General features: G+C 66.8%; 41 protein-coding genes. 14 read left to right on the top strand and 27 right to left on the bottom strand.

The window, feature by feature from the left end:
- Positions 1 to 61 precede the first annotated feature (61 nt).
- On the bottom strand, positions 62 to 1,330 hold the full coding sequence (locus ASE59_RS12350) for a PQQ-dependent sugar dehydrogenase (RefSeq protein ID WP_056456513.1): 1,269 nt from the start codon (positions 1,328 to 1,330) through the stop codon (positions 62 to 64).
- 291 nt (positions 1,331 to 1,621) lie between these two features.
- On the opposite strand from ASE59_RS12350, the gene ASE59_RS12355 reads away from it, so the two are divergent.
- Both ASE59_RS12355 and ASE59_RS12360 read left to right on the top strand, forming a co-directional pair.
- Positions 1,622 to 2,644 (top strand): polysaccharide pyruvyl transferase family protein, encoded by a 1,023-nt coding sequence (locus ASE59_RS12355; protein WP_056456515.1) that lies wholly within the window; start codon positions 1,622 to 1,624, stop codon positions 2,642 to 2,644.
- 7 nt (positions 2,645 to 2,651) lie between these two features.
- The gene (locus tag ASE59_RS12360; RefSeq protein WP_056456517.1) at positions 2,652 to 3,536 is read left to right on the top strand and encodes a glycosyltransferase family 2 protein; all 885 of its coding nucleotides are present in this window, start codon (positions 2,652 to 2,654) and stop codon (positions 3,534 to 3,536) included.
- Positions 3,537 to 3,687: 151 nt separating this feature from the next.
- Here the strand turns inward: ASE59_RS12360 and glmS are convergent, their stop codons facing one another.
- Positions 3,688 to 5,511 carry a glutamine--fructose-6-phosphate transaminase (isomerizing) gene (glmS, locus tag ASE59_RS12365; protein ID WP_056456518.1) on the bottom strand — a complete coding sequence of 608 codons (1,824 nt, stop codon included), beginning with the start codon at positions 5,509 to 5,511 and terminating at the stop codon, positions 3,688 to 3,690.
- A gap of 27 nt (positions 5,512 to 5,538) precedes the next feature.
- Positions 5,539 to 6,903 carry a bifunctional UDP-N-acetylglucosamine diphosphorylase/glucosamine-1-phosphate N-acetyltransferase GlmU gene (gene glmU / locus ASE59_RS12370; RefSeq protein WP_056456647.1) on the bottom strand — a complete coding sequence of 455 codons (1,365 nt, stop codon included), beginning with the start codon at positions 6,901 to 6,903 and terminating at the stop codon, positions 5,539 to 5,541.
- Positions 6,904 to 6,964: 61 nt separating this feature from the next.
- Here glmU and ASE59_RS12375 point away from each other — a divergent pair, with 61 nt between their 5' ends.
- Together ASE59_RS12375 and ASE59_RS12380 are read left to right on the top strand one after the other, a co-directional pair.
- Positions 6,965 to 7,633, top strand: a complete 669-nt coding sequence (locus ASE59_RS12375) for an HAD-IA family hydrolase (protein ID WP_056456520.1) — start codon at positions 6,965 to 6,967, stop codon at positions 7,631 to 7,633.
- 154 nt (positions 7,634 to 7,787) lie between these two features.
- A complete protein-coding gene (locus ASE59_RS12380) occupies positions 7,788 to 8,573 on the top strand; it encodes an SDR family NAD(P)-dependent oxidoreductase (protein WP_056456522.1) in 786 nt (261 codons plus the stop codon).
- 22 nt (positions 8,574 to 8,595) lie between these two features.
- Here ASE59_RS12380 and ASE59_RS12385 read toward each other — a convergent pair whose 3' ends face one another.
- From ASE59_RS12385 to pyrE, 8 genes are all read right to left on the bottom strand, one after another.
- Complete coding sequence (locus tag ASE59_RS12385; protein ID WP_056456524.1) at positions 8,596 to 9,789, bottom strand: glycosyltransferase; 1,194 nt, start codon at positions 9,787 to 9,789, stop codon at positions 8,596 to 8,598.
- 13 nt (positions 9,790 to 9,802) lie between these two features.
- Positions 9,803 to 10,315, bottom strand: coding sequence for a DUF2141 domain-containing protein (locus ASE59_RS12390; RefSeq protein ID WP_235515749.1), 513 nt, complete (start codon positions 10,313 to 10,315; stop codon positions 9,803 to 9,805).
- Positions 10,315 to 11,229: a hypothetical protein gene (locus ASE59_RS12395; RefSeq protein ID WP_056456527.1), complete on the bottom strand. Its 915-nt coding sequence runs from the start codon at positions 11,227 to 11,229 to the stop codon at positions 10,315 to 10,317. The genes ASE59_RS12390 and ASE59_RS12395 overlap by 1 nt, the downstream gene beginning before the upstream one ends.
- A gap of 42 nt (positions 11,230 to 11,271) precedes the next feature.
- Positions 11,272 to 11,910 (bottom strand): maleylacetoacetate isomerase, encoded by a 639-nt coding sequence (maiA, locus tag ASE59_RS12400; protein WP_056456530.1) that lies wholly within the window; start codon positions 11,908 to 11,910, stop codon positions 11,272 to 11,274.
- Positions 11,907 to 12,863 (bottom strand): signal peptidase I, encoded by a 957-nt coding sequence (lepB, locus tag ASE59_RS12405; RefSeq protein WP_056456532.1) that lies wholly within the window; start codon positions 12,861 to 12,863, stop codon positions 11,907 to 11,909. Before lepB ends, maiA begins: the two co-directional genes overlap by 4 nt.
- Positions 12,864 to 12,871: 8 nt before the next feature.
- Positions 12,872 to 13,279 (bottom strand): holo-ACP synthase, encoded by a 408-nt coding sequence (acpS, locus tag ASE59_RS12410; RefSeq protein WP_056456533.1) that lies wholly within the window; start codon positions 13,277 to 13,279, stop codon positions 12,872 to 12,874.
- Between the two features lie 142 nt (positions 13,280 to 13,421).
- Entirely contained in the window at positions 13,422 to 14,150 is a 729-nt protein-coding gene (locus tag ASE59_RS12415) for a pyridoxine 5'-phosphate synthase (RefSeq protein WP_056456536.1), read from the bottom strand.
- On the bottom strand, positions 14,147 to 14,728 hold the full coding sequence (gene pyrE, locus ASE59_RS12420; protein ID WP_056456537.1) for an orotate phosphoribosyltransferase: 582 nt from the start codon (positions 14,726 to 14,728) through the stop codon (positions 14,147 to 14,149). Before pyrE ends, ASE59_RS12415 begins: the two co-directional genes overlap by 4 nt.
- A 203-nt stretch (positions 14,729 to 14,931) precedes the next feature.
- On the opposite strand from pyrE, the gene coxB reads away from it, so the two are divergent.
- The 5 genes from coxB (at position 14,932) to ASE59_RS12445 (ending at position 23,620) form a co-directional block, all read left to right on the top strand.
- Complete coding sequence (coxB, locus tag ASE59_RS12425) at positions 14,932 to 16,128, top strand: cytochrome c oxidase subunit II (protein ID WP_056456539.1); 1,197 nt, start codon at positions 14,932 to 14,934, stop codon at positions 16,126 to 16,128.
- A 1-nt stretch (position 16,129) separates the two neighbouring features.
- On the top strand, positions 16,130 to 17,788 hold the full coding sequence (gene ctaD, locus ASE59_RS12430; RefSeq protein WP_056456541.1) for a cytochrome c oxidase subunit I: 1,659 nt from the start codon (positions 16,130 to 16,132) through the stop codon (positions 17,786 to 17,788).
- A 194-nt stretch (positions 17,789 to 17,982) separates the two neighbouring features.
- Positions 17,983 to 19,752, top strand: a complete 1,770-nt coding sequence (locus ASE59_RS12435) for a DUF1800 domain-containing protein (protein WP_056456544.1) — start codon at positions 17,983 to 17,985, stop codon at positions 19,750 to 19,752.
- The gene (locus tag ASE59_RS12440) at positions 19,749 to 21,140 is read left to right on the top strand and encodes a DUF1501 domain-containing protein (RefSeq protein ID WP_056456547.1); all 1,392 of its coding nucleotides are present in this window, start codon (positions 19,749 to 19,751) and stop codon (positions 21,138 to 21,140) included. Before ASE59_RS12435 ends, ASE59_RS12440 begins: the two co-directional genes overlap by 4 nt.
- Before the next feature lie 188 nt (positions 21,141 to 21,328).
- Entirely contained in the window at positions 21,329 to 23,620 is a 2,292-nt protein-coding gene (locus ASE59_RS12445) for a TonB-dependent receptor (RefSeq protein ID WP_056456548.1), read from the top strand.
- Between the two features lie 165 nt (positions 23,621 to 23,785).
- On the opposite strand, the gene ASE59_RS12450 is transcribed toward ASE59_RS12445, so the two are convergent.
- Positions 23,786 to 24,073: a 4a-hydroxytetrahydrobiopterin dehydratase gene (locus ASE59_RS12450; RefSeq protein WP_056456550.1), complete on the bottom strand. Its 288-nt coding sequence runs from the start codon at positions 24,071 to 24,073 to the stop codon at positions 23,786 to 23,788.
- A gap of 45 nt (positions 24,074 to 24,118) precedes the next feature.
- On the opposite strand from ASE59_RS12450, the gene ASE59_RS12455 reads away from it, so the two are divergent.
- The 3 genes from ASE59_RS12455 to ASE59_RS12465 are packed head-to-tail and all read left to right on the top strand — an operon-like array spanning position 24,119 to position 25,709.
- On the top strand, positions 24,119 to 24,514 hold the full coding sequence (locus tag ASE59_RS12455) for a metallopeptidase family protein (RefSeq protein WP_056456552.1): 396 nt from the start codon (positions 24,119 to 24,121) through the stop codon (positions 24,512 to 24,514).
- A gap of 44 nt (positions 24,515 to 24,558) precedes the next feature.
- Positions 24,559 to 25,077 (top strand): heme ABC exporter ATP-binding protein CcmA, encoded by a 519-nt coding sequence (gene ccmA, locus ASE59_RS12460; protein WP_414899185.1) that lies wholly within the window; start codon positions 24,559 to 24,561, stop codon positions 25,075 to 25,077.
- A complete protein-coding gene (locus tag ASE59_RS12465) occupies positions 25,074 to 25,709 on the top strand; it encodes a heme exporter protein CcmB (RefSeq protein ID WP_056456556.1) in 636 nt (211 codons plus the stop codon). Before ccmA ends, ASE59_RS12465 begins: the two co-directional genes overlap by 4 nt.
- Before the next feature lie 24 nt (positions 25,710 to 25,733).
- Here ASE59_RS12465 and ASE59_RS12470 read toward each other — a convergent pair whose 3' ends face one another.
- From ASE59_RS12470 to ASE59_RS12510, 10 genes are all read right to left on the bottom strand, one after another.
- Positions 25,734 to 26,603, bottom strand: coding sequence for a class I SAM-dependent methyltransferase (locus ASE59_RS12470; RefSeq protein WP_056456559.1), 870 nt, complete (start codon positions 26,601 to 26,603; stop codon positions 25,734 to 25,736).
- Positions 26,603 to 27,997 (bottom strand): threonine synthase, encoded by a 1,395-nt coding sequence (gene thrC, locus ASE59_RS12475; protein WP_056456561.1) that lies wholly within the window; start codon positions 27,995 to 27,997, stop codon positions 26,603 to 26,605. The genes ASE59_RS12470 and thrC overlap by 1 nt, the downstream gene beginning before the upstream one ends.
- Before the next feature lie 11 nt (positions 27,998 to 28,008).
- A complete protein-coding gene (locus ASE59_RS12480; RefSeq protein ID WP_235515750.1) occupies positions 28,009 to 28,617 on the bottom strand; it encodes an SURF1 family protein in 609 nt (202 codons plus the stop codon).
- Positions 28,614 to 28,997, bottom strand: coding sequence for a DUF983 domain-containing protein (locus ASE59_RS12485; protein WP_056456562.1), 384 nt, complete (start codon positions 28,995 to 28,997; stop codon positions 28,614 to 28,616). The genes ASE59_RS12480 and ASE59_RS12485 overlap by 4 nt, the downstream gene beginning before the upstream one ends.
- Positions 28,997 to 29,911: a cytochrome c oxidase subunit 3 gene (locus tag ASE59_RS12490; protein ID WP_056456652.1), complete on the bottom strand. Its 915-nt coding sequence runs from the start codon at positions 29,909 to 29,911 to the stop codon at positions 28,997 to 28,999. Before ASE59_RS12490 ends, ASE59_RS12485 begins: the two co-directional genes overlap by 1 nt.
- A gap of 52 nt (positions 29,912 to 29,963) precedes the next feature.
- Positions 29,964 to 30,497 carry a cytochrome c oxidase assembly protein gene (locus ASE59_RS12495; protein ID WP_056456564.1) on the bottom strand — a complete coding sequence of 178 codons (534 nt, stop codon included), beginning with the start codon at positions 30,495 to 30,497 and terminating at the stop codon, positions 29,964 to 29,966.
- The gene (locus ASE59_RS20930; protein WP_268795281.1) at positions 30,494 to 30,628 is read right to left on the bottom strand and encodes a hypothetical protein; all 135 of its coding nucleotides are present in this window, start codon (positions 30,626 to 30,628) and stop codon (positions 30,494 to 30,496) included. Before ASE59_RS20930 ends, ASE59_RS12495 begins: the two co-directional genes overlap by 4 nt.
- Positions 30,625 to 31,524: a heme o synthase gene (locus ASE59_RS12500; protein ID WP_056456566.1), complete on the bottom strand. Its 900-nt coding sequence runs from the start codon at positions 31,522 to 31,524 to the stop codon at positions 30,625 to 30,627. Before ASE59_RS12500 ends, ASE59_RS20930 begins: the two co-directional genes overlap by 4 nt.
- An 89-nt stretch (positions 31,525 to 31,613) precedes the next feature.
- Positions 31,614 to 32,375 carry an SDR family oxidoreductase gene (locus tag ASE59_RS12505; protein ID WP_056456569.1) on the bottom strand — a complete coding sequence of 254 codons (762 nt, stop codon included), beginning with the start codon at positions 32,373 to 32,375 and terminating at the stop codon, positions 31,614 to 31,616.
- A 42-nt stretch (positions 32,376 to 32,417) separates the two neighbouring features.
- On the bottom strand, positions 32,418 to 35,567 hold the full coding sequence (locus tag ASE59_RS12510; RefSeq protein ID WP_082458355.1) for a helicase-related protein: 3,150 nt from the start codon (positions 35,565 to 35,567) through the stop codon (positions 32,418 to 32,420).
- 146 nt (positions 35,568 to 35,713) lie between these two features.
- Here ASE59_RS12510 and ASE59_RS12515 point away from each other — a divergent pair, with 146 nt between their 5' ends.
- Positions 35,714 to 36,649, top strand: a complete 936-nt coding sequence (locus tag ASE59_RS12515; protein ID WP_056456658.1) for a TraB/GumN family protein — start codon at positions 35,714 to 35,716, stop codon at positions 36,647 to 36,649.
- Positions 36,650 to 36,865: 216 nt separating this feature from the next.
- Here the strand turns inward: ASE59_RS12515 and ASE59_RS12520 are convergent, their stop codons facing one another.
- The 5 genes from ASE59_RS12520 to ASE59_RS12540 form a co-directional block, all read right to left on the bottom strand.
- A complete protein-coding gene (locus tag ASE59_RS12520) occupies positions 36,866 to 37,249 on the bottom strand; it encodes a hypothetical protein (RefSeq protein ID WP_056456571.1) in 384 nt (127 codons plus the stop codon).
- Between the two features lie 90 nt (positions 37,250 to 37,339).
- A complete protein-coding gene (locus tag ASE59_RS12525; protein WP_056456573.1) occupies positions 37,340 to 38,392 on the bottom strand; it encodes an aldose epimerase family protein in 1,053 nt (350 codons plus the stop codon).
- Between the two features lie 118 nt (positions 38,393 to 38,510).
- Positions 38,511 to 41,381, bottom strand: coding sequence for a TIM-barrel domain-containing protein (locus tag ASE59_RS12530; RefSeq protein WP_082458358.1), 2,871 nt, complete (start codon positions 41,379 to 41,381; stop codon positions 38,511 to 38,513).
- Positions 41,381 to 43,006, bottom strand: a complete 1,626-nt coding sequence (locus tag ASE59_RS12535; protein ID WP_056456575.1) for a DUF5597 domain-containing protein — start codon at positions 43,004 to 43,006, stop codon at positions 41,381 to 41,383. The genes ASE59_RS12530 and ASE59_RS12535 overlap by 1 nt, the downstream gene beginning before the upstream one ends.
- A gap of 578 nt (positions 43,007 to 43,584) precedes the next feature.
- Complete coding sequence (locus ASE59_RS12540) at positions 43,585 to 45,366, bottom strand: hypothetical protein (protein ID WP_156360061.1); 1,782 nt, start codon at positions 45,364 to 45,366, stop codon at positions 43,585 to 43,587.
- Between the two features lie 233 nt (positions 45,367 to 45,599).
- Here ASE59_RS12540 and ASE59_RS12545 point away from each other — a divergent pair, with 233 nt between their 5' ends.
- Positions 45,600 to 50,213 (top strand): NAD-glutamate dehydrogenase domain-containing protein, encoded by a 4,614-nt coding sequence (locus ASE59_RS12545; RefSeq protein WP_056456581.1) that lies wholly within the window; start codon positions 45,600 to 45,602, stop codon positions 50,211 to 50,213.
- Positions 50,214 to 50,372: the final 159 nt, after the last annotated feature.

Genomic DNA, 50,372 nt, shown 5'->3' on the forward strand with positions numbered 1-50,372 from the left:
CCAGGGAGAGGAGCAATGGCGCTTACCTTGCCGCTGAATATCGAATGGGCCTGAGGTTCCCTCACCCCGTCCGTCGCACCAGCCACACCGTGTCGCCGGCATCGTCGACGACGAAGATCGCACCGTCGGCGCGCGTCTGGATGCTGACCGGGCGGCCGTACACGGTGCCTTTCTTCGCATCCGCGACGAAGCCGGTCAGGAACGGTTGCGGTTCGCCGGTCGGGCGGCCATTGGCGAAGGGGACGGCGAGCACGTCGTAGCCGCTGAAGCTCGACCGGTTCCACGATCCGTGCCGCGCGACGAAGGCGGTCGGGGCGCCCTGTTTCGCGAAGCCGATGCCGAGTGCGGCGGCATGGGCGCCGACCGCGACGTCAGGCAGCAGCGTGGTGCTGAGCAACTCGCTCTTCTCGTTGGCGTGGCGCGGGTCCTGCTTGCCGTAATAGCTGTAGGGCCAGCCGTAGAAGCCGCCCTCGCGGACGCCGACCAGATAGTCGGGCGAAATATCGTCGCCGATTTCGTCGCGCTCGTTGACCGCGGTCCACAGGGTCGCGGTACCGGGGACGAAATCCATGCCGACCGGGTTGCGCAGGCCCGAGGCATAGAGCCGCTCGCGCCCGGTCGACAGGTCGATGGCGAGGATCGCGGCGCGGCGCTTTTCCTCATCCATGCCATATTCGCCGACATTCGACGCCGACCCGACCGAGACATAGAGGGTGCGCCCGTCGGGGCTGGCCAGCAGATTGCGGGTCCAGTGGTTGTTATACCCGCCCGCCGGCAGCGTCGCATGGGTGCGCGGCGCTCCGGTGATGCTGGTCGCGCCCAGTCGATAGGGGAAGCTGACGACCGCATCGGTATTGGCGACATACAGCCGCCCGCCGACATATTGCATCCCGAACGGCTGGTTCAGCCCTTCGCGAAGGACGAAGCGCTGTTCGGCAATGCCGTCGCGATTGGCATCGCGCAACAGGGTGATGCGGTTGGCGCTGTAACCGGTTGTCTTCGACAGCGCCTGTCCGCGCGCGACCTCGGGATCGGCGTCGAGCTTGGGCAGGGTGCGCGCTTCGGAAACCAGCACGTCGCCGTTCGGCAGCAACAACGCCTGACGCGGATATTCAAGGCCGCCGGCGAACTTCACCACCTGCCACCCGCGCGGGGCGGTGGGGGTGCGTCCTTCGGGCCAGCCGATGGTGGTCGGGTGGTTGACCACCGATTCGGTCGCATAGGGTGGATCGGTTTCCTTCAGGCCGGGAATGGCTTTTTGCGGTGCCTGCGCCATCGCTGCATTCGACACCAACACCAGCGCCACCGCGCCCAAACTGCGGACCTTCATCGCATATCCCCATGCTGTCATGGCGGCGACAACCGCAGCGCGGGCGCATGGGGTCCGTCAGCAACGAAAAGATACGCGATCGGTACGGTGACACTCCTCGCCGGCGTGGCGCGGGCAAGGTCGGTTTCGAAGAACAATCCTTTGTTCGGGGCAATTGTCGCGGCGGGTCGGCCGGGCGGAAGTAGCTGTACCATCCGACAACTTCCCGTTTGTGGATTAAACGCGATTGGTTGTTGAATTGACTCTTCGGCCGAACCCGACCATGCGCGCCCTATCATCATTGGGGGACGTATGAGCGGACACGGTAACGAGACCTCGCGCTCGGCGGAAAGCGTCATCGCGGCACAGCGCGCATTGCTGCTGACGGAATTCGGCAAGCATGTCAGCCATGGCGAGCCGTATGCGATCGTCGACTTCCCGGATTACGGCAATGTCGGCGACAGCGCGATCTATCTCGGCATGCTGTCGATCCTGCGCGAGCTGACCGGTCGTGATCCGAGCTATGTGGCAAGCCTCGCCCGCTTCAACGCCGACGCGCTGCGCCGCGCGGCACCCAAGGGGCCGATCTTCCTGCAGGGCGGCGGCAATTTCGGCGATATCTGGCCGAAGCACCAGCATTTCCGCGAAAGCATCGCCAAGACCTTTCCCGAACGCCGCCTGATCCAGGGGCCGCAGTCGATCCATTTCCAGGACGATGTCGCGATCAAGCGTTGCGCCGAGACGTTCGGCGCGCACCCCGATTTCCATATCATGGTCCGCGACCGGCCGAGCGTCGAGTTCGTGCAGGAGCGGCTGGACCTAACCGCGTCGCTGGTGCCCGACACCGCCTTCGGGCTTGGCCCGTTGCGGCGTCCGGCAGCACCGACGCGTGACATCGTCATGCTGATGCGCACCGACAAGGAAAAGGTCGCGCTCGACGAAACCCTGCTGAAGAACTTGCCCGACGCCCGCGAAGCCGATTGGCGCGCCGAGTCGGAAAACTGGCGGAAATGGTCGCGCCTCTACGCCAACGTCCGTGGGTTGCTGATGGGTGGCGTGGTGAAGAGCCGCCGGCAGGTGCTGGTCAGCAAGCAGCTGGCCGACATGCGGTTCGATCGCGGTGCCCGCATCCTGAGCGACGGGCGCAAGGTCATTACCGACCGCCTGCATGCGCACATCATGTGCACGCTGCACAACATTCCGCACGTCTATCTCGACAATTCCTACGGCAAGATCGGCCGGTACGGCGCGGTCTGGACCAATGGTCTGGGCATCGCCCGGCAGGCGACGTCGGCCGAGCAGGCGATCGAACTGCTTCGCGAAGTCGGAAACTGAGGGCGCCATGACTGACCCCGAATTCAGTGTCATCATCTGTACGCTGAACCGCGCGTCGCAATTGCCTCTGGCGCTGGACGCGCTGAGCATTGCGGTCGACCGCGCGCAGCAGGCGATCGAGGTCATTCTGGTCAACAACGGATCGACCGACAACACGCAGCAGGTCATGGAAGACTGGGCGGCGAAGCAGTCGGTGCCGGTACGGATCGTGGTAGAGGAACGGCGCGGACTGTCGTGCGCCCGCAACGCCGGGCTGGCGGCGGCGCGCGGGCGGATCATCGTCATGACCGACGACGACTGCACGTTGGAACCCGACTATTTCGACCATGTCCGCGCCGCCTATGCCAGGGACTCGCGGGAAGTGATCCGGGGCGGCATGGTCACGCTGGGCGACGACCGTGACATTCCCTTCACGACCAAGCTCGACCCCAATCCCGCCGAACTGGGGCCGGTGGCGATGCCGAGCGGCTTCATCATCGGCGCGAACTTCACGATGCAGCGCGCGGTTGCCGAGCGGATCGGCAAGTTCGACGAACGTTTCGGCGCGGGGGCGCCGTTCATCGGATCGGACGACACCGATTATCTGGTGCGCGCCCAGAATCTGGGCGTTCCGATCCTGTACGATCCGACCTTTCGCGTCGCCCATTACCATGGCCGGCGCGGCATGGACCAGGCGCGCAAGATGTATCGCGGCTATGGTTTCGGCAACGGCGCGCTGTTCGCCAAGCACCTGAAGCAGAAGCGGGTCCGTGCATGGATGGCCGAAAGCGTCCGCGCCGCGATCCGCGACATATTGGGCAAGACGGAGCACGACCTGATCGACAAGCGGGACGTCTTCAAGCTGAAGCACCATGTGCGCGGCTTCGTGGCGTATATCCGCCACCGGGGGTGACCTTTCAGATCCTCCCCACACCGTGGGGAGGGGGACCGCCGCGTAGCGGTGGTGGAGGGGGGTGGCTGCAGACGGAACGGTTGCGTCGCGCGGCCCTTCCCCTCCACCAGCTTCGCTGGTCCCCCTCCCCGCGTAGCGGGGAGGATTTGCATCACTCCACCGTCACGCTCTTCGCCAGATTGCGCGGCTGGTCGACGTCGGTGCCCTTGGCGACGGCGACGTGATAGGCCAGCAACTGCACCGGCACCGCGTACACGATCGGCGCGATCAGCGGGTGGACCTTGGGCATGGTGATGGTGGCGATGCAGTTTTCGCCCGCCGCCTGAATGCCGTCATAGTCGGAGATCAGCACGACCTTGCCGCCGCGCGCCTGCACCTCCTGCATGTTGCTGACGGTCTTGTCGAACAGCGGCCCCGACGGAGCGATGACGATGACCGGTACGGACTCGTCGATCAGCGCGATCGGGCCGTGCTTCATCTCGCCGGCGGCATAGCCCTCGGCATGGATGTAGCTGATTTCCTTCAGCTTCAGCGCGCCTTCGAGCGCCAGCGGATAATCGGTGCCGCGCCCCAGATACAGCACGTCGCGCGCCGCCGCGATGACGCCCGCCATCGCCTCAATCGATTCGTCATAGGCGAGCGCGCCGTTGATCGAAGCCGGTGCCTCGGCCAGATGGCGGACGATGGTCCGCTCCTCGGCCTCGCTCAGCCGCCCCTTGGCCTTGGCGAGGTTCGCGGCGAGCGCCGCGAGGACGGCGAGCTGGCAGGTGAACGCCTTGGTCGAGGCGACACCGATCTCCGGTCCGGCATGGGTCGGCAGCAACAGGTCGGCCTCGCGCGCCATGGTGCTGGTCGGCACGTTGACGACGACGGCGATGGTCTGGCCCTCGCCCTTGGCATGGCGCAGCGCCGCGAGCGTGTCGGCGGTCTCGCCCGACTGGCTGATGAACAGGGCGAGGCCGCCCTCCTCCATCACCGGCGCGCGGTAGCGGAACTCGCTGGCGACGTCCAAATCGACCGGCACGCGGGCGAATTGTTCGAACCAGTATTTGGCGACCATCCCGGCATAGAAGCTGGTGCCGCAGGCGACGATGGTGACGCGCCGAATCCCCGACAGGTCGAATTCGGGGATCGGCAGCGACACGCGCCCTTCGAAGCGCTGGAGATAGCCGCGCAGCGTTTGCGCCACGACGATCGGCTGCTCGTAGATCTCCTTCTGCATGAAGTGGCGGTGATTGCCCTTGTCGATCAGCGCGCCGGTGACGCCCGACAGCGTGACCGGGCGGTCGACAGGATTGTTGTCGCGATCGAAGATCTCGGTGCCGTCACGGCGGCAGACGACCCAGTCGCCCTCCTCCAGATACGCGATACGCTGGGTCAGCGGGGCCAGCGCCAGCGCGTCGGAGCCAAGATACACCTCACCCTCGCCATAGCCGACGACCAGCGGCGACCCCAATCGCGCGCCGATCAGCAGGTCGGGGTGTTGGCGGAACAGGATGGCGAGCGCGAAGGCACCGTGCAAGCGCGGCAGGATCGCCTTGACCGCATCGGCCGGGGACAGGCCGGCTTCGACCTGTTCGCTGACCAGGTGGGCGACGACCTCGGTATCGGTCTCGCTGGTGAAGACCCGGCCGCGCGCGGTCAGTTCCTCGCGCAGCGGCTTGAAATTCTCGATGATGCCGTTGTGGACGACGGCGATCTCGTCGGTGGCGTGCGGGTGGGCATTGTTGGTGGTCGGACCGCCATGCGTCGCCCAGCGGGTATGGGCGATGCCGACATGGCCGGGCAGCGGATGGTCGGCCAGTTCGACGGCGAGGTTCTTCAGCTTGCCCGAGGCGCGGCGACGCTCGATCGCGCTGCCCTCTACGGTAGCGATACCCGCCGAGTCATAGCCACGATATTCGAGGCGCTTGAGCCCGTCGAGCAGCCGGTCGGCGACGCTGTCGGTGCCGATGATGCCAACAATTCCACACATATTCGTCTCTCCGGCGGGATCGCCCGCTTATTTCTTCGACTTGGCGGCCTTGATCGTCGCCTGTTTGACACGGAAGCGCTTGGCCCAGCCGGGATGGTCGGCACGTTCGGCACGGACCAGCGCAAGCGCGTCGGCCTCGACATCGCGGGTCACGGTCGACCCGGCGGCGACCAGTGCGCCGTCGCCGATCTTGACGGGTGCGACTAGCGCGCTGTTCGATCCGATGAAGGCGCCCTCGCCGATCTCGGTCCGGTATTTGAAAAAGCCGTCATAATTGCAGGTGATGGTGCCCGCGCCGATATTGACGTCCGCGCCGACGCTGGCGTCGCCGAGATAGGTCAGGTGGTTGGCCTTCGCCCCCACCCCCAGCGTCGTGTTCTTCACCTCGACGAAATTGCCGACGCGGCTGCCCTCGCCCAGCACCGCGCCGGGGCGCAGGCGGGCATAGGGGCCGACGTCCGCCTTCGTCGCAACGGTAGCCCCTTCGATATGGCTGAAGGCGTGGATGGTGACATTGTCGGCAATGCTCACGCCGGGGCCGAACACGACGTTCGGTTCGATCGTCACGTCACGGCCAAGCTTGGTATCGTGCGCGAAGAACACGGTTTCGGGCGCGACCAGCGTGACGCCGTCGGCCATCGCCTGTTGGCGGCGCTTCGCCTGCCACGCACCCTCGACCGCCGCCAGTTCGGCGCGGCTGTTGATGCCGGCGACTTCGTCCGCCGCCGTCTCGATGACGACTGCGCCGTGCCCGTCGGCGATCGCCAGCATGACGATATCGGGCAGGTAATATTCGCCCGCCGCATTGGCGTTGCCGACCCGGTCGAGCAGCGCCCACAGGTCGCGGGCATGCACCGCAGTGACGCCGCTGTTGCACAGATCAACCGCGCGTTCGTCCGCCGAGGCGTCCTTATATTCGACCATCTTGACGATGTTGCCAGCATCATCGGCGATGATCCGCCCATAGGCGGCGGCTTCCGAAGGACGGAAGCCGAGCACGGCGACAGCCGGCTTGTCATCGGCATCGAGCCGGGCGGCCAGCCGCGCGACGGTATCGGCGGACAAGAGCGGCGTGTCGCCGAAACAGACGAGGACGATGCCGTCATGATCGGCCAGCGTCTCACGTGCCTGCAATGCCGCATGGGCCGTGCCGAGCTGTTCGCGCTGCCACGCGATCTCGACGCCGCGCCCGGCGACCGCTGCCTCGACCTGTTCGCCGACCGCGCCGACGATCACCACCCGGCGCGAGATGCCGGCGGCGTTCAGGCTGTCGAGCAGGTGGAACAGCATCGGCTGCCCGGCCAGCGGGTGCAGCACCTTATGCTTCGACGACTTCATGCGCGTGCCCTGCCCGGCGGCGAGGATCACGGCGGCGATCGGTTGCGCGTTCATGCCGCGCTCCTTGGCATACGACCCTTGCCAATTCCATATCGGCCACGCCAAAGCGGCCCAGATGACAAAGATTTCATTCGATATCGTCGGCTTCGATCTCGACGGGACGTTCGTCGATACCAGCGGCGACCTGACCGATGCGGTCAACCACGCGCTGGCCGATGCCGGGCGACCGCTGCTGACCCGCGAACAGGTGATCCCGATGATCGGCGGCGGCGCGAAGCATATGCTGCGGCAGGGGATGGAAGCGACGGGCGGCTGTGACGAGGACGAACTGAACCGGTTGATCGGGCTGCTGCTCGATTACTATGCCGCGCATATCGCGGTGCATTCGCGGCCGTTTCCGGGCGCGATGGCCGCGCTCGATGCGCTGGAGGCGAGCGGCGTGAAGGTCGCGATCGTCACCAACAAGCTGGAGGGGCTGGCGCGGCGGCTGCTGGGCGAACTCGACCTGACGCGGCGCTTCGCCTGTATCATCGGCGGCGACACGCTGGGGCCGGGCAAGTCGAAGCCCAACCGCGCGCCGATCGACGCGATGATCGAACGCTGCGGCGGCGGGCGGGCGGCGTTCGTCGGCGATTCGCATTTCGATATCGATGCGGCGCGGAATGCCGGCATCCCCTCCGTCGCCTGTTCGTTCGGATTCCTGATGCAGCCGGTGGCGGAACTGGGCGCCGATGCGGTGATCGACCATTATGACGAACTGATCCCCACGCTCGCCCGCCTTTAGCTTGATCCGCTCGCGCGGATCGGCGGTTCCGGCCCGCTCCCCCGCCCGGCCACCCGGAACCTGTCCGCAGGATGACCGGAAGGGGGGAGCGGGCCGGAGCCACGGAACCGACCGTGCCCCCGAACGCTCCGAACGCGACCATAGGAGAATTGCCATGACCCGCCCCGCCGCCCTCATCACCGGCGCATCGTCCGGCATCGGCCTGAGCTTCGCGCATCATCTGGCGCGGACGGGCCACGACCTGATCCTCGTCGCGCGGCGTGAGGACCGGCTGCGTTCGATCGCCGAGGAGCTGAGCGCCGAACACGGCATCGATATCGAGGTGATCGTCGCCGACCTGGCCGACCCCGACGATCTCGACGTGGTCGAGGAACGGCTGGAGGCGGGCGAACCGGTCGCGCTGTTCGTCAACAATGCCGGCTTCGCCGCGATGGGCAAGGTCGGCGAGGGCGACCGTGACGACATGACCGACATGCTGCTGCTGAACGTCGTCGCGTTCAGTCGCCTGGCCGATGCGGCGATGGCCGGCATGAAACGGTCGGGCAAGGGCACGATCATCAATGTCGGATCGGGGACGCTGTTCACCAAGACGCCGACCTATGCCGGCTATGGCGCGACCAAGGCCTATGTCGCCTATTACACCCGCGTGATGCAGGTCGAGGCGAAGGACAGCAACATCCGCGTCCAGCTGTTGATCCCCGGCGTCACAGCAACCGATTTCCACCATGTCGCGGGCAAGAGCGTCGACGACTTCCCGCCCGAACGGGTGATGGAAGCCGACGATCTGGTCGTCGCCTCGCTACGCGGGCTGGAACTGGGCGAGGCCGTGTGCATCCCCTCGCTGCCCGATACGGCCGACTGGGCGGCGCTGGAGGCGGCGGAGGCAAGGATCGCGCCCAATGCGTCACGCGACCGGGTGGCGGACCGCTACCGCAACTGACGCGCCGCCCCCGCGCCGGTTATTACCGGGCGAACCATTCCGGGTAGCGCTGCGCCTTCTCCGCAACCAACTGCTCGTAATAGCGCATCAGGTCGACCGCGTGATCGCGGTCGGTCCTGACCCGCGCCGCCGCTGCGTTGGCCGCTGCCTTGACCACATCATAGTCGCGCGCGAACATCCGGGCGATCGCGTCCGCCGCCGATCGTGGATCGCGCGCGGCATAGGTTTCGGCAAAGGCCGGCTCGGCGATCTCGGCGCAGCCGCCCTCGTCGGGGACGATCAGCGGCAGGCCCGATGCCAACCCCTCCAGCCCGACCAGCCCGAACGGCTCGGCATCCGATCCGTGGATCAGCGCGTCGCAGCTGGCCATGATCCGGGCGAGGCGGACGCGGTCGTAGACCGGGCGGAACAGCTTGATATGCGGGCTGTTCTTCAACCGGTGTTCCAGCCGGCGGGTATGCACGCCGCTGCCGATCTGGATCATGCCGACGGGCAGATGCTCGCCCGCCATCTCGACCGCATCGAAGATCATCGGCCAGCGTTTCTCGGCATGATGCCGTCCCAGCCCCAGCAGCAAATGCCCTTGTGGCGGCAACCCCAGCTGTTCGAGCAACGACGCGCGCAATTGTTCGTCGCGATGCTCGGGTGAAAAGAAACCGCGCTGGATGCCGAGCGGCATCGACGCATGAACGGTCAGCCCGCGCGCGGCGTGCCGCTTTTCCAGCGCCGGACCGTTGGTGACGAACGCATCCATCTTGGCGAGGTAGCGCGCCATGTAGCGCGTCCACCACATGAACGCCTCCTCGATCCGCTCGCGGCTGGCCAGCCGTTCGAACCAGCGCAAGGGGTAGGCGCCGACATTGTCGTTATGCGCGAAATAGACCTTCACCGCATCGCCCGGCCAGTCGGCGACGATGGTGGCCGGGCGCCACGGACTCGATGCCTCGACCACATCGGGATGCAGTTCGTCGAGCAGCGCGTGGATCGCCCCGCCGCGTACGAAGATGCCGTAATTGGGGTCGAGCACCAATGTCGGCGCCTTCACCCAATGGATGCGCCCGCCACCGGGGCGTTCCTCGACGGTATTGTGCTTGGCGGGTGCTATGACGATCAGTTCGTGGCCCAGTTCGGCCATGATCGTCATCTTGTGGTCGATATAGGTGCGGACCCCGCCGCCGGTGGGCGAATAGAATTCGTTGACGTCGACGACGCGCATCGGACGGGGTCGTTCAGCCGAGCGGGGCGAAACCGCCCAGCCCGCGCAGATACTGGGCGCGCACGGTCGTGGTCGTCACGCCGGCCGGCACGTTGACGATCGCCTGTGCCAGCTTCGGCCGCGCCCGCCCGAGCTTGCCCGCGCCCGGAAACCCGGCGCCGTCGCGCATGAAATTGAACTTGTTGCGCCCGTCGCGGTCATGGGTGAACAGCAGCGCATAGCGGCCGGGCGACGGCGCGCGGATGCACATCTGCACCGCGCCCGACGCCGGCATCTCGGCCCAGACCCGGCGGAAGAACTTGCCCTCGGCGCGCAGGTCGCGATCGTCCTTCAGGAAATCGGCCTCGCTGGCCGGGTACAGCTCCAGCTTCAGCCGGCCGGTGCGGTCCTTCAACCCGACGACATTGACGCGGATCGCCGGCCCCTGCCCATTGTTGCAGGCGGCGGCATCGCTGCCGATCGATTGCGCGGCGGCGGGCGTGGTGACGAGCAACGCTGCACCGAGCAGCGTCAGGGGCAATTGCATCATTCTTTCCTTGCGAGCGCAGGAAGCCCGAATGCCGCCATCAACACCGCGTGGGTAAACAGGGTGAGTGTCGCGACGAACGCGACAAGGTCGGACAGGGCTTCGCCATGCCCGATGAACATAATCGCGAAGTTGGCGAAAAGAAGGTCTTTGTTCGGCAGCAGCGGCAAACGCGATACCACCAGCCGACCGGCGGCAAGGAACAGCCACCATTCGATGGACACGTTGGGCATAGCGAAATAGCTGGCGATGCCGAAGGCGAGCGAGCCGAGCACCAGGCGCGCGCAGTGTACGCCGAAAATCCAGCCGAGCATTGGCGCGGGCAGCGAAAATACCCGGCGCGAGAACAGCAGCAGCACGCCCGAAATCCCGACCGCGACCGCCGCCGACCAGCTAAGCATCCTGAGCTGCGACGCCGTGAACAGTTCGAAGGCGAAGGGCAGCGCCACCGCCAGCATGCCGACGGTCACGATATTGCCGGCGATGCCCGACAGGATCGTCACGTCCTTCACCGCCCCGAACGGCGCGGTCACCATCTTGAGCCTGGCGCGCGCCCAGGCATAGAAGAACACGTCGCCCGAATAGCCGATGACGACATCGTTCGCGATCCGCTTGCGCACCAGCGCGCCGAACCCGTCGAACGGCAGCCGCCACAGCCGGCGAAAGATGAGAAAATCGAACAGCGGCGGCGACAGATAGGCGAGCGCGAAGAAGACGTAGAACCACGGCGAGTCCGGTGCGGCCAGTTCGACCCCGGCCCAGCCATGATCGAACAGCTCCCACGCCAGTCCGACGATCATCAGGCCGGACAATGCCGCGCCAAGGATGCGCGGCCAGCGCGGACGGAACCGCTCCAGCGGTTCCAGCCCGGCCAGATCGGGACCAGCCCGTGCGGCGTCGGTATCGCTTACCATGTCGCGCGACGTCCTACGCGGTCGGCCCAGCGTTCGCCAGCATCATGCCGCGGGTGCCATCCGGTCGGGATGCGCAGCGACGAAGGCCGGCAGCGCCGACGCCCGCGCATCGATCGCGACCAGTTTCGGCCATGGCGACAGGTCGAGTTCGAACCGCCGCGCATTGTAGAGTTGCGGCACGAGGCAGCAATCGACCACGCCGGGCGCGTCGCCGCCGAAGAAGCCGTCCGCCGGCGCGCTCGCCTCCAGCGCGTCGAGGCCCAGCGCGATCCAGTGACGATACCACTCCGCCTTCGCCGCCGCATCGGCCCCGAAATGGCTTTCCAGCCGCTGCAACACGCGCAGATTGTCGATCGGGTGGATGTCGGCGACGATCACCAGCGCCAACGCCAGCGCCTGCGCGCGGGCCAGCGGATCGGCGGGGAACAGGCGCGGTTCGGGATAGGCGGTATCCAGCCAGTCGAGGATCGCCAGCGACTGGGTCAGCACCGTCCCGTCGGACAGCGCCAGTGCGGGCACCAACCCTTGCGGGTTGCGCGCCAGATGGTCGGCGGACCGCTGCTCGCCCTTCAGCAGCGAAATCTCGACGCGGTCGTGGGTGACGCGCTTCAGGTTCAACGCGATGCGGACGCGATAGCCGGCCGACGACCGGAAATAGTCGTACAGCGTCACGTCACTCACTGGGCGTCGCCCCGTGACGGCACCAGCGAGGTGCCCGCGCGACCGCTGCGGAACGAGCTGAACCATGTTGCCGGGTTCAGGCTGGTCGTGCCGTCGAGCGAGAAGGTGATGAACTCGGCACGCCCGCCGATATTCTCCCATGGCACCGGCCCGCCCAACCCCCGCTCGGCTTCCGAGAAGCGGCTGTCGGCGCTGTTGTCGCGATTGTCGCCCATCAGGAAGACATGGTTGGCCGGAATCACGATCGGCGCGAAATTGTCGCCCTGCGAATAACCGAGATCGATCGTGTCATATTGCCGCCCGTTGGACAGCGTTTCGCGAACCATCGGCAGGCGGCAGAACGCGCCCTTGTCGGTCCGCACCAGCGCGCCGGGATATTGATACGCATCGCAGCGGGTATTGGCGTCGACCGGGATCATTGCGTCGCCCATCGCTTTGCGCGGAATGGCGACGTCGTTGATGTAGACGACACCCCCCGCCACCTCCAGCCGGTCGCCCGGCAGACCGATGACGCGCTTGATCAGGTCGGTGTTGCTGCCGGGCGGCTTGACGATAACCACGTCGCCGCGCTCCGGCATCGATCCCCACAGGCGACCATGCCATGCCGGCAACTGCACGCTCCACGTATCCTGCGGCTGATGCAGCACGATGTCGCGGAACATCGCCACCGGATTGGGGATGGTCGGCGACACGAACGACCAGCCATAGGCATATTTGCTCACCACCAGCCGATCGCCGACGCGCAGGCCCGGCAGCATCGATTCGGAGGGGATGTAGAACGGCTTGGCGATGAAGCTGTGAAAGCCCAGCACCACCAGCAACAGCCAGAACAGCCCGCGCAATTCGCCCTTCCAGTCGAGCCGCGCACGTCGCGGCGGATGCTGGTGGGCAGGCGCCGGGGTCGGCGACGACGCAGGAACCCCCTGGTTCTCCAGCGCCAGATGATCGGCCATCAATCGTCCTACTCTGTTGCCGGCACCGCCTCGATGATGACGAACGCCTGCGCCCAGGGGTGATCGTCGGTCATCGTCAGATGCACTTTGGCGACGTGGCCCTCGGGCATCATCGCGTCAAGTCGCGCTTTCGCTCCACCGGTCAGCGCCAGTGTCGGCGCGCCCGATGGAGCGTTGACCACGCCGATGTCGCGCATGAACACGCCCGCCGCGAAACCCGTGCCGACCGCCTTCGAAAACGCTTCCTTGGCGGCGAAGCGCTTGGCGAGCGTCCCGGCGCGCGTGAAGGGGCGTTTGGCGGCCTTCGCCTGTTCGACGTCGGTGAACACGCGGTGGAGGAAACGGTCGCCGAAGCGGTCGAGCGACGACTGGATGCGTTCGATATTGCAGAGGTCCGAGCCGAGACCGATGATCATAAGATACTCCCCAAGCTTGCTTGGGGAGGGGGACCGCCGCCGAAGGCGGTGGTGGAGGGGGGGCGCGCAGCGCCGGCTGCGCCGCCGCCCCCTCCACCATGCTGCGCATGGTCCCCCTCCCCATCTGCGATGGGAAGGATTTTCACCGCGCGGTCTCCATCAGATCCTTCATCCGCCGCACCATCGGGCCGAGGCCGCCGAAAATCGCCTCCCCGATCAGGAAATGCCCGATGTTCAGTTCGCGCACCTGCGGGATCGCCGCGATCGGAATCACATTGTCGAACGTCAGCCCATGCCCGGCATGGACCTCGATCCCGTTCTTCGCCGCCAGCGCCGCCGCATCGGCGATGCGGCGCAGTTCGGCGACCTGCTCCTCACCGGCCAGTTCGGCATAGCGGCCGGTATGCAGTTCGACCACCGGCGCGCCCAGCGCGACCGCCGCGGCAATCTGTTCGGAATCGGGTTCGATGAACAGCGACACCCGCACCCGTGCCGCCCCAAGTTCACGCATCATCGGAGCAAGCGTGTTGTGCTGACCAGCGGCATCCAGGCCGCCCTCGGTGGTACGTTCCTCGCGCTTTTCGGGAACGATGCACGCGGCGTGCGGACGATGGCGCAGCGCGATGCCGAGCATCTCGTCGGTCGCCGCCATTTCCAGATTGAGCGGCACGGTCAGTTCCGCCGACAGCCGCGCGATATCGTCGTCGGTGATGTGGCGGCGGTCCTCGCGCAAATGGGCGGTGATCCCGTCCGCGCCGTGTTCGGCCGCCAGCAGCGCCGCCCGCACCGGATCGGGATAGCCCGATCCGCGCGCATTGCGGACCGTCGCAACGTGGTCGATGTTGACGCCGAGCCGCAGCGGCCCGCTCATGCCGCGCGGCTCCCCGGCTTTATCGCCGGGATCGCCGCCAGCTCGGCGGGCAGTGCATCGGGCTGATAGCTCGGCACGTCGAGGCGGATGAGCGGAAAGAACGGCACGCCCAGATCGGCAGTGCCGTTCGACCGGTCGACCAGCGACGCCGCCGCGACGACTTCGCCACCCGCTGCTCCGATCGCGGCAATGGCTTCGCGCGACGACAGGCCGGTGGTCACGACATCCTCCATCATCAGCACGCGTGTGCCGGCATCGATGCGAAAGCCGCGCCGCAGTTCGAACGTACCGGTCGGCCGTTCGAGGAACATCGCGGCCACGCCCAGCGACCGGCCCATCTCATGCCCGACGATCACCCCGCCCATCGCCGGCGCGATCACGACCTCGATCGATTCGCGCACGTCGCCCGGCAGGCGGCGGGCGAGTTCGTCGCACAGCCGCGCGGCCCGGCGGGGGTCCATCAACACGCGCGCGCATTGCAGATAGCGTGACGAACGCAGCCCCGACGACAGGATGAAGTGTCCCTCCAGCAGCGCTTCCGCCTGCCGGAATTCGTCGAGGATCGCGTCGTCGTTCATGGCTGTCATCCCGCCCATTGCCGTCGCGCGCCCTCTACTGCCGCCGGGGGTGCGTTCGCAACCATCGCTTGAGGCCGGGCGACATGCCGCGTATAGCCCGGTGGGTTAGGGTTTCCAAACGCCCGCGCGACGCGACCACGCCAATCTAGAAGCGTGCCGCGTGCCACATAACGGGGTGACACGACACGATGCGAAGCATTGGGATGAGGATGTTGGTAATCGCGGCGGCTGCCGTACTGGCCGGTGGTGCGTACGCGCAGCAGCCGGCGGCGGTGACGCCGGGCAGCGGCGAGGTCGCGACCGCGCCGCAGGCGGGTGCCCCGCCCCCCGGATCGGCGGAGGCCAATCCCACCGGACAGGTAACGCCGCCCGCGACCGCCGCAGCACCCGCCCCGGCCGCGGTGCAGGATCCGACGCTGAACGCAGACGGATCGCCGCGCATGGTCGCGACGCCGCATGTCGGCCAGCCCACCGATCGCACGATCGACCTGCAGACCCAGTTCACGCCCACCGGGCGTGAGGGCAAGGCGTTCCACAACAACATCCTGATGCCGGTGATCGTCGCGATCTCGCTGCTGGTGCTGTTCCTGCTCGGCTATGTCGCGGTCCGCTTCCGGGAAAAGGCGAACCCGGTCCCGTCGAAGACGTCGCACAACACCGCCATCGAAATCATCTGGACCGCCGCCCCGGTGCTGATCCTCGCCGCGATCGCGGTGCCCTCGATCGGCCTGCTCGCGCGCCAGTTCAAGCCCGCGCCCGACAATGCCGTGACGCTGAAGGCGATCGGCAACCAGTGGTTCTGGAGCTACGAATATCCCGATTATGGCGGCGTGTCGGTGACCGCCAACATGCTCAAGGAAAAGGATGACGTAGCTGCGGGTCAGCGGTTCCGCACCGATGCCGACGGCCCGCGCCTGCTCGCGGTCGACAACCGCATCGTGCTGCCCGTCGGCGTCCCGATCCGCCTGATCACCACCGCGACCGACGTGATACATAGCTGGGCGATCCCGGCCTTCTGGATCAAGCTGGACGCGGTACCCGGACGGCTGAACGAAACCAGCTTCACCATCGAGAAGCCGGGTCTGTATTTCGGCCAGTGCAGCGAGCTTTGCGGCGCGCGCCACGCCTATATGCCGATCGCGGTCGAAGCGGTGCCGGTGGCGCAGTTCAACCAGTGGATCCGCGCCAAGGGCGGCACGCTGCCCAGCCCCGCCGAGGCCGCCGCGCCCAGCAATGCCGTGATCCCGCAGCCCGGCGCCGACGTCGCCGACGCCACGTCGGAAGCCGGCAATACCGCGAGCGATCCCGGCACCCCGGTCGTCAACGCGACCGAAGCCGCCTCCCCCTCCACCCAGCGCGCCACCGGCAACGGCGGCGGCGTCGGCAACGTGGACCAGTAAGATGACCGATTCCGCCCTTTCCGGCCACCACGCGTTCGATGCCCACGGACATGGGGCTGACGCGCATCATCACGATGCCGACCACAAGCCGGCCTTCTTCGCCCGCTGGTTCATGTCGACCAACCACAAGGATATCGGGACGCTGTACCTGATCTTCGCGATCGTCGCGGGGATCATCGGCGGAGCGATTTCGGGGCTGATGCGCCTCGAACTCGCCGAACCCGGCATCCAGTGGCTGCCATGGCTGTCGGGGCATGAAGGCGATCAGGCGCTCCATTTCTGGAACGTGCTGATCACCGCCCACGGCCTGATCATGGTGTTCTTCATGGTCATGCCGGCGATGATCGGGGGCTTCGGCAACTGGTTCGTGCCGATCATGATCGGCGCGCCGGACATGGCGTTCCCGCGCATGAACAACATCTCGTTCTGGCTGCTGATCCCCGCCTTCGCGCTGCTGCTGGGCAGCACGATGTTCGGCGGCGGCGCGGGTACCGGCTGGACGGTCTATGCGCCGCTGTCGACCTATGGTGAACCGGGGCCGAGCGTCGACATGGCGATCCTGTCGCTGCACCTTGCCGGTGCGTCGTCGATCCTGGGCGCAATCAACTTCATCACCACCATCTTCAACATGCGCGCGCCGGGCATGACCCTGCACAAGATGCCGCTGTTCGTATGGTCGGTGCTGGTCACCGCCTTCCTGCTGCTGTTGGCATTGCCGGTGCTGGCCGCCGCGATCACCATGTTGCTGACCGATCGCAAGTTCGGCACGACCTTCTTCGATCCCGCCGGCGGTGGCGATCCGATCCTGTACCAGCACCTGTTCTGGTTCTTCGGCCACCCCGAAGTGTACATCATGATCCTGCCGGGCTTCGGCATCGTCAGCCACATCGTCGCGACGTTCAGCCGCAAGCCGGTGTTCGGCTATCTCGGCATGGCCTATGCCATGGTCGCGATCGGCGCGGTCGGCTTTGTCGTGTGGGCGCACCACATGTTCACCACCGGCCTGTCGGTGAATACCAAAATGTATTTCACCGCCGCGACGATGATCATCGCGGTGCCGACCGGCATCAAGATCTTCTCGTGGATCGCGACGATGTGGGGCGGATCACTGCGCTTCCCGACGCCGATGCTGTGGGCGATCGGCTTCATCTTCATGTTCACGGTCGGCGGCGTGACCGGCGTGGTGCTCGCCAATGGCGGCGTCGACGACGTGCTGCACGACACCTATTATGTCGTCGCGCACTTCCACTATGTGCTGTCGCTGGGCGCGGTGTTCGCGCTGTTCGCCGGCTTCTACTACTGGTTCCCGAAAATGTCGGGGAAGATGTACAACGAACTGCTCGGCAAGCTGCACTTCTGGGTGTTCTTCATCGGCGTGAACGTCATGTTCTTCCCGATGCACTTCCTGGGGGCGCAGGGCATGCCGCGCCGCTACCCGGACTATCCGGATGCCTATGCGTTCTTCAACCACATCGCCTCGATGGGCTATGGCATCATGGCGATCGGAATGGTGTTCTTCTTCGTCAACATCGTCATCTCGCTGATGGCCGGCCGCAAGGCACCGGACAATCCATGGGGCGACGGCGCGACGACGCTGGAATGGACGTTGTCCTCGCCACCGCCGTTCCACCAGTTCGAGACGCTGCCCAAGGTCGACTGACCCGGCCTGCGGACGAAAAACGAAAACGCCCCGGAGCGATCCGGGGCGTTTTTCTTTGGATTTTCGGGGTTCGGACCGGCTGCGCAACCGTCTTGGTAACGTCAAATTAACCATCGTTCCGCTCAAAATTCCGTACGTTAAGCATTCCCCAACCATAGTCCCCTATCCCCGGTGTCAGCGTACAGGGGATTGCCATGTTGGGCGACGAAACGATCATCGATACTGCTGATCGGACAGCGATTTCGGAACAGACGACGCGGGCCTTGCCCGTCGATGCCGCACCCGTCACGGGCCTGACCGCCAGACACGGCGTGGTCGGCGCCGCCGCCCTGTTGGCAGCATGTGATTCGGGCGGTGGGTCGGGTGCCGGCACCGTCACCGTCGCCGGTCCCAACCCGACGCCGACACCAACGCCGACACCGACCCCCAGCCCGACGCCGGCCGCCAATGTCGCCGCACGTTCGGCCAGCCGGTTCCTGGCGCAGGCGACGATGGGCGCGACCCGTGCCAGCATCGATTCGGTCCTGAACACCGGGGTCGCCGCATGGATCGAGGCGCAGTTCGCCATTCCGCGCCAGACCAGCCACTGGGACTGGATGGTCGCGAACGGCGCGACCGAATCGATCAAGGTCAACGTCCAGAGCCAGTATGACGCGAGCGTGTGGCGACAGGCGATCGCCGGCCCCGATGCGTTGCGCCAGCGGATCACGCTCGCGCTGTTCGACTATCTGGTCGTCGGCATGGGCGTGCTGAACATCGACTGGCGCGCGCTTTCCGTCGCCGCCTACACCGATATCCTCGCCGACCATGCGTTCGGAAATTACCGCGACCTGCTGGGTGCCATCACCCGCAACGGAGCGATGGGCCTGTTCCTGACCTTCGTGAACAACCGCAAGGGCAATCCGTCGACCGGCAGCCTGCCCGACGAGAATTATGCACGCGAATTGATGCAGCTGTTCACGCTGGGCGTGAACCAGCTCGAACAGGACGGCACCGTCCGCATGTCGAACGGACAGGCGCTCGAAACCTATACGCTCGACGACGTATCGCAACTGGCTCGGGTGTTCACCGGGCTGCAGCTTGCCTCCAGCGACCGCAAGACGGCCGACCGGATGCGCGAGCCGCTGATCATGAACAGCGAGCTCAACGAAACGGGATCGTCGACCTTCCTGGGCGCGACCGTGTCGGGCGGCGGGATGGCGGCGATCGACGCCGCGCTCGACGTCATCTTCCGCCACCCGAACATCGCGCCGTTCGTGTCGAAGCAGCTGATCCAGCGCCTGGTCACGTCGAACCCAAGCCCGGCCTATGTCGGGCGCGTCGCCGCCGCCTTCGCCAACAATGGCAGCGGCGTGCGCGGCGACATGAAGGCGATCATCCGGGCGATCCTGCTCGACCCCGAAGCACGCGACGACGCAGCGGCGCTCAACACCACGACCGGCGGCCGGCTGCGCGAACCGGTGCTGCGGCTGACCAACTGGGCGCGCGCGTTCGGCGTCACCTCGCCGAGCGACACCTGGGGGTTCGGCGCCACGACCAACACCACCACCCGGCTGGGGCAAGGCATCGGCCGCGCGCCGAGCGTGTTCGGCTTCGTCCGTCCCGGCTTCACGCCGCCGGGCACGGCGATGGCGCAGGCCGGGCTGACCGCACCCGAATTCCTGATCGCCAGCGAACAGACCAATATCGCCTACATCAACTACATGCAGTCGCTGGTCGGCGGTGGCACCGGCGATACCAAGGCCGATTATGCGCCGATGATGGCATTGGCGTCGGACAGCGCGAAGCTGGTCGACGAAGTCAATCTGATCCTCGCCGCCGGACAACTGCGCGCATCGACCATCGCGTCGATCCGGGCCGCCGTCGACAGCATCCCGCTGACAGCGAACAACGCCACGCTCAACCGAACCGGGGTCGCGATCCTGCTGACCCTCGCTTCGCCCGACTATCTGGTGCTCAAATGAACGCTCCGACCATCCTGACCGACGTTTCCCGCCGCGCCTTCCTGCAACGCTCGTCCCTGTTCGGGGTGGCCGGGGTAGCCGCCCCGTTCGTCACGAGCCTCGGCGCGATCGGCGAGGCGGCGGCGGCGACCGCCAGCGATTACAAGGCGCTGGTCTGCATCTTCCTGTCGGGCGGCAACGACCATTACAACACGCTGGTCCCCTATGACCCGACCAGCCATGCCAAATACGCGTCGCTGCGCAGCTCGCTCGCCTTTTCGCGCGAGGCGTTGGCGCCGACCGTGCTGCTGCCGACCGCCGATATGGGCGGGCGCGCCTATGCGCTCGCCCCGGCGATGGCGCCGCTCAGCCCGCTGTTCGATGCCGGACGGCTGGCGGTGGCGATGAACGTCGGCACGCTGATCCAGCCGACGACCAAGGCGCAGTATCAGAACAAGTCGGTGCGCCTGCCGCCGAAACTGTTCAGCCATAACGACCAGCAAAGCTTTTTCCAGGCATCCAGCCCCGAAGGCGCCGGGTCGGGTTGGGGTGGACGGATCGGCGATCTGTATCAGTCTGGCAACGGCACGGCGGCGATGACCTGCATCAACGCGTCGGGCAACGCCGTCTTCCTGTCGGGGCGCAATGCGATCCAATATAATGTCGGCACCGGCGGCCCGGTGCCGCTGCTGCGAAACGCAACCTCGCTCTACGGGTCGAGCGTTGCGGCTCAGACGCTGCGCCAGATGATGACCGAGACCAATCCGCATATGTTCGGCACCGAATATGCGCGGATCAACAAGCGGGCGATGGATACGCAGGCGCAGCTGGCCAACAGCCTGGCGGGCGTGCCCGAATCGAACTTCTCGCTCTTCCCCGAAGACAACGGGCTGGCCGATCAGCTGCGGATGGTTGCGCGGATGATCGCGATCTCTGGCGATTTGGGCACCAAGCGGCAGGTGTTCTTCGTATCGATGGGCGGGTTCGACCTGCACGACAATCTGGCGGGGAATCAGCCACGGCTGTTGACCCTGTTGTCGGAAGCGATGCGCGCGTTCCACGACACGACGGTGGCGCTGGGCGTGGCGGACAAGGTGACGACCTTTACCGGTTCGGATTTCGGGCGGACGCTGCCGTCGAACGGCAATGGCTGCGACCATGGCTGGGGATCGATGCACTTCGTGATGGGCGGCGCGGTCAACGGCAAGCGACTGTACGGCACCGCGCCGCTGGTCGGCAGCGGCACCCCCGACGATGTGGGTCAGGGGCGGCTGATCCCGACCATGTCGGTCGATCAATATGCCTCGACGCTGGCGCGCTGGTTCGGCGTGTCGGACGGCGACATGTCGACGGTGCTGCCCAATATCGGCAATTACGACAAGTCGAGCTGGGGACAGGGGTTCGTCTGAACCGGTGTGCGGAACCGCACGCCCGTCGCATATTGCATACGACTGTCATCTAATTGCCATAAGTCGGCCCTAGCGCGCCCGCCGGGGGTGGTCCGCCCTGCCGTACAGATATTCAGTCACGCGGGGTTCGGGGGAATCACGCGCGGCGGTACGGCAGCGGATCCACCCGTCACAGGGAAGGAACCGACATGCATACCCGTCTGCCGCTGCTTGCCAGCGCCGCACTGATCGCGCTCGCCACGCCGGCATTCGCACAGACCGCCCCGGCACCTGCCGAACCCGCGACCGAGGCCGGACTGGACGATATCGTCGTCACCGCCGAACGGCGCGAGGAACGATTGCAGGACACACCGCTGTCGGTCGGCGTCGCGACCGGCGACGACCTGCGCCAGTTCCAGTCGGGTGGCGAGGACACGCTGCTCTCGCTGTCGGGCCGTATCCCCGGCCTGTATGCCGAAACGACCACCGGCCGCATCTTTCCGCGCTTCTACATTCGCGGTCTCGGCAATATCGACTTCTATCTCGGCGCGTCGCAGCCGGTGACGGTCATCCAGGACGACGTGATCCTCGAACATGTCGTGCTGAAGTCGAACCCGGTGTTCGACGTGGCGCAGGTCGAGGTGCTGCGCGGGCCGCAGGGGTCGCTGTTCGGCCGCAACACCACCGCTGGCATCATCAAGTTCGACACGATCCGCCCGTCGGCCACCTTCCAGAGCCGGGCACAGGCATCCTACGGCACCTATAACAGCGCCAGCTTCGATGCCGGCGTCGGCGGGCCGATCGCCGACGGGCTGATGGTCCGCGTATCGGCGCTGGTCCAGCACCGCGACGACTGGGTCGACAACACCTATGCCGGGTTCAGCGCCGACGGAACGCAGACGCCCAAGAAGGACGCGATGGGCGGCTTCGACGACCGGAACCTGCGCGTGCAGGTCCGCGCGCAGCCGACCGACGCGGTGACCATCGACCTGTCGGGCCATGCCCGCTGGTACGAAGGCACCTCGACCATCTTCCACCGCGCCGCGTTGAAGCGCGGGTCGAACGACGTGTCGGCCGAACCGCGCGACCGCATCGCCCTCGACGAAGGACACAACAACCCGCAGGCGTACGACACCCATGGCGCGTCGGCGCGGATGGCGTTCGACTTCGGGCCGGTAACGCTCAGCTCGATCACCGCCTATGAAACGACCACCGGGTCGAGCCGGGGCGACACCGATGGCGGCGCCGCCGCGCTGTTCCCGGTGAACGGCGCTCCCAATGGCTTCGGCCAGAGCCGCGGCAATATCCGCGACCTCGACCAATGGTCGCAGGAAATCCGCCTCGCCTCGACCGGCACCGGCCCGTTCGGCTTCCAGGTCGGCGGCTTCTATTTCGACAATCGCGACGTCACCGAATTCTATCAGCGCGGCTTTTTCCTGACGACGGCGGCGCGCAACCCGAACAACTGGGTGCGGCTGCGCGACGTCAACACGTCGTGGGCGGCGTTCGGACAGGCGCATTACGACTTTACCGACCGCCTGACGCTGACCGCCGGCGCGCGCATCACCGAGGATACCAAGCGCACCCGGTTGGTGAAGACCGCCAACACCGCCGCCAACGTCGTCACCTATCGCGGGCGCACCGATGTCCGCCTGTCGTCGACCGAGCCGAGCTGGGACGTCAGCCTGCTGTACAAGGCGAGCGACGAATTCAGCCTGTATTCGCGCGTCGCCCGCGGGTTCCGGGGGCCGACGATCCAGGGGCGCTCGGCGGTGTTCAACGCCGACTTCACCACCGCCGATTCGGAAACGATCCTGTCGTTCGAAACGGGGTTCAAGAGCAGCCTGCTCGACAACACGCTGCGGCTGAACGCCACGGTGTTCGGCTACCGCGTCAAGGATATCCAGCTTAACGGCAATGATTCGAACGGCAACGGCGTGCTGTTCAATGCCGACAAGGCGCAGGCGTACGGCGTCGAGGCGGAACTGGACTGGAAGCCGGTGCCGCAGCTGACGCTGGGTCTGGGCGGCAGCTGGCTGCATTCGGCGATCCGCGACAAGCGCGTCTTTGCACAGGTCTGCGCGCTGAACGGTCAGGTGGTGTGCACCGTCGGGAACCCGACGATCCGAGTCGGTGCCAACACCTTCGCCCAGATCGACGGCGAACCGTTGCCCAACGCGCCCGAATATACGCTCGACCTGACCGCGCGCTGGGACCAGCCGCTGAACGACGGCAGCCGGGTATTCGTCGCCACCGACTGGAATTTGCAGGGCTACACGCAATTTACCCTGTACCGCGCGCGCGAGTTCACCGCGAACGGCAATTTCGAAGGTGGGTTGAAGGTCGGCTACGCCCCGCCGTCGGACGCATGGGAATTGTCGGTGTTCGCGCGCAACATCACGAACGAGAAGAACCTGAAGGGCGTGATCGAGAATTACATGGCCGCCGTGTTCAACGATCCGCGGATCATCGGCGTTTCGCTGTCGGGCAAGTTCCGGTAAGCGGCGGACCGCCCCCCTGTCCGTCGTTCCGGCGCAGGCCGGAATGGACAGGGGGCCGGTCGCGTCCGCTTCAAGAACATTGAACCCGATGGATCCCGGCCTATTCGGGGACGGCCCCCCGTGCACGTCGACGGCCCTTACCTGTCAACGTGTACGGGACCCCGCCTACTCCACCAGCGCGTCGATCGCCTGTGCCATGTCGATATCACGGTCCGACAGCCCGCCCGCGTCATGCGTGGTCAGCAGAATGTCGACGCGGTTATAGACGTTCGACCATTCGGGATGGTGATCGGCCTTCTCCGCCAGCAACGCCACCTGCGTCATGAACGCGAACGCCTGCGAAAAATTGTCGAAGGTGAAGCTGCGGACGATCGCATCGCGCCCCGCATCATGGTCCCAGTCGGGCAGGCCGTCCAGCGCGTCGGCGCGTTCGGCTTGGCTCAGCGGTTCCATCGTCCCTCCCTTGTCTCCTGATGGCGAACGCCTATTGCTTGGGCCATGTCCGATCAAGCGCGAACCGCCCCGAGTGCCGCCGAGATGGAAGCGTTGGCGCGCGCGGCGCTTGCCCGCATTCTCGAACCGTTCGCCGGCCACCTATCGGACATCGTCCTGCTGGTCGAAGAGTTTGCCGACGACGAAACGCTGGCAGCGATGGAGATGGAGCCGTACGAGCTGACCGGCCTGTATCATGGCAGCCCGATCGGTGAGAAATCGATGTTCGACGGGATGCGCCTGCCCGATCGCATCCATCTGTATCGCCAGCCCTTGCTCGCCGAATGGTGCGAGACCGGCGTCGATCTGGGCGACCTGATCCGGCATGTCGTGGTGCATGAGGTCGGCCATCATTTCGGCCTGTCCGATGATGACATGCGCGCGCTGGAAGACGCGGATTGAGCCTGCTGACGTTCGATCGGGTCAGCGGCGCGCGGGGACAGCGGATGCTGTTCGCCGACCTGTCGTTCGATCTGGGGGCCGGCGCGGCGTTGCTGGTGCAGGGGCCGAACGGGGTCGGCAAATCGACGCTGGTGCGGATCGCCGCCGGTCTGTTGCCGCCGGCCGAAGGTAGCGTCGTGCGCGGCAGGGCGGTGGCGTTGTTGAGTGAAGCGGCAGCGCTCGACCCGCAACTACCGCTGGTGAAGGCGCTGGGCTTCTGGGCCGGGTTGGACGGCGCGCGCGGCCGGGTGGTGGCGGCGCTGGCGGCGATGGGGATCGATGCACTGGCGGAGGTGCCGGTGCGGATGCTGTCGACCGGGCAACGCCGCCGCGCCGCGATCGCGCGGGTGATCGCCGGTGGCGCGCCGCTGTGGCTGCTCGACGAGCCGGCCAACGGGCTGGATGCGGCATCGCTCGAACGGCTGGAAGCGGCGATCGCGGTGCATCGTCATGGGGGCGGAGCGGTCCTGGTCGCCAGTCATGTGCCGGTGGCGCTGCCGGGCGCGCGGGTGGTGACGCTATGACCCCGCTGATCGTCCGCGAATTGCGGATCGCGTGGAGCGGCGGCGGGTTGCTGTTGCCGGTTGCCTTCTTCCTGCTGGTGGCGACGCTGTTTCCCTTCGCGATCGGCCCGGATGCGGTGCTGCTCGCCCGGATCGGCGGCGGGGTGGCATGGGCGGCGGCGCTGCTGGCGGCGCTGCTGCCGATCGAGCGGCTGGTCGCGCCCGATGTCGATAGCGGCGTGGTCGATCAACTGGTCGTGCGCGGGTGGAGCGACAGCGGCATCGCGCTGGCCAAGACGATCGGCCATTGGCTGGGCTTCGCGCCGGCGGTGATGCTGGCGGCGGGGCTGGCGGCGGCGTTGCTGGGGATCGATGCGCCCACGCTGCTGCTGCTGGAGGCGGGGTTGCTGATCGGGACGCCGGGGCTGGCGGCGCTGAGTGTCGCGACGGCGGCGCTGGTCGCGGGATTGCGCGGCGGCGGCGCGGTGGCGGGGCTGGTGATGCTGCCGCTGGCGTTACCGATCGTGATTTTCGGGGCCGGGGCGCTGGAGGGCGGCGTAGCGGCGATGAAGCTGCTGGCAGCGACCAGCCTGTTACTGTGTGCGGGCGGACCGGTGGTGGCAGGCGCGGCGATGCGGATCGGCCGGACCTGAAATCCTTCCCGGCACGGGGAGAATTTAGGAGTTGGTCCACCGCGCAAAGATCGCCGTCGGCAGCGTCAGCCCGCGCGTTTCCTCGCGCACGCCGAGTTCCCCGCATTCGACCCGCCCGCCCAGATCGCCGAGCGACTGCCGCAGCAATTCGCCGATCGCCAGCGCCGACATGCGCACCGCGTACACCGTGAGGAACAGGAACCGTGAATTGCCGTCGAGCAACTGCCGGCAATCGGCGATCATGCCCGAGAGATGCTCCTCCAGCTTCCACACCTCGCCATTCGGCCCGCGCCCCCATTTCGGCGGATCAAGGATGATGCCGTCATAGCGCCGTCCGCGCCGGACCTCGCGCGCGACGAATTTCGCCGCATCCTCGACCAGCCAGCGGACCGGCTTGTCGGTCATCTCCGACAGCGCGGCATTGGCGCGCGCCTGCTCGACCGATTTCTTCGACGCATCGACATGGACGACCCGCGCCCCCGCCGCCGCGAGCGCAAGGCTGCCGACGCCGGTATAGCCGAACAGGTTCAGGCATTCGGGATCGGTCGCGCCGTCCAGTCGCCCGCGCATCCAGTCCCAGACCGGCGCCATGTCGGGAAAGAAACCCAGATGCCGGAACGGCGTGTTGCTCGCCGAAAAGCACACCTCGCGCCACGTCAGCGGCCAGTCGCGCGGGGGCTGTTTGAAGAACTGCCAGCGCCCGCCGCCATCCTCGTCCGACCCCGGCACGAATTCGCCATGCGCGTCCCACTCGGCCAGCGCCGGCGCCCACATCGCCTGCGGCTCGGGCCGGATGAAGCGATACGGGCCATAGCGTTCGAGCTTGCGACCATGGCCGCAATCGATCAGCCCGTAATCGCCCCATGGTTCGCCAATAAGTGCGATCGGGTCCATTACGCGCGCGGCGTCGCCCGTTCGGCGATCCATTCCGTCACCGCCTCGAACGTCGCGGGCAAGGTGACATAGCGTTCCTCGCGATCGAACAGGTCGCCGACACGCGGCGGCAGCGGGGCGCGGGTGCCGATCGCGCGCTCGACCGCGTCGGGGAATTTGGCCGGATGGGCGGTGGCCAGCGTCACCATCGGCGCGTCGATGCCGCTGTCGAGTGCGGCGGCAAGGGCAATGGCGGTGTGCGGGTCGATGGTCTGCGCGGCATGGTCGCAGGCCCAGCGCATCGCCTGCGCCATGCGGTCGCCATCGACGCGCTCGCTCTGGAACAGCGCGCCCGCGCCCTGATGCTGCGCATTGGTCAGCCGCATCGCGCGGCTCGCTTCGAAGCCGCGCATCTGCTCGCCGAGCGCCACGCCATCCCGTCCGCCAAGGTCGTAGAGCAGGCGTTCGAAGTTCGAGCTGACCTGGATATCCATCGACGGGGTCGCGGTCGGCGTCACCTGCGCGCTCGAATAATCGCCGTTGGTCAGCGCGCGGTGCAGGATGTCGTTGACGTTGGTCGCGACGATCAGCTTGGCGATCGGCAGCCCCATCTGCGCCGCGACGAAGCCGGCGAACACATCGCCGAAATTGCCGGTGGGGACCGAGAAGGCAATTGCCTTGTCCGGTCCGCCCAGCCGCACGGCGGCATAGAAATAATAGACGACCTGCGCCATCAGGCGCGCCCAGTTGATCGAGTTCACCGCCGACAGGCGGAAGCGACCCGAAAACGCGGGGTCGTTGAACATCGCCTTCACCAGCGCCTGCGCGGTGTCGAAATCCCCTTCGATCGCAATGTTATGGACGTTGGGCGACAGCACGGTCGTCATCTGCCGCCGCTGCACGTCGGACACGCGGCCCGCCGGGTGCAGCATGAAGATGTCGATATGCTCGCGGCCCGCCACGGCGTCGATCGCCGCCGATCCGGTATCGCCGCTGGTCGCGCCGATGATCGTCAACCGTTCGGTCGTGCCGGTCAGGAAGCGTTCGAAGAACAGCCCGAGCAGTTGCAGCGCGACGTCCTTGAACGCCAGTGTCGGCCCGTGGAACAATTCGAGCAGCCACTGGTCGTGATCGATCTGCACCAGCGGCGTCACCGCCTTGTGGCTAAACCGGCCATAGGCGGTTTCGCACAGTTCCAGCAGTTCGGATTCGCTGAGCGCATCGCCGACGAACGGCGCCATAACCCTGGCGGCGGTCTCGGCATAGCTCAGCCCCGCCAGCGCGGCGATCTCCTCGCGGGTCAGCGTCGGCCATGCGTCGGGCAGATACAGGCCGCCATCGCTGGCCAAACCGGCCAGCGTCGCGCCGGCGAAGTCGAGATCGGGCGCACGGCCCCTGGTGCTGACATACCGCATGGGGTGTGCGGTTAGCGGCTGCGGCGGCGAAGTGCCAGCAAGTATGTGATGACCGCGGCCAAGGCGAAGGCGAACCACTGCACCGCGTAGGCGAGGTGGTTGTCGGGCAGGCTGGCGGGATCGGGGCGGTGGCTGGCGCGAAGGCCGGTGGCGGGGGTATCGGACACGATCATCGGTGCGGGCGGCGTGGCACGACCGGTCAGTCGGTCGAGCAGCGTCGGGCCACCGGGCGCCTGGCTGAGCGTGCCGGCGACGGGGCCGCCGGACCAGACCGGGCGCAGCTTCGGATTGGCAGCGACACCCATGTCGACGCGGAACGGCTGGCCAGTCGGGCCGGTACACGCCGCGATGTGGCGATACCCCGAACTGCCATCGACCGCGCGGCCGGCACCCATCGTCCAATCGCCGACCTGCGCGCAGATGGCGGTGACGCGCGCCAACAACAGGTCGTCGGTGATCCGTGCCGGCAGCGGTTGCGCCGGGCGATCGAGATTGGCGCGGGCATGGGCGATCAGCATCGCCTTTTCCGCCCGGCGCTGCAATTGCCACACGCCCAACGCGACCATCGCCGCGACGGCGAGCAGCACGATCAGCGTCGGAAGAATCGGCAGGCGTTTCACAAGCGCGGGTCGATCCGGCCTTCGCGCGCGCCACGCTTATATTCGAGCGCGATCAACATGCCCTTGGCGATGCGCAGGCTGCCGACGACGCCCAAAATGGTCAGCGGCACCCATAGCAGCACATGGACCCACCATGGCGGACCGGCGGCAAGTTCCAGCCAGATGGCGAGGATGGTGATGATCGTGCCGATGCCGAGCGTCAGGAACGCCGCCGGCCCGTCACCGACATTGAACGCGGCGAAATCAAGGCCACAGACCGAACAGCGATCGGCAAAGGCGACGGGACTGCGGAACAGGGTCGGTGCGGCGCAACGCGGGCACAGGCCGCGCACGCCGCAATCGAAGGGCGCGGGACCGCCTGCGCCCGGTTGATCGGGCATCAGCCGCCGTGGATCGGCGCGCCCCAGCCGCCCCACACATAGATGACGACGAACAGGAACAACCACACCACGTCGACGAAGTGCCAATACCATGCCGCCGCTTCGAACCCGAAATGCTGCTTGGGCGTAAAGTCGCCCTGATAGGCGCGGATCAGGTTGACCGCGAGGAAGATGGTGCCGACCAGCACGTGGAAGCCATGGAACCCGGTCGCCATGTAGAAGGCGGCGCCATAGTTCAGACCTTTGAACGGCATCGGCGCATGGATATACTCATAGGCCTGGATGCACGAGAACAGCGCGCCGAGGATGACGGTCAGCCACAGCCCCTTCTTGACGCCGTCATTCTCGCCCACGCCGATCGCGCCCCAAAGCCCCTTCAGCGCGCCACCACGCTGGTTGTGGATCAGCGCATGATGCGCCCATGTCACGGTGGTGCCCGACAGCAGCAGGATGAAGGTATTGAGCAGCGGCAGTTCGAAGGCGTTGAGCACTTCGAGGCCCGCCGGCGGCCATTGCGCGGCGACGGCGGTGTTGCCCGCCTCGATCAGCGAGACGCCGTCTTCGTGATTATACTGGATCGCGGCGGGGAAGAGCGAGAAGTCGAACCACGACCAGAACCAGCCGACGAAGAACATCACTTCGGACGCGATGAACAGGATCATGCCGTAGCGCAGGTGAAGCTGCACCACCGGCGTATGGTCGCCCGCCTTCGATTCGCGGATCACGTCGGCCCACCAGAAGCCCATGCAGGCGAGCGTAGCGATCAGCCCGGCCCCGAACACGAACCCGCCGAGCGGCGCTTCGTTCAGATACATCACGCCGCCCGCCGCCATCATGAAGGCGGCCATCGAACTGGCGAGCGGCCAGATGCTGGGGGGCAGGATATGAAAATCGTGGTTCTTCGCGCCTGCCATCATCCGTCCCTAAGCTGTTCGCGCCTTTTGCGGAGCGTGTTTGCGCGCGATCCTAGCTCTTCGTCGCGCCCGAATCCACCGGGTAAAATGTGTAGGATAGGGTGATTGCGCGAATGTCCTTCGCATCGGGGTCGTCGTGGATCTTGGGATCGACGAAGAAGATGACCGGCATGCGCACCTTCTCACCCGGCTGCAGCGTCTGCTCGGTGAAGCAGAAGCACTGGATTTTCGTGAAATATTTGCCCGCCTGACTGGGCGTCACGTTGAAGGTGGCGGTGCCGGTGACCGGGCGGTCGGACAGGTTCTTCGCGGTGAAGAACGCCATGTCGCGCGCGCCGATATCGACGGTTTCGGACGCGCGCTCGGGCCTGAATTCCCATCCCAACGCCGGATTGGTATTGGTGTCGAAGCGCACCACGACCTTGTCACCGATGCCGCCGGGGGCCTGTTGCCCGCGCTGGGTGGTGCCGTTGAAGCCGGTCACCTGACAGAACATGCGGTACAGCGGCACGCTGGCGAACCCGACCCCGGTCATGCCGACCACCGCCGCCACCGCCATCAACGCGACCCGCAGATTGCGGGTCATGCGCCCATTCCCGCCTGAATCTTCACGATCGTGATCGCGAACAACAGCACGACGAAGCCGCCGAGCAGCCACGCCATTACCTTTGCCCGTTCGCGCTGCCGGGCGCGGATGCGGTCGTCCTGTTCGCTCATGCCAAAATCCACCGATCGGCGACCAGTGCGCCGAAGATCGCAAAGAGATACAGGATCGAGAAGGCGAAGAGCCGCTTTTCGGGCTTCATCTTGTCGTCCTGCCGCGTCGAACGCACCGCGACCTGCACCGCCAGCAGCCCGAAGGTCGCGGTCAGCAGGCAGGCGGCGACGCCATAGATCGCACCGGTCAGCCCTAGCGGCCACGGCGCCACCGCGACCGCAGCCATGGGGATGGTGTAGAGGCCGATCTGGGTCCGTGTCGTGCGCTCACCCGCCACCACCGGCAGCATCGGCACGCCGGCGTTGGCGTAATCGGTCTTCACGAACAGCGCCAACGCCCAGAAATGCGGCGGCGTCCACAGGAAGACGAGGCAGAACAGCAGGAACGGCAGCAGCGCGACATCGCCGGTCGCAGCCGCCCAGCCGATCAGCGGCGGAAACGCGCCCGCCGCCCCGCCGATGACGATATTCTGCGGCGTCCGACGCTTCAGCCACACGGTATAGACCAGCACGTAGAACAGGATCGACACGGTCAGGATTGCGGCGGCGGCCAGGTTCACCGCCAACCCCATCAGCACGACCGAAAAGATCGACAGGCCGACGCCGAAATGCAGCGCCGATTGCCGATCCATCCGACCGGCGGGGAGCGGCCGCCCCTGCGTCCGCTTCATCTTCGCGTCGAGATCGGCTTCGTACCACTGGTTCAGCGCACCCGCCGCCCCGGCGCCCAGCGCGATGCACAGCACGGCGGTGAAGCCGATCACCGGATGGATCGCGACCGGCGCGGCCAGCATGCCGCACAGCCCGGTAAAGACGACCAGCGTCATCACTCGCGGCTTGGTAAGGGCAAGGAAATCGCGCCAGTCGGCGGGCAGGGTGATCGTCTGCGCGGTCATTGCCGTCGTATAGGCGGTTGTGGGAGCCGGGGAAAGCACTGCCCGCCCCGTCCTGTCAGCAAAACTCGACATGACGAACCGGTGCGATCCTATCGCCGCCGCATCTGTTGCCGCAATTTACCCGGCATCCACCGCGCGGCGAAGCGCATCCGTTTGGCGGTGGGGCCGACCGGTGTGTGGATGCTGTCGCCATGCACCGCGTCCCACGCCGCCTGCGCCACCACCGCGACGGGGGTGAACTCCAGCCCCGCCGCGCGCACTTGCTGCCGGACATTATAGTTGCTGCCGACCAGCGACGCGTCGAGCAGCGGCGTATCGATGAAGCCCGGCATCAGCGAGCGCACGCGGATGCCGTCCGCCGCCCATTCGCCGTCGAGCGCCTCGGTCAGCCCACGCACCCCGAACTTCGTCGCCGAATAGACCGCCGCCCCCGCCGTTCCGTAAATCCCCGCCGCCGATGCGGTGTTGAGCAGGCAACCGCCGCTCGCCTTCAGGAACGGGTGGCTCGCATGGGCGCCATGGATCACCCCGGTCAGGTTGACCGCGATCGTCCGTTCGATCGTGGCGGCAGTCATCTCTGCGAACACCCCGCCGGCGGCGATGCCGGCATTGTTGAACAGCACGTCGATGCCCCCGCCCCCCGCAAAACGGCCAAGGGGCGCATCCCATGCGGCGCGATCGGTCACGTCGAACACGAACGTCGCCGCACCGCCCGGCAACAATGCCGCCGTCTCCGCCAGCCCGGCGGCATTCACGTCCGCCAGGCCGATCCGCCAGCCGCGCGCGGCAAACAGTTGCGCCACCGCCCGCCCGATGCCCGACCCGCCGCCGGTGATGAAGATCGCTGTCATCCCCGCAACATCCGCCAGGATCGGCACCGACGCCAGCGGTTTTCAGACCGCCACCGTCTCCAGCACGTCGCGCACCTTGGTCAGCCGTTCGCCGGCGTCGTCGATCCGCGTCGGCATGATCCAGCGCCCGTTCTTTTCGGTCAGCCCGTCGATATCGGGCACCGCGCCCCCGCCCTGCGGTGTCAGCGCGATGGCGGCAGGTCCGGCATCGACCTTCGCCACCGCCGCCGCCTGCGCCAGCAAACGGATACGCGCCAGATCGATCAACAGCCGCGCTTCCTCGGGCAGGGCACCGAACCGGTCCTCCAGTTCCTCCTCGAACGCATCGAGCGCACCTTCGCTTTCGATCCGTGCCAACCGGCCGTACAGGACCAGCCGCACCTCGGTCTCTGGAATCCACGTTTCCGGCAGCCGCCCGGCGATGCCGAGATGCAGTTCGGGCACGACCCGGTCGACCACCTCGCCGCGCGCCGCACGCAACGCACGACCGAGCAGATATTGATACAGGTCAATGCCGATCAGCTTCATATGCCCGGCCTGTGCCTCGCCGACCAGATCGCCCGCCCCGCGCAGGTCGAGGTCGCGCGCACTGATCGCAAACCCCGCACCCAGCCGGTCGAACGCCTGCAACGTCCGCAACCGCTTCAGCGTCGCCTCGGCGATCGCATGGTCGGGGTCGGTCAGCAGCAATATCTGCCCGCGCCGCCCGCCGCGCCCTACCCGCCCGCGCAACTGGTGCAGCTGCGACAGGCCGAACCGGTCGGCATGGTGGACGATCATCGTGTTGGCGCGCGGCACGTCCAGCCCGGCCTCGATGATGTTGGTCGCCAGCAGCACGTCACCCTCGCCATTGGCAAAACCGACCATCGCCGCGTCGATCTCCGCCGCCGGCATCTTGCCATGCGCGACGGTCAGCGTCAGTTCGGGCGCCAGCTTGCGCAGTCGTGCCTCCAGCGGTTCGATATCCTCGATGCGCGGCACCACGACGAAGCTTTGCCCACCGCGCGTGCGTTCGCGCAGCAATGCGGTGCGCACCGTCACCTCGTCGAAATTGGTCACCGCCGTCCGGATCGGCTGGCGCAGCGCCGGCGGGGTGGCGAGGACCGAGAGTTGCTGCAACCCGATCAGCGCGCTTTGCAACGTGCGCGGGATCGGCGTCGCCGACAGCGTCATGACATGGTCGGACAGTTCGCGAAGCTTCGCCTTGTCCTTCGCGCCGAAACGCTGTTCCTCATCGATCACCACCAGCGCGAGGTCGTGATAGTCGACGCCCTTGCCCGCCACCGCCTGCGTCCCGATCACGACGCCGATCGATCCGTCGGCAAGGCCCGCCTTGACCCGCTTCTTCTCCGCCGCATCGGACAGGCGCGACAGGCCGGTGACCTCGATCCCTGTCCCCTCGAAGCGGCGACGGAAGGTTTCGACATGCTGGCGCACCAGCACCGTGGTCGGCGCGGCGATGGCGACCTGCCGCCCCGACAGCGCGACGATCGCGGCGGCACGCAGCGCGACCTCGGTCTTGCCATAGCCGACATCGCCGATCACCAGCCGGTCCATCGGCCGCCCCGCCGCCAGATCGGCGCGGGCAGCGGCGATGGCGCGCGCCTGATCGGGGGTCTCGGTGAACGGAAAGCCGGCGGCAAAGCGTTCATAGGCGGCAATATCCGCCTCGATCGGCGCCACCTCGATCGCGTCGCGCTCCGCCGCGATCGCCGCCAGTTCGCGCGCGCTCTCGGCAATCGCCGCGTCGATCGCGCCGCGCCGCTTCTGCCAGCTCGACCCGTCGAGCGCGTCGAGGCTCACCGCATCGCCATCCGCGCCATAGCGCCAGATGCGATCCGCCTCCACCACCGGCACCAGCCGTCGTGCGCCCTTGGCATATTCGAGCACGATCGCATCGCCCGCTTCCTCGCCCGGCAACTGCTCCAGCCCGACGATGCGGCCGATACCGAAATCCTCGTGCACGATCACGTCGCCGACACGCAGTTCGCCCGCCTCCGCAAACAGCGGATTGGCGCTCGCCGCCGCCAGTTCGTCGCCGCGCGCCCGCCCGCCGAGCAGGTCGCCGCCCGCGACCACCGTCACCCCGTCCGCCACGAAACCGCGATCGATCGGTGCGGTCAGCAGCATCGCGCTGCCCGGTTCGGCGCGGACCGCCTCGTCCCATGCGTCGATTGTCACCGGCTCGGTCCGGCCGAGCGTCGCCAGCCGCTTGCGCAGGAAGCGCAGGTCGCGCGGACTACCCGCCAGTACCAGCCGCCCGCCGTCGAGCACCTCGCGCGCGAACTTGCCGAACGCGCGGGCCGGCGCGCGGTGGGTGACGAAGCGCGGCGGCGCCGGTTCGTCCTTGGGGAGGCCGATCCGGTCGCGCTCCTTGAGCAACGCCTCCCAAGCCTGCCGGTCGACCAGCGTCGCCGCATCGCGCCGCCGCCGCCGGGTCGCATCCTCGGCCAGATCGAGGAACCGTGCGCGCCGCCGCTCGGCATCGGGGTCCATCGCCACCGCCGCCCCCGGCAGATGGTCGAGCAGCGACACGCCCTTCATCGTCACCGGTTCGGCCGCGCGACCGATCGTCACCTCGCCCAAATCGGTGTCGCCGCGCTGCGTTACCGGATCATAGCTGCGGATCGTGGTGATCGCGCCGTCCGCCACGGTCACCCGGATCGGGCAGATCGCATCGGCGGGAAAGATATCGACCACCCCGCCGCGCACCGCGACCTCGCCCGGTTCGTCGACCCGATCGTCGACCACATAACCCAGTTCGACCGCGCGGTCGGCGAAGTCGGCCATGTCGATCGCATCGCCGATTCGCAGCACCGGCGGGGCGGCGTCGAAATCTTCCGGGGTGGCGATGCGCAGTGCCGTCGCCTCGGGCGCGGTGATGCAGGCGACGCGCCGTTTGGTCACCGACGCCATGCGCAACCGCCGCAGCGCCGCGACGCGCGCCCCGGCATTGCCGGGCGAAGCAGGCGCATCGTCGCCGGGCAACGCGTCGCTGGCCGGCAGATACACGACATCCGCCCCCGGCGCGAACGCCGTCAGTGCCGCGGCGATCGCGCCGGCGCGGGTCTCGTCGCTCGCCACGAACAGCACCGGGCGTTTCGCGACCTCCACCGCCAGGCATGCCGCGATCGGACCGATCGCATGCTCCCCCGTATCAGGACGATCGGGGGCGGCGGTGGTGTTCGGCATGGCGGAGTTCCCGGCAAGGCCCGGATATCGGGCGGAGAACTCTTTGAACGAAGCGTCTGCCGCGTCCGTTCCTGCGGCCTGTCGCATGGCAAGCGCCGCTGCTATGCAGGCGACACCGCCGGTCCGCCGGCCCTGTGGAGATGTCGATGTCCTCGATCCTGCTGCGCTTCGGCGCCGCGTTCAGCCTGATGACCGCCCTGCCCGCCATGGCGCAGACCGCACCGGCCCCGGTTGCCGAAACCCCGGCTTCCGACCCCGCCGCCGCGACTTCGCGCGACGCCGATCCGGCATTGTGGGTGGTCAAGGACAAGGACACGACCATCTATCTGTTCGGGACGATCCACGTCCTGAAACCCGGCCTGTCGTGGTTCGACGAAGCGGTGAAGACCGCGTTCGACAAATCGAACGAGGTCGTGCTCGAAATCCCGATGCCGACGCCTGAACAGGCGCAGGCGGCGGTGATGAAGTCCGCCGTCAACGTGACCGGCCCGAAGCTGAGCGAAAAACTCCCCGCCGCCGAACGCGAAGCCTATACCAAGGCGGTCGCCGATGCCGGCTTGCCGGCCGGGGCGCTCGAACAGCTCGACCCGTGGTTCGCCGCCTCGACGCTGACGCTCGTGACGTTGCAGAAGCAGGGCTATGACCCGCAGAGCGGCGCCGAGCAGACGATTTCGCAGGCTGCGAAGGTCGCGGGCAAGCCGGTCACCGGGCTGGAGACGCTCGAACAGCAATTCGGCTTTTTCGATGCGCTGTCCGACGCCGCGCAGGTCACGTTCCTAAGCGAAACGATCAAGGAACTGCCGACCGCGGGCGAACAGGTCGACAAGATGGTCGACCAATGGGCCAAGGGCGATCCCGCCGCGCTCGCCGCGACGATGAACGAGGACATGACCGTTTCGCCCGAACTGCGCCGCGTCCTGCTGACCGATCGCAATGCCCGCTGGGCCAAGTGGATCGGGGAACGGATGAAGCGCCCCGGCACCGTCTTCGTCGCCGTCGGCGCCGGGCATCTGGCCGGCACCGGCAGCGTGCAGGACGCGCTCAAGCGCTACAAGCTGCGCGCGACGCGGGTTAAGTACTGAACCATCGACTCCCCTCCCTGAAAGGGAGGGGCCGGGGGTGGGTAGGCCCGCGAGGGAGGGTGAGCGCTCCACAACCGGCCAACCCACCCCAACCCCTCCTTGTCAGGGAGGGGAGTAAAGCCGCCCCAACAAGAAAACGGCCGGCGGATCGCTCCGCCGGCCGTCAGGCATATGTCACGACAACGGCCCGGAAGGGAGCCGCCATCGGTAATCGGATCAGGCGTTGCAGGCCTGCGCCGCCTTGCCCGGCTGGGTCAGGGTGATTGTCTTGGGCGTACCGGTCAGGCTGTAACCACCCTCGGCGGTCAGCGGCTTGCCCTTTTCCTCGGCCTTCAGGCGGACGGGCATTTCGCCCTGCTTGGCGCGGAAGTTCGCCTGCGTTTCGCCTTCGAAGAAGTCGACATAGACGAGGCTGTTGTCCTTGCAACGGAACGTCACGCTGGCCTTGACGGGCGGGGGTAGTTCCACCGGGGCACGGTTGGCGAGCTGCGATGCCAGCGGATCGGGCGCGCGCGTGTCGAGCTGCTCCGGCTGCGACTGACCACAGGCCGAAAGGGCGAAGGCCGCGGCGGAGGCGGCGAGGAGAAGGGGGTGCTTCATAGGATTTAAGCCGTTCGCAAACGCAAACGTTTTCGTCAAGCAGGGTTGTGCGCCGCGCAACGAAGGTTCGTCGCGGCGCGGCACAGGCGTTCAGCCGACGGAGAACGCAAACCGTATAATGCTGTTCCACCGCTGACCCGGATCGAGCCGTGCGGAGGGAAATTCCGGTCGGTTCGGCGTGTCGGGATAGGCTTGCGGCTCCAGACACACGGCATCGCCCTGCCGGTACAGCCGCCCACCCTTCCCCGGCTCCGCCCCGCCCAGGAAATTGCCCGAATAGAGTTGCAGTCCCGGCGCGGTGATCGACAGCGTCATCGTCCGCCCCGACCCCGGATCGGCGAGCGTGGCGGCGGGACGCAGCGTCCCCGGCTCACCACGCACGATGAAATTATGATCGTAGCCGCGCCCGATCGCGATCTGGTCGTCCCGCCCGTCGCGCACCCGATCGCCGATCGCATGGGGGGTGCGGAAATCGAACGGCGTGCCGGCGACCGTGCGCTGCTCGGCCGTAGGAATCGACGTCGCATCGACCGGCAGGAACGCATCCGCCTCGATCGTCAGGTGATGGCGCAGCGCCTCACCCCGCCCGCTCAGGTCGAAAAAGGCGTGGTTGGTCAGGTTGACGACGGTCGGCGCATCGGTCGTCGCGTCATATTCGATGGTCAGCGCGTCATTGGTCAGGCGATAGGTCGCACCGGCCTCCACCGTCCCCGGATAGCCGGCATCGCCATCGGGACTGATCAGCGTAAGGCGCACCCATGCCGCGTCATCGTCGCTGCCGATCTCGGCCACGTCCCACAGCCGCTGGTCGAACCCGTCCGATCCGCCGTGCAGGTGGTTGGGCGCGTTGTTGGTTTCGAGGGTGTAGGTCCGCCCGTCGAGGCTGAACCGCCCGAGCGCGATCCGGTTGGCATAGCGCCCGACCGTCACCCCGAACCACGACGGCCGGTCGCGATAGGATTGCACAGCGTCGAACCCCAGCACGATATCGGCCACCGCCCCATCGCGATCGGGCACACACAGCGATTGCAGCGTCGCGCCGAACGGCAGGACGCGGGCGGACAACTGCCCCGCACGAAGCTCGATCGCCTCGGCGGGCGCGTTGTCCAGCGTCCCGAATGCCACCCGTTCCGCGATTGCCATGCCATTCTCCGCCAAGAATCGTCATTCCCGCGAAGGCGGGAATCCATTGCCGCCAACGGTGCGGCTCTTACGCACCAATAGCATATATGGATTCCCGCCTTCGCGGGAATGACGTACCTTATTTCGTTCGTGCGCGCGCCCGTAACGGCACCTTCACCTCGCGCCCGTCATACGTAAACGCCGTCGCCGCATTGTCCGCGAAATCCGGCGCCACCGCCGAACCCGGTGTATGGAAGCGCACCGATATCGCCCGCTTCGCGGTCATGCCGGCAAAGCTACCCTTGCGCGCGCCGATCGTCAGCGTCTTGCTCGCCTCGTTCCACGTCAGCGGGATCTGCGACGACTGTCCCTTGCGATAGCCTTCGGAAAGGCCATCATCCTCGAACAGCGTGTAGCTGCCGTCCTTGCCGGTAAAAACGTGCAGCACGTACGGCGCGTCCAGCTTCTCGGCGGTAGACTGCACCTCGGCCCCGGTCGGCACGATCGATCCGGCCCGGACATAGAGCGGCAGCACCGCCATCGGCGCGGCGGCGGTGATCGTCTGCCCGCCCTTCACATACGCGCCGGTCGCGAAGTCGTACCAGTCGGCCCCGGCCGGCAGATAGACCGAACGGCTGGTCGCGCGATATTGCGTCACCGGCGCCACCAGGAACGCTGACCCGAACATATATTCGTCGTCGACGCCCCAACTCTTGCGGTCGGCGGTGAAGTCCATCGCCAGTCCGCGCATCATCGTCCCGTCGCGATGCCACGTCTCGGCCGCCAGCGAGGTGATGTAGGGCAGCAGCCTGTACCGCAGCCGGTCATACTTCGCGAGCGCATCGTACAGCGCCGGATCGCTCGCCCCCAGTTCATAGATTTCGCGGTACGGCGTCTCGCCATGACTGCGGAACAACGGGCTGAACGCGCCGAACTGGAACCAGCGCAGGTTCAGTTCCTTCCATTCGGCCAGATGCGCGGGGTCCTTCTTGGCATAGCGCTCCTCGACCGCGAAGCCGCCGATATCGTGCGTCCAGTTGGGCACGCCCGACATCGACAGGTTGACGCCCGCCGAAATCTGGTCACGCAGATCGTCCCAGCGCGATGCGACGTCACCCGACCACAGGGCGGCACTGGCGCGTTGCACGCCGCCATAGCCCGAGCGGGTGAGGATGAACGGCCGCACGTCGGGTTTCGCGACGCGCAGGCCATCGGTGACCCCCTCGGCATGGACCAGCGGATAGCTGTTGAAGAATTCCTCGGCCGGCCCCTGCGCGGTCGGTCCCATCCGCTCGATACGCTGTTCGATCGACAGGTTCGAATGGATGTCCGGCTCGGTCGCGTCCATCCACCACGCATCGAAGCCCTTGTCGACCAGTGCGTCCTTCATCTGCCGGAAATAGATGCTGCGCGCTTCCGGCGCATAGGGGTCATAATCGGTGTTGCGATAGCCTCGACCCACCCAATCCTTCTCGTTGGCGATCAGGTTGCCTTGGTACAGATAGCCCTTGGCCGCCAGTTCCTGCGCGTTCTTGGTGTTCGGATAGAATTTCGGCCACACCGAAATCATGATCCGCGCGTCCTGTGCATGGACGTCGTCGACCATCCGCTGCGGCTTGGGAAAACGCGCGGGATCGAAGCAATGGCAGCCCCATTGATCCTCGGGCCAATAGAACCAGTCCTGCACGATATTATCGAGCGGAAGCCTACGCTTGCGATATTCAGCGACGACGCCCTGCAGTTCCGCCTGGGTGTTGTAGCGCTGGCGGCTCTGCCAGAAGCCATAGGCCCAGCGCGGCATCAGTGCCGCCTTGCCGGTCAGCGCGCGGTATCCGGCGATGACGCCGTCCATATCCTTGCCCCCGACATAATAATAATCGAGCGCATGGGCGACGTCCGACGACCACCACAGCGAATGGCGGTCGGCTTGCGGCAACGGATCGTTCTGGAACAGCGCGATATAGCCGGCATTCGGCTCCCACTCGATCCGCACTTCGGCGGCCTTGCCCGCGGTCATCGGCAGATCGAAATTATGGAACCACGGATTCCAGTTCTGCCGCCAGCGGTTCAGTACCTCCTTGCCGTCGACGAACACTTTCACATAGCTCGACGAATAGAGGCGGAATTTCTGGACGCCGGTCGTGCTCGGCATGACGGTGCCGGTCCACACCACCTTCTGCGTCTGCACCGCATTGCCGGCGGTATTCTGTCCGGTGGTCGCGGCGACGGTCTGCGCCTTGGCCTCGGCCGGCCAGTTCGCCTGATCCTTGATGAACTGATAGTTGATCGTCGGTTCGCGGCGCGTGACGGCAAGGCGATCGCCCAGATAATATTGCGCCTGCCAGCCGGCCTGCCCGCCCGAAGTGACCTTCATCCCATCGCCGACCAGCTTGTAGGGCTGCGGATTGCCGAAGCGGGTGATGCCGTTATTGTCCCACAGCACCCCGTACTTCTTCGTCGACACGACGAAGGGGATGCCGATGTCCATATTGTGCTGGGCGAGTTCGACGTCCTCGCCATTGTAATTCATCTGCCGGTTCTGATGCTGGCCGAGACCGTAAAAGCCTTCGTCGGTGCCACGGTTGAACTGCTGCCGGATCGAGACGAACTGCTCGCCCCCGGCATTGCGCGGGATAAAGGCGGCGCGCGGCGCTTCCTCCAGCGTCAGCTTGCCCGCCGCATCGCGGAAGCGGACCTGCCCGTCATCGGTGTCGATCTCGGCCGATCCGCCGGCGGTCTTGACCACGACCAGCTTCGGCGTCTCACGCACGGTGAAGTCGCCGGCGGGCTTGGCGGTCACCATCAGGCTGTCGGGCGTGTCGAGGGTCGCGTTCGGCACCGCCGTCACCCGGAACCGGTCGGGACCATAGACCAGCACCCGCACCCGCTTGGCGGGGCCGGCATCGGGGGTCACCACCACCCCGCCCGGGACCTTCGTCACCTCGGCAGCCAGCGCCGGCATGGATACCGACAGGGCAAGCGACAACAGCGTCCAGCGAAGCGTCTTCATCAGCGATACGTCCCCATCGTCACGCGCAGCAGCATCGGCCGCGCGGTAAAGTTCAATCCATAATCGGTCTGGTCACCGTTCATCACACGGCGGGCCACGAAGCTGCCGTCATCGGTCAGCGTCCCTTCCTCGACCTTGATGAACATTGCGGTCTCCCCCTTGCTCTTGTCGGCAAGCTCGATGTTCACGCGGATATCGGTGCCGGTGACCAGAAACTGGTCGGGCGCGAGGTGCAGCACCGCCATGCCGCCAACCGGCTGCGCGGCATGCGGCGGCGGGGCAGCCTTCAGCCACGGTGAATCCATCGACCCGAACTGCCATTCGCCATATTTGGCCGACACCTGCCACCGGCCCATGACCTTCACCTGTTCGGCCTCCGGCGCATCCTTGGCAGTACCCCAGCCGGGGTTGGAATAGGCCAGCTTCGCCCAGCCGCGCGCCATCGGTTTCAGGAACGCATAGGGCCGCGCAAACGCATCCAGCGTCGCCTCGTCCAGCGTCACCGCGCCCAGCGGATGGTTGGAATAGCCGGTATCGTCCATGCCGAACGGCGCCCAGCCGATCCCGCCCCGCCCCAGCGTCGGCCACAAAAAGCGCGCGAAATCAGCGGCATTGCCGGTTTCCGGCACCAGCAACGCATTGTCCGCCCGCGCATAATGGTCGAGGAACTTGAGGTAATCCTTGGCGCTGCGGGTATAGAGGTCGGGCGCGACCGCATCGATGTTCGGCGCCGCTGCCTTCCACACATCGATCACCTGCCAGTCGGGACCGCCGCTGGCGCCACCCGACTTGCCCGGCGGGGCGAACGGCCCGCCGACCGCCGCGTTGACATACATCGGCAGCTTCCACACCGCCTTCCCCGCCGCGGCGATCCGGTCGATATAGCGCGCGATGTACCAGGCGTTGAACGCCGGTTCGGCATTGTCGCCATAAACCGCGGTCCAGTTGCCGCGCTTGCCGGTCTGCTTCGCCAGTTCGGGCGGCACCTCGCCCGCGAACAGCCGGTTGGCCTCGGGCGAATAGTCGCGCGCCTGCTGGTACACTCCGACTTCATTCTCGGGCTGGACCATGATGACGCTGTGATCGGGGTCATGCTCCTTAAGGTATCGCATCAGCGCCACGAACGCCTTCTTGTCCGCTTCGAACGTCGCCTGCCCATGCGGCGACAGCGCATAATGCGTCTTGCCTTCCTTGGTCCGCATCCGGGGGAACCGCGCATTGTCGCGCTTCACCCATGCCGGGACGTAGCCGGGCGAAGTGTTCTTCCACGTCCCGAACCAAAGAAGCACCAGCTTCACCCGACGTTCGCGCGCCTGCGGCAACAGCGCGTCGAGATAGCTGAAGTCATACTGCCCCTCGACCGGTTCGATCTGCTCCCACGCGACCGGGATCTCCAGCGTATTGGCGTGGAGCCGTTCGACCATCGGCCACACCTGCGGCAGCATCGCGGGATAGTTGCTCGAATTATTGGCCTGTATGCCCAGCATCAGGAACGGCGCGCCATCGACAAGCAGCGCGTGGCGGCCACCCCGGCTCTCGATCCGCGGCGCCTCACCCGGCGCCGCCGACGCGGCCGTCCCCGCGACCAGCGCCCATGAAGCCAGTGCCACCGCCCATCCGCGCATCGCCGCTCTCCCCGCCGCCACCGGCTTGCTGCCGACAACGTTGTCACGCCCTTACCGCGAGACGACATATCAGACAATTGGCTTCTTTATTTGGGCGGGCGGGCAGCGCCGTTGCTGTGGGGTCAGGCGGGGACCCGGAGCTTAGAGCGTAATGACATGGTTTTGACCCATCGTGACGGAGCGAAAATGAGTGCGCGGCAAGGAGCGAGGAGGGAGCGGGGCCTTGCCCCCGTGACCGACGAGCGACGCCGCCACACAGTCATTTTCGCCCGCCGCCATGCGGTTGCGCCTGGGCGCTCGCCGAACGGGTCAAAACCATGTCATCGCGCTCTAAAGGGCTAGGCAGACCAACCGTCATACGAGCATTCACGTCTCGATCCCCTCTCTCCCCTCCCTGGAAGGGAGGGGTTGGGGGTGGGTTGGCCCGCGAGGAAACGCCTCGCCATCCCCAGACTGTCTCACCTCGCCAAGGGAGGAAGCGGCTCACCGACCTTTCAACCAAACGTCGATCGACCCATGCCACCTGAACTTGCACTGACACATACCGCCGACGATGTGCTGCAACCGACCCGCAACCCCTACCGCCCGCTCACCTTCGGCAACAACGCCGCCGCAGCCGCCTGTTCGGGCGTCTCGAACGGCCCCTTCGCCACCGGCAACAGGGTGCTGCGCGCCTCCTCGTCGATATCGCGCGCGACCAGTTCCTCGCCCAGTTTCAACCGCGGCTCCGGCGCGGCAGGCACCGCCTGCACCACCTTGTACAGTCCACCCACCGCGACATCGGTGGCACGGTCGCCGGCCACGTCGAAACTATTGTAATAGGCGATCAGCGGCAGGATACCGTCGGGATCCTGCCGGTTGGCCTTGACGATAAACCCACGCGCTTCGTCCAGCCGCTGGCGCCGCTCGCTTGCCGGTGCGCGCATCGCCAATTGGGTCAGCGCGGTCCCCTTCCACACCATTGCATTGGTATCGGCCGGTGACTGGACCAGCGCACGGTCGGCAGCGGCCAAGCATTCGGCCGGATTGCCCGCGCGGCACTCGGCCTCGGCCAGCAGCAGCTGGTTCTCGATCAGGTCGGGAAAGCGGGTCGCGTTGCCGCGCAACCGCTCCAGCCACGCCGTGCGCCGCGCCAGTGCCGCGTCGCGCTTCGGCCCGCTGTCGGGCACGTCGATCCGCGCCCCCATTTCCAGCCGCCCCCGGATCAGCCCCGCCTCGGCCCGCGTCAGCCGGCGGATGGTCGGTTCGGCAATGCGATCGGCGGCAAAGGTGACGCGGTCGAACGGCGCCTTGCTGCCGCGAAACAGCATGACCGCGCGTTGCAGGTCGGCAAGTTTGCCGAACACGCCGGCGGCTCGCTCCGGATCGGTGCCGGTGGCGACGGCGGCGAGATATTGCTCCAGCCGCGGTTTCCATGCGTCGTTGAAGTACAGGAAATGGACCATCCGCCACGCATGATAGGGGGTCCACGCCCGCCCCTCACCGGTCAGATACCGACCGTCGAAGACATGCTTGATCGGATAGTCGCCGAACCGGTCCATGACCTTGAAAAAGCCTTCGGGACGCTGGCCGTAATCGATGGTGGTATCCCCGGCGACCATGGTCGAAAAGAGTTCGCCGAACCCCTGCACGAACCAGCGCGGATAGGCGGCCGGGAAATAGGTCATCAGATAATTTTGCGCGAAGCCGCTATAGAGCCGCGAGTTGGCCGACTGGCAGACCACGATCTCGTTCGCCGGGAATTGCGAAAGATATTCGGCGGTCTCCCCGTTGGAGATCGGATCGGGGCGCACGACAGGGAAATTGCTTTGCAGCGGGCTGTCTTCCCCGGCACTGCAATTGCGACTGGTCGGACGCCCCCGCGACGGTTGCAGGATCAGGTTGAGGTCGGTCTCGGTAGTCGCCAGCACCGGCCCTTCCGGGCGCGGATTGTAATAGATGGTCTGCGCAAACTCATGCGGGTACGGTCCATATTGCCAGCGCGAGTCGGTCAGCCGCAGATGCTCGAACTCAGCCGCATCGCCGATGATCGTCACCGCGATCTTGATCGTATCGTCGGGCTGGTCGACCCGCCCCAACAGCGCCGACAGCAGGAAATGCAGCTTTTCCAGATTGTGCGCGGTCGCGCGCAGCCGCTTTTCGTCACCCTGGCTGAACACCGCGACGTGCGGCGTTTCCGCCATCCGCCAGCCGCTCATCTCGATCTTCTTCCCGTCGACCTTCTGCCCGTCCATACTACGGCCGGTGACGGTGATGGTGGTGTCGCCATTGCGGACCGGCGCGGTCAGCTGGGCATAAGCGGGCATGGCAGCCGGGATCGCCACGACGGCACAAGCAACGAACAGTAAACAGCGTTTCATATTGCTATGCTCCACTTGCCCGTGCAACGGGATCGAGCGACATCAGGCGCCCTAATCTTGCAAAATGCAAGTCGCTCTGCCCCGTTATTGCGCCGGTTCCGGATGAAATCATGGCCACTCCACCGCAACGCATGATCCGCAGTCGAAGAGTAATATAATTACCGCACCGCGACATTTTGTTCGCAACTGCCACAAGGGTTGAGCCGGTCGAAAAGCCGTCGCATAGCCCGGCCATGACACCAAAAGCGAAGCTCGCCCGCCCCCTGGAAACGCTGCTGGTCGACAGTGCGCTCCCCGGCGAAATCGAAGGTCTGGATGCAGCGGCCCGCGCCGATGCCGCGCAGTTCGTGGCGGCGACCGCCGCGCACCGATCGCCCGGCACGGTCAGCGTCGCCTTGGAGACACTCAGCCGGGGTGAGGCGCGACGGATGCGGCTGGCGGTCATCAACGACGACATGCCGTTCCTGGTCGATTCGATCGCCAGCACGATCGTCGCCCACGACATCGCCATCGACCGCATCCTGCACCCGGTCGTGCCGGTCACCCGCGACGCGGCGGGCACGCTGACCGACCTGGCGGGCGAGGGTCGCCGCGAATCGATGATCTATATCGAAATGGAGCGCGCCGATGCCCGCGTGCGCCACGCGCTGGTCGCGGAGATCGAACGCAATCTCGACCATGTCCGCGCCGCCGTCGCCGACTGGCGGGCGATGCAGGCGGCGATGCAGGCCGATGCCGCCCGCCTGACCGCGCACGCCGACACTGCCGAGGATGCGGCGCTGCTGAACTGGTTCGTGGCGGGCAACCTGACGCAGCTGGCACATGAACGCTGGTCGCGCGACGGCGTGGTCGGCGAACGCCTCGGCCTGTCGCGCGCAAGGCTGGAAGTGCCGCTCTTGGCCGACGCGTCGCGCCAGCGCGCGATCGAATGGTTCGATGCCGGCAATCGCCAGCCGCTGCTGCTCAAATCCAACTGCATCTCGACCGTCCACCGCCGTGCGCCGATCGATCTGGTGCTGGTGCCGGTGGTCGAGGGCGACACGGTGACCGGCGTGTCGATCCATGGCGGGCTGTGGACCAGTGCGGCGTTGCAGGCCGATCCGGCCGATGTGCCGGTATTGCGTCGAAACCTGGCGGCGCTGCGCACCAAGTTCGGCTTCGACCCTTCGGGCCATGCCGGCAAGGCGCTCGCCCACGCCATCTCGACGCTGCCGCACGACCTGACCACCGCGTTCAGCCCGGAGGCGCTGGAGCAGCTGGCGCTGACCGCCATGTCAGTCGCCGATCGCCCGCGCTCGCGGCTGGTACTGATCCGCTCGGCGTTGGGGCGGCATCTGTTCGCGTTCGTGTGGCTGGGCCGCGACGACGTAACCACACAGCGGCGCCTCGCGATCGGCGACATGCTGGCACAGGCGGCCAACGCGTCGATCCTCAACTGGTCGATCGCAATGGAGGATGGTGAGGCAGCACTGATCCGCTACGTCCTCGACCTGCGGCAGGACGGGCGCATGCCCGAGGCCGGCGAGCTAGACCGGCGGATCGAACGCATGGTGCGCGGCTGGCGCGCCGCCGTCGAGGGGGCGCTGGCCGAACTGGCGCCCGAGGGGGCGACGCGCATGGCGCTGCGCTTCGCCAACGCCTTTCCCAACAACTATCGCAATTCGAACCTGCCCGACGAAGCCGCGCGCGACATCGTCCGCGTCGCGGCGCTGACCGATGCAGGGTCGCGCTCGGTGCGCATCCTGTCGGCGCCGGGCGAGCGGATGCGGATCAAGGTCTATCGCCGTGGCGGCGCGCTGCCGCTGTCGGATGCGGTGCCGGTGTTCGAGAATTTCGGCTTCCGCGTGATCGAGGAACTGCCGACCCGGCTGGAGGATGACGAAAAGAGCTTCATCCACGATTTCGAGGTCGAGGTGGCATCGGGCGTCGCCCCCAAATTCGACGTCGCCGTGGTCGAGCGCGCGATCGAGGCGGTGCTGGAGAACCGTGCCGAAAACGACGTCTTCAACCGTCTGACCGTCGAGGCGGGCATCGCCCCCGTCGCCGTCGTCCTGTTGCGCGCATGGTTCCGCTATCTGCGCCAGACCGGATTGAGCTACAGCCTCGCCACCGCCGTCGATGCGCTGCGCCGCGCGCCGGGTGTCGCCACCGCGCTGATCGAGCGGTTCAACGCCGCGCACGATCCGTCGCGCGCCGACCGCGACGCCGGCATCGCCGCCGCCGATGCCGCGATCGAAACCGGTCTCGACGCGGTGTCGGCGATCGATGACGACCGCATCCTGCGCAGCTATCGCGGCGTCGTCGCCGCCACGCTGCGCACCAACGCCTTTGCGCCCGCCGCCAACGAAGCCCTCGCCTTCAAGCTCGACAGCGCGAAGGTGCCGGGCCTGCCCAAGCCGCTGCCGTGGCGCGAGGTCTTCGTCTATTCGCCACGCGTGGAGGGCATCCATCTGCGCGCCGGCCCGGTCGCGCGCGGCGGGCTGCGCTGGTCCGACCGCCGCGACGATTTCCGCACCGAAATCCTGGGACTGATGAAGGCGCAGCGGGTCAAGAACGCGGTGATCGTGCCGACCGGGGCCAAGGGCGGCTTCTATCCCAAGCAGCTCCCCGCCCCGTCGAACCGCGACGCTTGGCTGGCCGAGGGAACCGAGAGCTACCGCATCTTCATCCGTTCGCTGCTGTCGATCACCGACAACATCGTCGATGGGAAGGTCGTCCATCCCCACGGCGTGACCATCCATGACGGCGAAGACCCCTATTTCGTCGTCGCGGCCGACAAGGGCACCGCGACGTTCAGCGACGTCGCCAATGCGCTCGCCCTCGAACGCAACTTCTGGCTGGGCGACGCCTTCGCCAGCGGCGGCAGCGTCGGCTATGACCACAAGGCGATGGGCATCACCGCCAAGGGCGCGTGGATCTCGGTCCAGCGCCACTTCCTCGAACTGGGCGTCGACGTGCAGACGCAGGCGATCGACGTGGTCGGCTGCGGCGACATGTCGGGCGACGTGTTCGGCAACGGCATGTTGTTGTCCAAGGCGATCCGGTTGAAGGCGGCGTTCGACCATCGCCACATCTTCCTCGACCCCGAACCCGATGCGGCGGCCAGCTGGACCGAACGCGACCGCCTGTTTGCATTACCCCGGTCGAGCTGGGCCGATTACGATCCGTCGCTGATCTCGGCGGGCGGCGGCGTGTTCCCACGCACCGCTAAGACGATTGCGCTCACCGATCCGGTCCGTGCGATGCTGGGCGTGACCGAGCGCGAGATGGAGCCGAGCGCCCTCATCTCGGCGATCCTGAAGGCCCCGGTCGACCTGATCTGGTTCGGCGGCATCGGCACCTATGTGAAGGACCGCGCCGAAAGCCATCTCGACGTCGGCGATCCCGCCAACGACCGCATCCGCGTCGATGCGCAGTCGCTGCATGCCAAGGCGATCGGCGAAGGCGCGAATCTGGGCGTGACGCAGGCGGCACGCATCACCTTCAGCATGGCCGGCGGGCGGATCAACACCGACTTCATCGACAATTCGGCAGGCGTCGATTGTTCGGATAACGAGGTGAACATCAAGATCGCGCTGAACCGCGAGGTGATCGAAGGCCGCCTCGCGATCGACGACCGCAACGCGCTCCTCGCCCGCATGACCGACGATGTCGCGCATCTGGTGCTGGAGGATAACCGGCTGCAGACGCTGGCGTTGTCGGTGATGGAGAATGACGGCCCCGTCGCGGTGCCGAGCTATGTCCGCGTCATCGAACTGCTCGAAGCCGCCGGCAAGCTCGACCGCGTGGTCGAGGGGCTGGCACCCGGCGACGACTATGTCCGCCGGGCGCAGGACGGGCGCGGCCTCGCCCGCCCCGAACTCGCCGTGCTGCTCGCCAGCGTCAAGCTGGCCTTGCAGGAGGCGATCGAACACTCGGCCCTCGCCACCGATGCCGACATGGCCGGCGACCTCCTCGCCGCCTTCCCCCGCGAGATGCAGGAGACCCACAAGCAGGCGATCTTCGACCATCGCCTGCGCGGCGAAATCGTCGCGACCAAGCTTGCCAACCGCATCGTCAACCGGCTGGGCGTGCTGCACGTCTATGAGCTAGCGGAGGAAGAGGGCGAGGCGCTGGCCGATATCGCCGCGATGTTCGTCGCCGCCGAACGGCTGTTCGACATCGACGCGCTGTACGACCGGATCGAGGGCGCCGACATTTCGGAACGCGCCCGCATCGCCCTGCTCGACGAGGTCGCGGTCGGGGTGCGTTCGCAGATCGCGGACCTGCTGCGCGCCTTCCCCGCCGGCACCATGCCCGCCCATGCCGTCGCGCATCTGCAAAAGGGGGTGGCGAGCCTCGCCGGACAGACCAGCTCGCTGCTCCGCGCCGAGGCCGCGCAACAGCGCGACCGCATCGCTGGCGTGTTGCAGGATGCCGGCGCGCCGCAGGAACTGGCCGGACAGGTCGTGCGCCTGTTCGAACTCGACGGCGCGGTCGGCCTCGCCGATCTCGGCCGCCGGTTGAAGCTCGACGAGACGCGGCTGACGCTCGCCTTCACTCATTTGGGCTTCGCGCTGGGGCTGGACTGGGCACAGGCGGTCGCGGCGCGCATCCAGACCGGCGATCCGTGGGAACGCCTGCTCATCGCCGGCCTCGCCCGAGATTTCCAGCAGCTGCGCTTCGACTTCCTGAACCGCAACGCCGGCAAGGACCCGCAGGCCGCCGTCGAGGCATGGCTGGACGCCAACCGCGACCGGGTGGCCCAGTTCGCGGCGCTGGTCCACCGCGCGCGGCAGGCCCCGGTGGCGAGTGCGGCGATGCTGGCCCAGATCGCCGGGCAGGCCCGGGTGCTGCTGGCGCGGTAAGACAGTCGCTGTTCCCTCTCCCGGCGGGAGAGGGAGGGAGCGGCGCAGCCGCGGAAGGGTGAGCGCGACCGGAACCGCGCGGTAGACCGGATCGGCAGCACGCCTCCCGCCGCCCCCTGGCTCCGGGTCCCACTTCTCGCACGATTGCGTAAAGAAGCA

Source organism: Sphingomonas sp. Leaf10, from assembly GCF_001421245.1.
Lineage (GTDB): Bacteria > Pseudomonadota > Alphaproteobacteria > Sphingomonadales > Sphingomonadaceae > Sphingomonas.

Excerpts from the sequence above, each read along its gene's own strand:
- ASE59_RS12350 (WP_056456513.1), bottom strand. The coding sequence starts at position 1,330 with ATGAAGGTCCGCAGTTTGGGCGCGGTGGCGCTGGTGTTGGTGTCGAAT.
- ASE59_RS12355 (WP_056456515.1), top strand. The coding sequence starts at position 1,622 with ATGAGCGGACACGGTAACGAGACCTCGCGCTCGGCGGAAAGCGTCATC.
- ASE59_RS12360 (WP_056456517.1), top strand. The coding sequence starts at position 2,652 with ATGACTGACCCCGAATTCAGTGTCATCATCTGTACGCTGAACCGCGCG.
- glmS (WP_056456518.1), bottom strand. The coding sequence starts at position 5,511 with ATGTGTGGAATTGTTGGCATCATCGGCACCGACAGCGTCGCCGACCGG.
- glmU (WP_056456647.1), bottom strand. The coding sequence starts at position 6,903 with ATGAACGCGCAACCGATCGCCGCCGTGATCCTCGCCGCCGGGCAGGGC.
- ASE59_RS12375 (WP_056456520.1), top strand. The coding sequence starts at position 6,965 with ATGACAAAGATTTCATTCGATATCGTCGGCTTCGATCTCGACGGGACG.
- ASE59_RS12380 (WP_056456522.1), top strand. The coding sequence starts at position 7,788 with ATGACCCGCCCCGCCGCCCTCATCACCGGCGCATCGTCCGGCATCGGC.
- ASE59_RS12385 (WP_056456524.1), bottom strand. The coding sequence starts at position 9,789 with ATGCGCGTCGTCGACGTCAACGAATTCTATTCGCCCACCGGCGGCGGG.
- ASE59_RS12390 (WP_235515749.1), bottom strand. The coding sequence starts at position 10,315 with ATGCAATTGCCCCTGACGCTGCTCGGTGCAGCGTTGCTCGTCACCACG.
- ASE59_RS12395 (WP_056456527.1), bottom strand. The coding sequence starts at position 11,229 with ATGGTAAGCGATACCGACGCCGCACGGGCTGGTCCCGATCTGGCCGGG.
- lepB (WP_056456532.1), bottom strand. The coding sequence starts at position 12,863 with ATGGCCGATCATCTGGCGCTGGAGAACCAGGGGGTTCCTGCGTCGTCG.
- acpS (WP_056456533.1), bottom strand. The coding sequence starts at position 13,279 with ATGATCATCGGTCTCGGCTCGGACCTCTGCAATATCGAACGCATCCAG.
- ASE59_RS12415 (WP_056456536.1), bottom strand. The coding sequence starts at position 14,150 with ATGAGCGGGCCGCTGCGGCTCGGCGTCAACATCGACCACGTTGCGACG.
- pyrE (WP_056456537.1), bottom strand. The coding sequence starts at position 14,728 with ATGAACGACGACGCGATCCTCGACGAATTCCGGCAGGCGGAAGCGCTG.
- coxB (WP_056456539.1), top strand. The coding sequence starts at position 14,932 with ATGAGGATGTTGGTAATCGCGGCGGCTGCCGTACTGGCCGGTGGTGCG.
- ctaD (WP_056456541.1), top strand. The coding sequence starts at position 16,130 with ATGACCGATTCCGCCCTTTCCGGCCACCACGCGTTCGATGCCCACGGA.
- ASE59_RS12435 (WP_056456544.1), top strand. The coding sequence starts at position 17,983 with ATGTTGGGCGACGAAACGATCATCGATACTGCTGATCGGACAGCGATT.
- ASE59_RS12440 (WP_056456547.1), top strand. The coding sequence starts at position 19,749 with ATGAACGCTCCGACCATCCTGACCGACGTTTCCCGCCGCGCCTTCCTG.
- ASE59_RS12445 (WP_056456548.1), top strand. The coding sequence starts at position 21,329 with ATGCATACCCGTCTGCCGCTGCTTGCCAGCGCCGCACTGATCGCGCTC.
- ASE59_RS12450 (WP_056456550.1), bottom strand. The coding sequence starts at position 24,073 with ATGGAACCGCTGAGCCAAGCCGAACGCGCCGACGCGCTGGACGGCCTG.
- ASE59_RS12455 (WP_056456552.1), top strand. The coding sequence starts at position 24,119 with ATGTCCGATCAAGCGCGAACCGCCCCGAGTGCCGCCGAGATGGAAGCG.
- ccmA (WP_414899185.1), top strand. The coding sequence starts at position 24,559 with ATGCTGTTCGCCGACCTGTCGTTCGATCTGGGGGCCGGCGCGGCGTTG.
- ASE59_RS12465 (WP_056456556.1), top strand. The coding sequence starts at position 25,074 with ATGACCCCGCTGATCGTCCGCGAATTGCGGATCGCGTGGAGCGGCGGC.
- ASE59_RS12470 (WP_056456559.1), bottom strand. The coding sequence starts at position 26,603 with ATGGACCCGATCGCACTTATTGGCGAACCATGGGGCGATTACGGGCTG.
- thrC (WP_056456561.1), bottom strand. The coding sequence starts at position 27,997 with ATGCGGTATGTCAGCACCAGGGGCCGTGCGCCCGATCTCGACTTCGCC.
- ASE59_RS12485 (WP_056456562.1), bottom strand. The coding sequence starts at position 28,997 with ATGCCCGATCAACCGGGCGCAGGCGGTCCCGCGCCCTTCGATTGCGGC.
- ASE59_RS12490 (WP_056456652.1), bottom strand. The coding sequence starts at position 29,911 with ATGGCAGGCGCGAAGAACCACGATTTTCATATCCTGCCCCCCAGCATC.
- ASE59_RS12495 (WP_056456564.1), bottom strand. The coding sequence starts at position 30,497 with ATGACCCGCAATCTGCGGGTCGCGTTGATGGCGGTGGCGGCGGTGGTC.
- ASE59_RS20930 (WP_268795281.1), bottom strand. The coding sequence starts at position 30,628 with ATGAGCGAACAGGACGACCGCATCCGCGCCCGGCAGCGCGAACGGGCA.
- ASE59_RS12500 (WP_056456566.1), bottom strand. The coding sequence starts at position 31,524 with ATGACCGCGCAGACGATCACCCTGCCCGCCGACTGGCGCGATTTCCTT.
- ASE59_RS12505 (WP_056456569.1), bottom strand. The coding sequence starts at position 32,375 with ATGACAGCGATCTTCATCACCGGCGGCGGGTCGGGCATCGGGCGGGCG.
- ASE59_RS12510 (WP_082458355.1), bottom strand. The coding sequence starts at position 35,567 with ATGCCGAACACCACCGCCGCCCCCGATCGTCCTGATACGGGGGAGCAT.
- ASE59_RS12515 (WP_056456658.1), top strand. The coding sequence starts at position 35,714 with ATGTCCTCGATCCTGCTGCGCTTCGGCGCCGCGTTCAGCCTGATGACC.
- ASE59_RS12520 (WP_056456571.1), bottom strand. The coding sequence starts at position 37,249 with ATGAAGCACCCCCTTCTCCTCGCCGCCTCCGCCGCGGCCTTCGCCCTT.
- ASE59_RS12525 (WP_056456573.1), bottom strand. The coding sequence starts at position 38,392 with ATGGCAATCGCGGAACGGGTGGCATTCGGGACGCTGGACAACGCGCCC.
- ASE59_RS12530 (WP_082458358.1), bottom strand. The coding sequence starts at position 41,381 with ATGAAGACGCTTCGCTGGACGCTGTTGTCGCTTGCCCTGTCGGTATCC.
- ASE59_RS12535 (WP_056456575.1), bottom strand. The coding sequence starts at position 43,006 with ATGCGCGGATGGGCGGTGGCACTGGCTTCATGGGCGCTGGTCGCGGGG.
- ASE59_RS12540 (WP_156360061.1), bottom strand. The coding sequence starts at position 45,366 with ATGAAACGCTGTTTACTGTTCGTTGCTTGTGCCGTCGTGGCGATCCCG.
- ASE59_RS12545 (WP_056456581.1), top strand. The coding sequence starts at position 45,600 with ATGACACCAAAAGCGAAGCTCGCCCGCCCCCTGGAAACGCTGCTGGTC.